The organism is Nocardiopsis baichengensis YIM 90130 (genome assembly GCF_000341205.1).
In the GTDB taxonomy this organism is placed as follows: Bacteria; Actinomycetota; Actinomycetes; order Streptosporangiales; family Streptosporangiaceae; genus Nocardiopsis_A; species Nocardiopsis_A halophila.
Window position 1 is genome coordinate 113,078 of sequence record NZ_ANAS01000012.1, and the last position, 57,671, is coordinate 170,748.

Below are 57,671 nucleotides of genomic sequence, written 5' to 3' on the forward strand. Positions count from 1 at the left end.
GCAGGTAGAGGACGAACGAGGCGACGATCGCCCAGTCGGTCTCGATGGACACGGCGGTATCGCTCACCGGGCCGCCCCCCTCTCCCGCGTCGCCGCGTAGCCGAGGACGGCGGCGGCCAGGACCAGGAGCGGTAACACGAACAGGGTGAAGGAGAGGGCGAAGGTCATGGGGGGTCCTCCGGTTCGATGGGGTCGTCGGCCCCGTGCGGGGCGGGGCCCGTGACGGTGGTCACGCAAGCTAGTGCCCGTGCGCCGCCGAACACGACCGCCTCTTAGCGGGACGCCGGTGACGAAGAGTGACCTCCAGTGACATATGCGACCTCTTGCTCGGAAGATCACCAGGGCGTGTGATCACGGTGTGATGCAACGGACGTGGAGTCGTGATCCATACCGGTCGGTCGGGCGCGGTGGCCGAGGGTCGGAACCGGGTATTGACACCCCGGCGCCCCGGTGGTCCACTGACGGCGTACCGCCTGCCGAACAAGCACTCGCTTGGCGCGACGTCCCGACTCCCCCCCTCACGGAAGGCCGAACGCCACGATGCCCGACGCCACATTGGCGGCGCGTGCCGCCGTACTCATGGAGCAGCCCGGATCCTGGCAGGTCGTCGACGTCGACCTGGCCGAGCCGCGGGCCGGAGAGGTCCGGGTGCGGTTCAAGGCCGCCGGGCTGTGCCACTCCGACGCCCACGCCGCATCGGGGGCCATGCCCGTCTCGCAGCTGCCGCTGATCGGCGGCCACGAAGGGGCCGGTGTGGTGGAGGAGGTCGGGCCGGGCGTGGACCGGCTCGCGCCGGGCGACCGGGTCGCCGCCCAGTTCGTGCCCAGCTGCGGGCACTGCCCCAACTGCCGCCGCGGCCGGCTGAACATGTGCGACCTGGCGGTGTTCGGGCTGGCCGGCTCGATGCCCGACGGCACCTTCCGCGCCCGGGTCCAGGGGCGCGACGCCGGCCAGATGACGATGCTGGGGACCTTCGCCGAGCGGGCCGTGGTGCCGCAGTACTCGCTGGCGCCCATCCCCGACGGCGTCTCCTTCGAGGCCGCGGCGCTGGTCAGCTGCGGCGTGGTGACCGGCTGGGGCTCGGCGGCCAACGCGGCCGGGGTGGGCTTCGGCGACACGGTGATCGTCATGGGCACCGGCGGGGTGGGGATGAACGCCCTGCAGGGCGCTGCCGCGCGCGGCGCGGCGCACGTCATCGCGGTCGACCCGGTCGCCTTCAAGCGCGAGGCCGCGCTGGGGTTCGGCGCCACGGCGGCGGTGGCCACCATGGCCGAGGCGGCCGACCACGCCCGCCTGGTCACCGGCGGGCAGGGCGCCGACGCGGCCATCGTGTGCGTGGGGAACCTGGAGCCCGGCCACGTGGCCGAGGCCTTCGCCGCGATCGGCCGCGGCTCGACCGTCGTCGTCACCGGCATCGGCGACGCCTCCGCGGTGGGGCTGCCGATCAACCTCTGGGAGATGGCGATGACCGGGAAGCGCATCCAGGGGACGCTGTACGGGACGGACACCCCGGGCGACGCCATCCCGCGCCTGCTGGAGATGTACAAGGCGGGCCGGCTGAAGCTGGACGAGCTCATCACGCGCCGGTACAAGCTCGACGAGATCGCCACGGCCTATCAGGACCTGCGCGAGGGGCGCATCATCCGCGGAGTGGTCCTGCACGGGGACGAGGGCGGATCCGGCTGACCGGGCGGGCCGGGCGGCCCGTTCTCGGGGCGCGGCCCGTGGAACGTGAATCAGCGATCGCCCGTCGGGGCCACCGTCAGGCCGGGTCGGTAAGTGTGCGTTAACAACGGAGGAAAAGGTCGCCGAAACACCGGGATTCCCCGTGTCCGCAGGGCTATCGGGAATCGTGCACGTGCACGGGCGTTTCCGGTCTGCCGCGGATCCCCGCCGAGGGCAAGCGGCCTCCGAACGGCGCCCGAGCGCCCCGGGCGGTTCCGGGGAGCGCCTGCGGCGCCGCGTTTTCCGGGCCGCCCGGGGCGCGATTTCGGACGCTACGCACGGGGGAGTTCGGGGTCGGGCGGAAGTGCTCCCCGGTCCTTCGAAATTGGACGATCGGATCCTCGTTGTGCTTTCTTGATGTCACGGTGACCGGTCGGTGTCCTGTGAGCCAGCACACTCGTTGAAATTCCGGGCACCGACCGTGAACCGGAAGAAAAGCACGTTTCGGTGGTCGTCGGGAGCGAACCTCGCCGGTGGCGCACGGGATCCCCACCCCCTGATCGCCCGCGGGTGCGGGGGAGTTCCCCGCAGCCCCGGCCCGGCGCGGTCGGCGGCCTCCGATGCACCGGTGCGAACGCACGCCGCGGTGCGGGCATCGCAGGGTTGGAGGCCTCTTTTGTGGTTGTTCCTGGTCAGACGACTGGTGAATTATCTGGTCCTGATCGTCGTGGCCACGACCTGCGCCTACCTCCTGGCGGCCTCCGCACTGAGCCCGCGCGTCAATTACGAGAACCAGAGCCCGCGCCCCACCGAGGCCGCGGTCGACGCGCGCCTGGACGAGCTCAATCTCAACGACAAGACACCGCTGGCCGAGCGGTGGGTGGTCTGGGCCGGCGACGTGGTCACCGGTGATTTCGGAAAGACCGTCACCGGCGCATCGGTCAACGACGAGATCGAGATCCGCGTCCTGGTCTCGCTGCGGCTGATCATCGCCGGCGTCGTGATCGGCGCGAGCCTCGGTGTGGCGATCGGCGCCTATGCGGCGGTCAAGCAGTACGGGTTGTTCGACCACCTCTCCACCGGCGCGGCCTTCACCGTTCTGGCCGTTCCCGCCGTGGTCGTGGCCATCACCCTGCAGGTCGCCGCCATCTGGGTGAACGACGTCGCCGGCGAGCAGATGCTGATCTTCAACGGCGAGGCCACACCCGGACTGGACGCCGGCTTCTTCGGCACCCTGTGGGACCGGATGAAGCACATGTTCCTGCCGACCATGGCCCTGGCGCTGTCCCAGTTCGCGGTGTTCAGCCGCTACCAGCGCAACATGATGCTGGACGTCCTGGGGTCGGACTTCGTGCGCACGGCGCGCGCCAAGGGGCTGACCCGGCGGGCCGCACTGCTCAAGCACGCGCTGCGCACCGCGCTCATCCCCACCGTCACCTACTTCACCTTCACCTTCGGCGTGATGATGGCCGGGACCACCTTCACCGAGAAGGTCTACAACTGGAAGGGGATGGGGTCCTGGCTGATCGACTCCATCGCCACCAACGACGTGCACGCCGTCGCCGCGGTCTCCTGCTTCATGGCGGTGTGCGTGATGGCGGCGGCGTTCCTGTCCGACGTGCTCTATGCCTGGCTCGACCCGAGGGTGAGGGTGAGCTGATGGCCCGGTCCCGCGTCCCGAACCGGCGCCCCGCGCCCCCGATCCCCGCCCAGGAGCCGATCCGATGAGCATGTCCGCAGAGCGCACCGGTGCGCCGGACGCGCCGGAGGCGGCCGGCCAGGAGCCGGCGCCCGCCCGCACGCCGGGCCGCTGGTCCGCCGTGCTGCGCCAGATGGCCGGGACCCGCCGCGTGCTGTTCGGCGCGGTCGTCATCGTGCTGATGGTCGTCATGGCCTGGGTGGGGCCGCTGCTGAGCCCCTGGGACTTCGGCGAGCGCGACTACTCCGCCTTCCTGCAGCCGCCTTCGGCCGACCACTGGTGGGGCACCGACAGCACCGGCCGCGACGTGTTCGTCAGCACCATGGTCGGCCTGCAGAAGTCGGTCATCATCGGCCTGCTGGTCGCGGTGCTGTCCACCCTGGTCGCGGCGGTGGTCGGGGCGTTCGCCGGGTACTTCCTCGGCGTCACCGACCGGGTCCTGATGTGGATCACCGACCTGATGCTGGTGCTCCCGAGCTTCCTGATCCTGGCGATCCTCTACCCGGTCCTGCGCGACCAGGGGTGGCTGGTCTTCGTCGGGCTCCTGGCGGCCTTCCTGTGGATGGTGACCGCCAAGATGGTGCGCGGCATGACCATCTCCCTCAAGGAGCGCGAATACGTGCTGGCCGCCCGGTACATGGGCGTGCCGGCCTGGACGATCATCTTCCGGCACATCATCCCGAACATGTCCTCGCTACTGATCGTGGACGCCACGATCAACGTCAGCTCGGCCATCATCGTCGAGACCAGCCTCTCCTACTTCGGGTTCGGGGTGCAGCCGCCGGACGTCTCGCTCGGCTCCCTGATCTCCGACGGGGCGAGCCAGGCCGTCACCCACCCGTGGACCTTCGTGTTCAGCACGGGCCTGCTCGTGCTTCTGGTCCTGGCCGTCAACCTCATCGGGGACGGGCTGCGCGACGCCCTCGACCCGCAGTCCGAGCGCCGGTCGTAGGGGAGAAGGAGAAATGACCGAGACCATCACCCGTACCGGTGCGGACGAGCCGGGCGCCGCCGAGACCGGCGCCCCCGTGCTGGAGATCGAGGACCTCCACGTCACCTTCCCCGGGCGGGGCAAGAGCCCCGATGTCCGGGCGGTGCGCGGCGTCGGCTACAGCGTGCGGCGCGGCGAGATCCTGGGCATCGTCGGCGAGTCCGGGTCGGGCAAGTCGGTGTCGTCCATGGCCGCCATGGGGCTGCTCCCCGACAGCGCGCGCATCACCGGCTCCATCCGCCTGCACGGCGAGGAGCTGCTCGGCCTGGACGACAAGGCCATGTCCGCCAAGCGCGGCTCCCGGATCGCCATGGTCTTCCAGGACCCCCTGTCCGGGCTCACCCCCGTGTACACGGTCGGCGACCAGATCGTCGAGGCCATCCGCGTGCACAACCCCAAGATGCCCAAGGACAAGGCCGCCGCGCGCGCGGTGGAGCTGCTCGAACTGGTGGGCATCCCCAACGCGGCCCACCGCTTCAAGTCCTTCCCGCACGAGTTCTCCGGCGGCATGCGCCAGCGGGTCATGATCGCCATAGCGATCGCCAACGACCCCGACGTCATCATCTGCGACGAGCCCACCACCGCGCTCGACGTCACCATCCAGGCGCAGATCCTGGAGGTCCTCAAGGCCGCCCAGCGCGAGACCGGCGCCGCCATCGTGATGATCACCCACGACCTGGGCGTGGTCGCCGGGCTCGTGGACCGGATGCTGGTCATGTACGCCGGGCGCCCGGTCGAGGTCGGCGCCGTGGACGACGTCTACCACCGCACCCGCATGCCCTACACCATGGGCCTGCTGGGATCGGTGCCCCGCCTGGACACCGACGAGCGCGCGCCGCTGGTGCCCATCAGGGGCAACCCGCCCTCGCTGAGCGACCTGCCGCCCGGCTGCCCCTTCGCGCCGCGCTGCCCGATCGCCACCGCCGAGTGCGACCAGGGCGAGCCGGAGCTGCTGGAGATCGGCGGCCAGGGGCACACCGCGGCCTGCATCCGCGCCCCTGAGATCGACCGCGAGGGCTGGACCGCCGCCGACGTGTACCCGGTCCCGGAGGCCGCCCCGCCGCCCGAGGCGCAGGTCCGCCGCGAGGACCGGGAGACGGTGCTCCAGGTCGACGGCCTGGTCAAGCACCACCCGCTGATGAAGGGCGCGGTGTTCAAGCGCCGGGTGGGCACCGTCTACGCGGTCGACGGGGTCGGCTTCGACATCGCCGAGGGCGAGACCCTGGGGCTGGTCGGCGAGTCCGGCTGCGGCAAGTCCACCACCCTGATGGAGATCCTCAGCCTGGAGCGGCCGCAGGGCGGGACGGTCGACCTGCTCGGCCGGCGCTCGGGCACCATGAACGCGCGCGAGCGCTTCGCGGTCCGCCGCGACGTGCAGGTGGTCTTCCAGGACCCGATGAGCTCCCTGGACCCGCGCATGCTCGTCTTCGACGTGGTCGCCGAGCCGCTGCGGACCCACGGCCTGCCCAAGGACCGGATGCGCGCGCGGGTGCACGAACTGCTCGACCTGGTGGGGCTGGACCCGGCGCACGCGGGGCGCTACCCCCAGGAGTTCTCCGGCGGCCAGCGCCAGCGCATCGGCATCGCCCGCGCCCTGGCCCTGGAGCCGCGCCTGCTGGTGCTGGACGAGCCGGTCTCGGCGCTGGACGTGTCCATCCAGGCCGGCGTGATCAACCTGCTCGACGAGCTGAAGGCGCGGCTCGGCCTGTCCTACCTGTTCGTCGCGCACGACCTGTCGGTGGTGCGGCACATCGCCGACCGGGTCGCGGTGATGTACCTGGGCCGGATCGTGGAGATCGGCGCGGTCGACCGGATCTTCAGGGACCCGGCCCACCCCTACACCCAGGCGCTGCTCTCCGCGATCCCCATCCCCGACCCGGAGAAGGAGCGCAACCGCTCGCACATCGTGCTCCAAGGGGACCTGCCCAGCCCGGCCGACCCCCCCTCGGGCTGCCGGTTCCGGCCCCGGTGCCCCAAGTTCGCCGGGCTGTCCGAGGCCGAGCGCACGCCGTGCATCGAGGTCTCGCCCGACCTGGAGGCCACCGGAGGCGACGACCACACCGCGGCCTGCCACTACGCGCAGGGGCGCTCCGTCGTCTGACCTCCCCTGCATCCCCCGCTCCGGCTCCGGCCGGCAATCCAAGGAGGAATGAGCAGTTATGCGTACGAGACGGACAGTGGCCTACGCCGCGCCGGTCCTGGCGCTGGCGCTCGCCGCCACCGCCTGCGGCGGTGGCGGCGACGACGGCGGCGGGGACGGCGACACCCCCACCCTTGAGGACATCGCGGCCTCCGACCTCAATCCGGTCCCGCGAGAGGAGCTGGAAGAGGGCGGCATCTTCGTCTACGGCAGCTCGCAGCCGGTCGACCAGCTGATGAGCCACCACACCGACGGCAACCTGGGCGCGGTGGTGGAGATCATCAAGGCCGTCATGCCGAGCGCCTTCCGGTACACCGACAAGGGCGAGGCCGAGCCCAACCCCGCCTACGTCGAAGAGTTCGAGATGAACGACGAGGGCACGGAGATGGACTTCGTGCTCAACCAGGACGCCGAGTGGTCCAACGGCGAGCCCATCACCTGGGAGGACTACGAGCAGCAGTGGAAGACGCTGTCCGGCCAGGAGGACGGCGACTTCGGTGCCCCGGGCGAGGTCTACGCCTACCAGAGCGTCGAGGACATCGAAGAGGGCGGGAACGAGTACGAGTTCACCGTCACCTTCTCCGAGCCGTTCGGTGAGTACGGCATGCTCTTCGAGAACCTGTACCCGAAGGAGGTGATGGAGGACGCCGACAAGTTCAACGAGGACTACATGAACGACATCCCCATCACCGCGGGACCGTTCGACTTCAAGGAGGTCGACGAGAGCTCCGACACCACCATCCTGGAGCGCAACGAGGACTGGTGGGGCGACAAGGCGCTGCTCGACGAGATCCACTTCCAGCCGGGCGACCCCGAGGGCCAGGCCCAGGCCTTCGCCAACGGGGAGATCGACGGCTTCTACGTCGGCTACACCGCCTCGACCTATGAGACGGCCAGCGGCCGCGAGGACGGCCACGTCACCCAGGCCATCGACAACGGCTACCGGTACATCGAGATGAACGCCGACCGCCCGGTGCTGTCGGACGTCGACGTCCGGCACGCGGTCATGCTCGGCATCGACCGCCAGGCGCTGGCCCAGCTCTCCCTGGAGAGCATCAACTGGCCCAGCGACCCGACCGCCAACCGGCTGCTGCGCTCCTCCGACCCGCACTTCCAGGACAACTCCGGCGACCTGGGGGAGCAGGACCAGGAGCGCTCCCGGGAGCTGCTGGACCAGGCGGGCTGGACCCTCGACGAGGGCGCCGAGGTGCGCACCAACGAGGACGGCGAAGAGCTGGAGATGCGGTTCTTCTGCCCGGCCGGCGTCAAGGCCTGCGAGTCCGAGGCCCAGGTGACCAAGGACATGCTGGGCGAGGTCGGCATCAAGGTCGTCACCGACTCGATCCCCACGGACGCGTTCTTCAACGACCACATCTACACCGGCGACTTCGAGCTGGCCTCGTTCGTCCAGGTCGGCAGCACGCCCTACGTCGGCGAGAGCTTCGAGAACTTCACCGGGCCGTTCGGCGACGACGGCGAGGACTGGGGCAACAACAACGCCCGGACCTCCACCGACGAGATCAACGACAAGTTCGACGAGCTGCGCCAGACGGTCGACCCGGACGAGTACGGCAAGCTGGCCAACGAGATCGACGCGCTGCTGTGGCAGAACGGCCAGGGCATCCCGTTCTTCCAGCGCACCGGCACCTACGCGATGGCCGACGACCTGGCCAACGTCGGCGGTCCGGGACTGCAGTCCAACTGGCACTACGAGGACATCGGCTGGACCACGCCGCAGGACTAGTGGTCTCCACCGGTCCCGTGACCGTGTCATGGCCGCCTCACGGGCCCTCGCCCGTGAGGCGGCCGGGCGGGTGCCCTCCCGGTGGGGGCGCGCCTCCGTTCCGGGGGCGGGTCCGTAACCGGACCGGAGGGCGTGTCATCCGGCCCTGAGTTCGGCGCGGGACCCCCGGAAACGCGCCGTGCTCTGATCGACAGCGGACGCGGCGGGGCCGGGGGTCCCTGAGATCCGGCCCCGGCCGCCCCCCCCGGGGGCACTGCCTGCCGCCCGCATAGACACCCTTGTTGATCTCGGGGAAGCCGGGGTAATACTCGCCGGTATTACCCCGGCTTCCCCGAGATCAACGGCGAGGAGGGGGCGCGCACCGGGGCGGGGCCGGGGCCCGCGCCGCAGTGGTCGCACCGCTCACAAGGACGCGGCCGACAGTTCCACCACTCCAGCGGACACCACCGACACCGGACGCCATGGGGCCGACGGGGCCCTTGCTCTGGTTTCGGTTCCGGTCTCCGAGTGCTCTCGGTGCTCTCGGTGCTCTCTCAGCGAATGAACGGCGGGGCGGCCGCACCGCCGTTCCGCGCCGTTCCGCTTCTTCTCGAAAGCCCCTGCGGGTCGACCGCCCTCCGAGCGCCTTCCTGACACTTCAGGGGCCGCCTCCTGCTCACGCGCCTTCGCGCAGGATCTGTTCCAGCTCGGCCTCGTCGATGATGGCGATGTCCTGGCCCTTGGCGCGGTACTCCTCGGCCTTGCGGCGCTTGCTGGTGGCCTGTGCGTGGTCGCCCACGACCAGCACCGTCACCTTCTTGGTGACGTTCTTGGAGATCGAAGCGCCCACGGCGGCGACCTCCCGCCACAGCTCGATCTTGTCGCGCCGCGTGTCGCTCAGGCAGACCACGGCGCCGTACAGGGGGCCGTCGGGGTCGGCGTCCAGGTCGGGCTCGGGGGGCTCGGCCTTGCTGTGCTCGTTCCAGCGCGCGAAGCGGCCCCCGGACCGGTCGAAGCGATCGCCGCGGCCGCCCCTGTCGCGCCTGCGGCACCACAGCGCCCGCCGGCCCGGGGACACGCGCCCCATGGAGACGTTCTCGGCCTCGCACAGCGCCTGGAGGGTGGGCGCGCCGCGCTCGCGCATGAGGGCCAGCACGATCTCGGCGCTGCCCTCGGCGTCGGAGAGCGGGTTGTGGTGGTCGAGGGGGAAGCCGATCCGCTCGCACAGCGTGGGCAGCTTGTGGTTGCGGCTGTCGGTCCACACGGCGTCGGCCAGCACGTAGGAGCAGGAGAAGTGCAGGTCGGGCACCTCGGTGGAGGTGTAGGAGCAGGCGCGCTCGATGACGTCCATCTCCATGCGGGCCCAATGGGCGACGACAGGGGCGCCGTCGGTGAAGGCGAGGATGCGCTTGAGGGCGTCGGGCCACTCCGGGGCGTCGCGGACGTCCTCGGCGGTGACGCCGCCGTTGTAGGGCGCCAGGGCGGGGTCGAACCAGTCGGCGGGGGCGGGAGGGCGCACGTACTCGAGGTGGCGCTCGACGATCCGGCCGCCGCGGACGCGGACCATGCCGACCCGGCAGACGCTGCCGTTGTCCTCGTTGGCCGTCTCGAAGTCCAGCGCGACCCAGGTGTCGTGCTCGGCCGCCTCCGGCCCGGCGGCCGTTCCTCCGGCGGACCCTCCAGCGGCCGTCGCCCGCCCGTCCTGGGCGGGGTTCTCCACGAACGGGAGCCCCTCCAGGGGGAGCGGGTCCCCGGTCCCGTCAACCATCAGTGCACCTCCACAGCCGCGGCCCTCGCCGACGGCACCCACGGATTGTCCCGTAGACCTGTGACGCCCTGGGGCGTCGCGAGACGCCTCGGGACATCCCCCGGGCCCGGGGACGCATCGCGGCGTCCGGGGGGTGCTCTGGGCGCCCTGGGACACCGAGGAAGGGCGAGGACCCTACCGAGCCGACGATATGCGGTCCGGGGGTGTCGCACGGCCGTACCGGCGCGACGGGGGATTTTCGGAGGACCCGAATGAGGCGGCGGACCTCTGACGGACGAGGACGGTGTCCTGCCAAGGGTGTGAGTTCGCCCGGTCGGTCTGACCTGGATGCGTCCGGAACGCGGTGAGCCGTTGTGTGGTGGTCGAAGGGGCCGCTGCTTCCATGGCCGGGCTCTTCGCCGGGGAAGTCGGACTTCGGGGCCCGGCAGCCGGGGACGGGCAGGCGGGACCGCCTGGAGGCGAGGGTCGGCAGTGCGTTCGTGAAGCCACACCGCACCAAGGGACGCGACTCGGACGAGCGTGAGAGCTTCGTAGGATCCCGGCTACTGAGCCTTTCGGAAGGCGCGTAAGGTGCGTGGGGTCCCGCCCCTGGGCCCGGGCGGGGCGCCTGCCGGGGCCCGCGGCTGCTCGGCGCATCGCGCCGCTCAGCGCGGCCTCAGCGCTGAGCACACGCGAACCGTGGCGTCCGTTCTCCGAACCTCACGGAATCTCCGGAATGCACAGGAGAGCTGCGCGTTCACAGCGGACCGCCTTCCCCGCGCCGCCGACCAGGAACTCTGTCCCCTGGTCCAGGGGCCTGGCCGCCGCTGACCCGTCCTCTCAGGCCACCGCGGGAAAGGCGGTGGCGGTCCCGTCCTCGGCGAAGCGCAGGCCCACCGTCCCGTCGGTCAGGTCGGGGGCGGCCCCGGGGTCCAGTTCCAGGTCGTTCTGGAAGTCCAGGCTGTAGATGCCGGGGGCGTCGCCGCCGAGCCCCTTGTCGGTGTAGAGGACTCCGTGCCACACGCCCCGGATGTCGGTCGGGACGCTGCCGCCCAAGGCGTCGTCGTTCCAGAGGCGGTCGCCGCTCCCGGAGGTGTAGACGTAGACGGCGGGGGAGGTGTGGCCGCCGTTCCAGCACACCAGCATCGACTGGTCGTCGTAGCGGCAGACCTGGTCGCGCATGCGCTCGGTCCAGTAGGCGGTCTCGCCCTCGGCGGCGTCGACCACCGCCCACTCGGGCGCCGGCTCGTCGCCGACGGAAGGGGACGACTCACGGCCCACCAGGAGGCGTGAACCGTCCATGGAGGAGACCCTTAGGGGCACGGCGGACTCGCCGCCCTCCTCGTCCCACAGGCGCCAGCGGAAGGCTCCGTCCATAGAACCGACGGCCGACAGCACGCCGACAGGGGGACCGGAGGGCCCGCCCGGCCCTGCATCGAGTGACTCGCCGTCCTGCCGACCCTCTTGGTCCTGCCGCCCTTCGGCGGCGTCGGCCGTCGACCAGCCGACAACCGTGCCGTCCACCACGGCTTCTGGGCGCAGCCGGCCCTCGCTCCACAACCGGTCGCCGCTCTCAGGGGAGAAGGCGACTGCGGTGCCATAGGAGACCACGACGGCGTCCTCGTCCGCGCCCACGGCGAACACGTCGTCGGGGTCGGGCGGAGGCCCGGAGGGGATGTGCTCGGCGCGCCAGAGCGGGTGGCCGTTGCGGGCGTCCGCGGCAACGACTTCCAGACGCTCCTGCCCGACGGCGTTCCCCTCCCCGGGGTTGCGCGTCTGGAAGGCGCCGACGACGACGGCCCGTCCGTCGATCTCGGTGAGCACGGCGCTGTCGGGGCGGGCGTCCACGACCGGCTGCCGGGTGGGCATCGACCAGAGCTCGCGCCCGCCGAGCGCGTCGTAGGCGTGCAGGCCGTCCTCGTCGCTGAAGTAGACGGTGCCCTCGTCCATTGCCAGGCGCAGTGCCCGGCCCTCTTCGCCCGAGCCCGCCCCGAGGTCGATCTCGGTGGCGGCGCCGGTGTCGAACTCCGTGGGGGGATCGAACACCTGGTCCTGGGCGCCTTGCTGCTCGGCGGTCCCGCCACTGCCGTCGGCGTCGGTCACGGAACAGGCGGGCGCCGCGAGGACGACGGCGGCGAGCAGCGGAGCGAGTCGCCGGGCCGGCCGACGCAGGGGCTCTCCGGTCTGCACGGAACACCTTCGGACGGAGGGGACGGGGCGCCGTCGCCGGCTCCGGCGGCGACGCGGGGGCACGAAACCCTCACTCTAGAGAATTTTCCGCGATTCGTCGCGAACGGGGCGCCCGGACCCGTAGTGCCTCGGGAACCCGCGGACGCACCGCCCGGGGATCCGCACTCGGACTCCTCCCGGGGACCCGCGCCCGCTTCCCCGGGAAAGGACGGGCGCCGCCCCGTGCCGATATCCGGAGCAGGCCGCCGGTAGGCGTTCAGCGCCTCCTCCCTGCCGCGCCCACGCCGTCTGCACAACGCCTGCCCCGGGGCCGCCCGGCCGCCCCGCCCGCTCCCGCCAGCGGGGCCGTTCCGACCGGGTCCGACGCTCCCGTCCTGAGCGCTCCTCCCGGTAGGGACCCGTCCATCTCCCGCCCTGGCCGGATCGCCCCAAAGCCGTCATGGCCGCGGCCCGGCCGGGATGCCGGGGCGCGCCGGAACATGATCGGGCTCGGCCAGGGCCGATCGGGGCAGGACTGGGCCTTCCCGGGGCCGGTCGAAGCCCGGCCGTGGCCGGGCCCGCCGACGGCGCACACCGCCGCCCGTGCCCCGCGCGCTGTTCTTCCGCGCCGTCTTCCTACGTCGGGACGTCCGGCCACGGGCGCCGCGGGGACCGCCCCCGGGTCCCACGCGCCCTGCCGTCCGTACGCCCCGGCCGCCTCAGCTCGGCGCGGCGTAGTGCGTCTCGGTCCGCCTCAGCCTGGCGTGGTGCGCCCTGGCCCAGCCCTCGCCCGCCCCGGCCCGGCGGGACCCGGCGTCGCCCTGGCGCGGCCCTGTCTCGGCCGTTCGTGCCTCGGCCTGGGCGGTCTCTCGGCCCTCCCTGGGGCCTGCCCTGCCTCGGCCCGGCCCTGCGTCGGCCCGGCTCCGCTCAGACGCCCACGGACTCCGCGGATCGCCAGCGCTCGATGGCCTGCGCCCGGTTGCGCACGTGCAGCTTGGCGTAGATGTGGTTGATGTGGTTCTTGACGGTCTTCTCCGACACCACCAGGTGGTCGGCGATCATCGAGTTCGACATGCCTCCGGCGACGAGGCGCAGCACCTGGGCCTCGCGGTCGGTCAGGCCGCTCTCCGAGCGCAGCGCCGCGGCGGCCGCCGGGCCGCGCACGGAGGTGATCGCGTCGACCTCCTCCTGTCCGGCCCCGGAGCGGGCCACCGCCTGTACCGCCTCGGCCAGCTCCGGCGGGGTGAACGAGCCGTAGGCCAGAGCGGCGGTGGCGCCCTGGGTCAGCGCCTCGCGGACCGCCTCGCCGTCGCCGGGGAAGGCGAGCAGGACCACCGGCGTGATCGCCGAGAGCTCCTTGATCGCCCCGGAGGGGCCCAGCGCGGGGATGCGGGCGCCGACCAGCGCCGCGTCGGGGCCGGTCTCCTCCGCGATCTTGACGGCCTCGGCGCCGCTCGCCGTCTCCACGACGGTGAGACCGGAACCGCGCTGGAGATTGGCGGCCAGGCCGGCGCGTATGACGAGGTCGTCGTCGGCGATGAGGACGGTGAGGGGAGACGAGAGGGTCATGGGGGCTCCTGGATCGTCGCTCGGGTGCAGCGTCGCTACTCTCCGCAGTCGGACCGGGCGTCCGAGTCCCACGGTCCGGGGCTCGGCCGCCCGCGCGGGCGACGTTTGTGGGGTAGTGGGGGGTCTGTCGCGGGGGTTGCCGGTGTTGCGGTACTTGTGCCCCGGATTGTCCGGACGTATGCCGCGCCGCCACATGACCGGAAGTGGCCGCACGAACGGGGTTCACGAGATCGTCAACGAGCCGCCGAAAACCGCCACGAACGTTTCGACACCCAAAATCCGGACAAGGCCCCCGCCGTGTCCGGACGGCCGTGTCGAGGGCACGACCGGACGGCCCGAGGAGGTCCTCACTCCCCCCCCCGGGAGATGGGAGAACGCCTCATACGACGCAGGGCGTCCGGGCGTGAGTCAGATGCACTCGCCATAGTCCGTGGTGAAGGAGGCGGCCTTGGCGGTCGAGTAGCACATTCCTACCGGGCCCGGTCGGGCGCCGGCGATCTCAGGGGACTGAAAGACGAGCAGCCCCTTTTCCGCGGCGCCAGGGAACACGAGCGTGTTCTCGTTCTGCTCTTCTCCGGCCGGGTAGCCGAGCTGAGGGCTATAGCTGAACGGCTCGGCCGGATCGATTCGCCCTCCCTCCGCGAGGACGTAGAAGTTCGACTGGTCGAAGCGGGGGACCTGGCCGCGAACGCCCAGGGACTGCCCGTTCACCGTGATCCGTACGCCTGTGCTCGTCCTTTCGGCGCCAGAGACATTGACATGAAGGGACGTCGCGCTCCCAGAGGAGAAGGCTGCGCTGTCGCCGGTGTCCGCGACTGTGGCCCGGGCCTCGATCGCTCCGTCGGCCCTCAGGTCGACGGCTTCCGGAGGCGCGGCTGCCGGTGAGGCGGTCGCGCCTCCATCGTCGTCTCCGTCCTGAGCGGTCTCATCGCCGCCCTGAGCGCCGCCGTCGACGCCTCGGCCGTCTCGACCCTCCCTGCTGTCCGACCCCGCTCCCGAAGAGGCGTCCAGGGCGGATGGGGCCGCCACGGTCGTCACGCCCGCCAGTGCGAGACCGGCGGCCGCTGCGAGGCCGATCATCAGGCCGTGCCGTGAACGCTTCGGGGGAGGAGCGGGAAGCGGGGACTCCATGTCCGTCCAGGTCGCTGTCAGGAGGGCCTGGACACCTGCGATGGGGGCGGCCGGTGTGCGCCCCGACCACTGGGTCACGAGCGTCGACACGAGCGCCGCCGCTTCCGGCCGGTCCTGTGGCTCTTTCGACAAGGCAGCACGGACCAGGGGCAGGAGTGGCTCCGGGACGCCCCGGAGGTCGGCTTCGTCGCGCATGATGCGGCGAGCGAGGACGTCCATGGGACCGGTTCCGAACGGCTCGCGCCCCGTGGACGCGAAGGCCAGGATCGTCGCCCAGGAGAAGACGTCGGAGCGATCCGTGGCCCCCTGGCCGGCATGAGCCTCGGGGCTCATCCACTCGGCGCCTCCCACTGGGCCGCCGGTTCGAGCGGAGCCGAAGCCGACCAGTTTGGGGGCGTCGGGGCCGAGGACGATGTCCGCGGGCTTGAGCCGGAGGTGCACGGCGTCCTGGGCGTGTACGCGGGCGAGGGCCTCGGCGAGCCCGACGCCCAGTGCGACGAGACGGTCGCCCGTGAGGGGGCCGCGGTTCCGCACGTAGGCGAAGAGCGTAGGGCCGGGGACGTACTCGACCGCGAGCCAGGGCGGCTCGGTGTCGATGTCGGCGTCATAGAAGCGGGGGAAGCACAGTCCCAGCGCGCGTTTGGCGAGCATGACCTCTTCGGCGAAGCGCGCATGGAACTCGGCATTGCCCACCAGCTCCTCGCGTACGGTCTTGACCGCGGCGAGGCCGGACAGGCCCTGCTGGTGGCCGGCGTACACGGCGCCCATGCCGCCGGCGGCGATCCGGCCGAGGAGGGAGTACGGTCCGATCTTCCGTGGGTCCCCCCTGCGCAGTGGGGCGAAGCGGGCCGGGACGAGGGGGGGAGGGTTCGCTCATTGCGCGTCGGTTCTAACGGAAGACGGGAGTGGGGGTGCATGGGGAGGACTCCGCCCTCTCCGTGTCGTTCTGGAGGGCGGAAGAAGAGTCCTCCGCGAAGGGAGAGTACACGGACACTCCGACGCCTGAAGGATCCGCTCGGTTCGGTCCGAGAGCAGCCGAATCCGGAGTCGCAGGCGAGTGCGGACGACAGGGCACCGGAAGTCCGCTCACGGGGTCCGGGCAGGAGACGCTCCCCGATCACCGGTTCCGCCCGGCCCTCGCCGCTTGGCGGGGCTCAGGCGGAGGTCGGCGGGGCCACTGTCCCGGGGCGGTCGCCCCACGCTCGGGGAACCGGTGGGCGGCCGCCGGATGCGACCGCCCACCGGCCCTTCCAGAGCGGACTCGTCGACGGGGCCCTCACCGTGCTCCGCTCGTCCGGGGGGACTGCTCCAGGCCCAGCTCGGCGCGGAGGAAGCGGCGCAGGTGGGACCGGGCCTGGTCGATGTCCAGGGGCGGGGCCCCGCGCAGGCGGCGCAGGGCCAGGCCGTCCACCAGGGCGTTGAAGCGGGTCGTCGTCTCGGCGACGTCGGTGCAGGCGAACGCCCCCTCGACGCAGCCGCGGCGGATCAGCTCGGCCACCCGGTCGGCCCACTCCTCGTACCGGCGGCGCTGCCGGTCGTCGGGGGCCGCGTCCGCGCTGGCCGCCCAGTTGTCGAACCACAGCCGCCAGTGCCGGTCGGTCTCGGCGTTGAACACCCCGTCCACCAGGACCTCCAGCCCTTCGGCCGCGGTCGGGCGGGACAGCATGCGCTCGCCCAGCGGCCGGTAGTAGCCGTCGATCTCCATGGAGACGGCCTCGGTGAGGATCTCCTGCACGCCGCCGAAGTGGTAGGTCACCGTGCCGACCGACACCCCGGCCGCGCGCGCGATGTCGCGCAGCCCCACGCGCCCGGCGCCCTTCTCCGCCACCAGCGGTACGGCCGCCTCCAGGATCAGCCGCCTGCGGACCTCGGTCGGCTGGCGGGTACGCCTGCCCGGGGCGACCGCTCGGCGCTTGGGGCCGGAGCGACGGTCCTCCGACGGCTCCGCTCCGGAGGAGGGGGCGGGTGCCTCGGGCGCCGCGGCGATCTCCTCGACATCGCCCCCGGCGCCCGCCGTCCCCGGGCCCACGTCCGCGCTCATCCCGCCGTCCTCGGGATCTCGCGCCGCCACTCCCGGCTCGCGACCGTCTCCTCACCGGAGCGGGCCTCCACGGAGCTCTGCACGACGAAGTGCTCGGCGGTGGCGGTGAGCTCGCTCGACGTGCGCACCGTGATGTCCCATCCCTCCCGTTGCATGCGGATCTCCCACCGGGAGCCTGCCATGGCCGAAAGAGGGTCGTCGACCCGGATCCTGTAGTACTCGCGGGCCTTCTCGGCGTACACGAGCCCGTCCGGGTAGGTCCGCGATCCCCCGTAGTTGGGGTCGACGTCCAGGACCCATTCGCCGGTGCCCACGTCGTGCGTGACGAGCCGCTCCGGGCGCCGCTCGCCCTCGCCCAGCACCACCGGCAGCGGCGGGGCCTGCTCCGGTTCCTCGAACACCACGGGTGCGCGGCCGGCGTCGAACCCGGCGCGCCGCTCCGGAAGCAGCAGCGCGCTCTGCGACGGCCACACCGTCAGCGACTCACCGCCCGGTTGCGGCCACACCCACGGCCAGTAGGCGGTGGACACCGCGACGCGGATCCGGTGCCCGGCAGGGAAGGCGTACCCCGTGCCGGTGAGCTCGACCTCCACGTCCTCGGGCGTCCCGGGCTCCCAAGGGACGATCCGTTCACGCCCCTGGCGCGACGACAGGTTCATCACCCCGCGCGTCACGAGCGTCGACGCCCCGTCGGGCGCCACATCGCAGACGCGGACGACCACCGTCCCCTTGGGGCGGTCGCAGTCCATGCGCAGCCGCACCCGCGCGCGCCCGAGGACCTCGGTCCGGCGTTCAAGGGGCGCGGAGTCGAAGCACGTCGATCGCCCGTCCTCCTCGCGCTGGTCCGGCGGCAGGTCGGTGGCGTTGCCGTAGGGGAAGAACCGCCCGGCGTCCACCCCCGTGTGCTGCGGGCTGTGCACCGTGACGGCACCGGCCTCGACCCCGCCCCCGGCCCCGCCCAGGGCGTGCTCGGTCCACGCCGTCGAGGGGGAGGGCCAGGCGTCGTCGGAGACCCAGCGCCCCTCCCGGACGGGGTAGGCCGTCGCCGGGGGCACCGGATCCTGGATGTAGGAGCGCAGCAGCGGCGTGTCCATCGCCCCGTTGTCCGCCCCCTTGAGCCAGTGGTCCCACCAGCGCACCGTCTCCTGGAGGAAGCCGATCTGCGGTCCCGGCTCCAGGGGCCGGTCCGGGTACTGGTGCGCCCAGGGGCCGATGACGCCCCGCACCGGCCCGGGCAGGTTCTCGGCCAGCCGCAGCACCGTGTCCCGGTACGGGTCGGCCCAGCCGCCCACGGCGAGTACCGCGGCCTCCACCGCCGTGTAGTCCTCGCACACGCTCCCGTGGCGCCAGTAGCCGTCGCGCGCCTGGTGGTCCAGCCAGGTGTGGACGAACGGCTCCAGGGCGTCCAGGCGCTCCCTCCACATCGGCAGCCACTCCTCGCCGACCGCCGCCGGGTCCGGCGGGCGCGCGGTGAAGGCCAGCATCGTGCCCGACCACCCGGCCATGTCGATGCCCAGCACCGACCCGCCGGTGTAGTGGACGTCGTTGTCGTAGCGGTCGTCGGTGGAGCACACCGTGACCACCGCCTTCAGCGGCTCGGGGCGCAGCGCCGCCAGCTGGAGGGAGTTGAAGCCGCCCCAGGAGATGCCGAACATGCCGACGCGGCCGGTGCACCAGGGTTGTGCGGCCAGCCACTCGATCACGGCGACACCGTCCTCCAGCTCCTGAGGGGAGTACTCGTCGCGCATCACGCCTTCGGAGTTGCCCGCGCCCCGCAGGTCCACCCGTACCGACGCGTACCCGTGGCCCGCGTAGTAGGGGTGGCGCTCGGCGTCGCGCGGCGCCGTCCAGTCGCCCTTGCGGTAGGGCAGGTACTCGAGCAGGGCGGGCACCGGCTCCTCAAGGGCGTCGGTCGGCAGCCACACGCGCGCGTGCAGCCGGGTGCCGTCGCGCATCGGGATCCACATCTCGCGCATCTCGATGTCGCGCGGGAACTCCTCGCGGTACTTCATCTCCCCCGTCTCTCTCCTTCATGTGGTGGGCGGGCCCGTTCGGGCCCAAGGGGCCCGGGGCCCGTACGGGCCCCGGGCGAGGCGCGGCGGGGCCCCTCACTCCCCGCCGCGCCGGATCCGGTGGCCCCCGCCGAGGTCGATCCATGCACCGTCGGCGCCGGTGGCCTCGGCTGCGTCGGCGGCCTGGGCGGTGCCGGGGAGCGGTGTGCTGGAGCCCCGAGCGGTACCCGGCCCCTCGGCCCCCTGAGCCCCGGCGGGGGCCGGCTCCAGGACGGCCTCCAACAGGCGACGCGTGTAGGGGTGGTTGGGCCCGGTGAAAACGGCCTCGACCGGACCCTCCTCGACCACGCGCCCGTCCTTCATCACCGCCACCCGGTCGGCGATGCCGCGCACGACCGCCAGGTCGTGGCTGATGAACACGAACGCCAGATCGCGCTCGGTACGCAGGTCGTCCAGCAGCGCCAGCACCGACGCCTGCACCGACACGTCCAGTGCGGTCGTCACCTCGTCGGCCACGACCACGTCCGGGCCGCCGGCCAGCGCGCGTGCGATGCCGATCCGCTGCCGCTGTCCGCCCGAGAGCTGCTGGGGCAGCCGATCCGACAGGGCGGGGTCCAGTGCCACGTCCTCGATCACCCCGCGCGCGCGGGAATCGGCGTCCGACCGCGAGGCCAGACCGAAGAAGTGCAGCGGCCGGCGCACGGCCTCCCGCGCGATCCTGCGCGGGTTCAGCGACGTGTCGGCGTTCTGGAACGCCAACTGGATGCGGCGCCGGACGGCCATGGGGCGTCGGCGGGCCCCCGCCGAAAGGTCGCCCTCCTGCTCGCCGTGCAGGCGCATCCGCCCCGACGCCGGGGAGCGCAGGCCCGCCAGGGACCACGCCAGCGTGGACTTGCCGCTGCCGGACTCGCCCACAAGGGCGAGCACCTCGCCCTTGCGCAGTCCCAAGGACACCCCGTCCACGGCGCGGCTGCGGCCGTATTGGACGACGACGTCCTCCAGGGTCACCACATCAGGGGCGTCCTCGGGCACCGGGGCGCGGTCGCGCACGGTCCGCGTCCCGTCCTCGCCGACCTCGGCCAGCCCCTCGTCGGACACCCGCGGAACGCTGGCCAGGAGGCGGCGCGTGTACGGGTGGCGCGGGGAGGCGAACAGCTCCTCGGCCAAGGCCGCCTCCACCACCTCGCCCTCGCGCATCACCACGACGTGGTCGGCCATCCGCGCCACCACGCCCAGGTCGTGGCTGACCAGGACCGTCGCCAGGCCCAGCTCGGCGCTGAGGTCGGCCACCAGGTCTAGGATGCGGGCCTGGGTGACCACGTCCAGCGCGGTCGTGGGCTCGTCGAGTACCAGCACGCGCGGGCGCGCGGCGAGCGCCATCGCGATCGCCACCCGCTGCTGCTGGCCGCCCGAGAGCTGGTGCGGGTAGCGGCGTCCGATCCGGTCCGGCTCAGGCAGGCCGACCTTCTCCAGCAGCGCGCGCGCTTCGGCCCGGCGGTCGGCGCGCGACAGGGGCCGGGCCAGCAGGGCCTCCTCCAGCTGAGTGCCGACGCGCATCGACGGGGTCAGGGCGTTGCCCGCGTTCTGGCCGACCATCGCGATGTCGCGGGCGCGGAGCGCCTTGAGGTCGCGGTTCCCGAGAGAGAAGACGTCGCGGCCGGCGACCTCCACCGATCCGGAGGTGATCCGCGAGCCGTGGCGCAGGTGCCCCAGGAGGGCGCCGGCGACGGTCGACTTCCCGCTGCCGGACTCGCCGACCACCGCCAGGGTCTGCCCAGCGGCGACCTCGAAGGACACGTTCCGGGCGACGGTGATGTCGCGCCCGCCGGCCCGGTAGGCCACGGAGAGGTCCTCCACCTTGGCGGGGACCTCACGGCGGTAGATGCCCTCGCCCTGCCAGGTGGTGGCATCGGTGCGCCCCTCGGACGGGCCGCCGGCGCCACCCGCGGTCTCCTCCCCGGCCTCCTGCTTCGGTTCCTGCTCGGCGCTCACTGGGCCTCCTTCACGCGGTCCACGCCCCACGCCTTGGCGAGGCCGTCGGCGGACAGGTTCAGCCCGAGCACCAGCGTGGCCAGGGCGACGATCGGCGCCAGGGACGCCCACGGGACCACCGTCATGGCGGTGCGGTTCTCGGCGATCATCAGGCCCCAGTCGGGCGTGGGCGGGTTCGCGCCGAAGCCTAGGAAGGACAGCGAACTGATCAGCAGTACGACCCAGGAGGCGCGCATCGCGAACTCGACCGAGACCACGTCGGCGATGTTCGGCAGGACCTCGCGCACCAGGATGGGGAAGGTCCGTTCGCCGCGCGCGCGGGCGGCGGTCACATAGTCCAGCGGGGCGACGCCCATGGCCGCGGCGCGCACCACCCGCACCACCTGCGGGGCGTAGACCACGGTCACCGCCAGGACGATCACCGCCGGACCGGCGCCCAGCACGGTCACCACCACCAGCAGTGCGAGGATCGGCGGGACCGCGAGGACCGCGTCCAGGACCCGCATCACCAGGTCGTCCAGCCGGCCGCCCTTGAGCGCGGCGGCGCATCCCACCAGGGTGCCCAGGGCGACCGCGCAGGCGGTGGCTGCGAACGAGACCGTGAGGGCGTACCGGCCGCCATGGAGCACCCGCGCCAGCACGTCCCGGCCGAGCGCGTCGGTGCCCGCCCAGTGCCCGGCGCTCGGGCCGAGCAGGGCGCTGCCGGGCGCGTTGGCCGTGGGGGAGTAGGGGGTGAGCAGCGGTGCCAGCAGGGCGATGAGCACGTGCACCGCCACCAGGACCAGGCCCGCGGTCGCGGGCTTGGAGCGCAGCATCGAGCGCAGTGTGGCGCGGGCCGTCCCGGCCCTGCGGGCCGGCCTGCCCTTCGCGGCGCCGCCCGTGTCCACGGGGTTCGGTTCCGCCTCGCTCATCGGGCGCTCCTCTCACCGGTGCGCAGGCGCGGGTTGAGCGCCATGGCCGCCAGGTCGGCGGCGAGGTTGCACAGCACGTAGACCACGGCTCCGACCACCGCGACCGCCTGCAGCACCGGCAGGTCGCGGCTGTGCACCGCCTCCAGCATCAGCTTTCCGATGCCGGGGTAGTTGAAGACGTTCTCGACCACGACCACACCGCCCACCAGCCAGGCGACGTTCATCGCGATCACGTTCAGGGTGGGCAGCAGTGCGCTGGGAAGCGCGTGGCGCACCACCACCCGCCACGCGCCCAGCCCCTTGAGCCGGGCCGTGGTGACGAACTCGCTCGCCATCACGTCGATCACGCTGGTGCGGGTCATCCGCACGATGTAGGCGGTCATCACCACCGACAGCGCGACCGTGGGCAGCACCACCGCGGGCAGCAGGTCGCCCACCGGGGCCGAGGCCTCGTCCAGCACCACCGCCGGCAGGACGGGGACGGTGATGGACAGCGCCAGCACCAGCAGCGTGGCCACGACGAACTCCGGCACGCTCATCCCGGCCAGGGTGAGCGAGGAGATGAGCGTGTCGGGCCAGCGGTCGCGGTAGAGCCCGGCGACCACGCCCAGGACGATGGAGGAGGTGACGGCCACCGCCACCGTGGCGGCGGCGATCAGCAGGGTGTTGCGCAGGTGGAGCCAGAGGGAGCCGGCGACCGGCTCGCCCGAGACGAGCGAGGTGCCGAAGTCGCCGCGGACGGCCCCGGCCGCCCACTCGACGAAGCGCAGCGCCGCGGGGCGGTTCAGGTCGAGCTGGTCGCGCAGGGCCGCCACCGCCTCGGGGGTGGCGTCCTGGCCGAGCACCTGGGTGGCGACGTCGCCGGGCAGCAGCTGCACCGCGGCGAACACGAGCAGCGCCGCCAGGAGCACCGTGCCGGCGGCCGAGAGCAGGCGCCGGGTGAGGAAGGTGAGCATCAGGGCCTCAGTCCGATCGAGCGGTAGTCGAACTCGAATCCGGTCTCGCGGTAGTTGAGGACCTCCCGGGACAGGCCGACCAGGCGGTCGGCGAACATCGGCGTCATGGCGCCGCCCTCGTCCACCACCAGGCGCTGGGCGTCCTGGTAGAGGCCCTTGCGCCGGTCGGGATCGCGCGTGCGGCGGGCCTGGTCCAGCAGGCCGTCGAAGTCCCCGTTCGACCAGGCGGTCTCGTTGTAGGAGGAGCCGCTGCGGAAGACCTGGTTGAGCAGCTGGTCGGCCGGGCGGCCGGTGTACCAGTAGGTCGCCATCAGCGGCTTGTTCATCCAGATCTGCGTGTAGTAGGAGTCCGCCGAGGCGTTGCGCACGGTCACGCCGATCCCGGCCTCGGCCGCCGAGTCGCGGTAGGCCAGGGCCATCGGGGTGAACACGGGGTCGTAGGAGGAGGTGTACAGGTCCACCTCCAGGCCCTCGGCCCCGGCCTCCTTCAGGAGCGCGCGGGCGCGCTCGGGGTCGCGTTCCACGGAGTAGTCGGTCCAGTAGGGCGTGCCGGGCGGCACGGGGTTGTCATTGCCCGGAACCCCGGTGCCCTGGAGCGCCACGTCCACCACGTGCCGGGGGTCGTAGGCCAGCTTCATCGCCTTGCGCACCTTGGGGTCGGTGAACGGCTCGGCGGTGGTGAGCATCGGCAGGACGTACCACTGGGCGTTCACCGAGCGCGCGATGGTGGCCCGATCGGAGGCCTCGACGACGCGCGCGGTGGCGAAGTCCAGGTTGGTCTGGGAGATCAGGTCGATCTGCCCGGCGAGGAGGGCGTTGGTGCGGGCCTGGATGTCGGTCATCGAGTACATCTCGATGGCGTCCAGGACGGGCGGGCCCTCCCAGTGGTCGTCGTAGGCGACGATGCGCCCGCGGCCGCCGGGGGAGAAGGACTCCAGGCGGAAGGGGCCGGTGCCGATCCCGGTGCCGCCGATGGCGTCGCCGGAGCCCTCCGGGATGACGTAGCAGTTGTAGTTGGTCAGCAGCGCGGGGAACTCGAAGTTGGGCTCCTTGAGCTCCACGACCAGCACGCCCGGCTCGGGCGCGGTCACCTTTCCGGGGTCGACCAGCGGCGACAGGACCGTGCCCTGCGGCGAGGCGAGGTCGGGGTCGACGAGGCGGCGCAGGGTGTAGGCGGCGTCGGCGGAGGTGAGACGGGCCCCGTCGTGGAAGCGGACCCCGTCGCGCAGCCGGAAGGTCCAGCGCACGCCCTGCTCGTCGGATTCCCAGGACTCGGCGAGGTCGGGCGCGGTCTCGCCGTCGGCGTCCATTCGCACCAGGCGGTTGTACAGCGCGCCCAGGTACTCGTAGGCCGAAAGCGAGCCGGCCGGGTCCAGGGTCTCGGCCTGGGAGGCCGGGGGGCGGGCGATGCGCAGCACGCCTCCGGCGGCGGGCGTGCCGGCCGCGGCCCCCTGGGACAGCACCGGCGCGGCGGAGCGGCCGCCGGGGGAGCAGCCGGAGAGCAGGGCGGCGGCGCCGACGGCGCCCAGGCCGCCCAGCAGGGCCGTGCGGCGCGGGACGGCCGGCGGCCCGCCGCCGCCCTCGCGTGAACGCGGCATGGGGTCATTCCCCTCGTGGTCGATGGGTCGGGGATGGTCGGGGGACAGGGGGATCGTTCAGCGAACGGCTGATTCGTTCGGTGAACGATTGATGTGAGTCACGAACGATAGGTGAGGGAAAAATTTGGTTCAACCCCTGGCAAAGCGGGTACACCCCCTGGGTTTGTTGCGGTCTCGCCGCAGTTCACGGCCGCGAAGGCGGAGGGGGAGGCGGGCGCCGGACGCGCGGTGCCCGCGCGGCCGGGTGGTGCACGGGAATGAGACTTCGGCCACGTCGTCCGAGGGGTGTGTGCGACCGTGGAGGCGGCCGGTCTGCACCGGTGGCCGAGCGATGAGGGGGACTGTGTGGGAGGCCGTGTGGGGGACAGGGTGGCCGAGGCCGCGATCCAGGTGGAACTGGTGGACCGCGACGGAACGACGGTGGGGACCGACGGCAAGCTGGACGCGCATCTGGCGCCCGGGCGGCTGCACCGCGCCTTCTCCGTCTTCCTGTTCGACGGCCGGGGCCGCCTGCTGCTGCAGAAGCGCGCGGCCGGCAAGTACCACTCGCCGGGCGTCTGGTCGAACACCTGCTGCGGCCACCCCGGCCCGGGCGAGGCCCCCTTCCTGGCCGCGGCCCGCCGCACCGCCGAGGAGCTGGGCGCGCCGCCCGTGATGATGGCCGAGGCGGGGACGGTCGTCTACGAGCTCCAGGACCCCGACTCGGGGCTGGTGGAGCGCGAGTACAACCACCTGTTCGTCGGAGAGGCACCGGAAGGACTGGACCCGGACCCCGAAGAGGTGGCCGAGGCCTCCTTCGCGACTCCGGTGGAGCTGGCCGCCCTGCGTGAGCGCCATGCCTTCTCCGTCTGGTTCACGACGGTCCTGGAGGCGGCGCTGCCGGAGATCCGCAGGCGCCTCCCTCGCGCGGGGTGGTAGCGTCCCGGCCGTGAAGCACTGACGCCCTTTTCCGCGAACCGGCGCCGTCGAGCCCGACTCCGGCGCCCGCCGCGCATGCCCGATCGGGCGCGCGGCACCGTCGCCGAGTTGAGGAGTGCTTCCCGATGCAGAACGAGCGCGCGCACGGAGCCGCGGAGAATGGAGCCGCGGAGAGCGCCGCCGATGACACCGTCGAGAACGATGCCGGGGCCGGCACCGTCGGCCGCGGGGTGGACACCGCCGCGGGCACCGCGGCGAACGAGGGGTTCCTCGCCCCCCTCGCGGACCGGCTCGCGGCCCTTCCCGCCGTCGAGGCGGTGACCCTCGGGGGATCCCGGGCCCTGGGAACGGCCGGACCCGACAGCGACTGGGACTTGGCGGTCTACTACCGGGGCGCCTTCGACCCTGAGGACCTGCGGAGCCTGGCACGCGAGCAGGAGTGGCCGGGCGAGGTCTCCGAGATCGGGGGCTGGGGAGGCGGCGTGTTCAACGGGGGCGCGTGGTTGACCGTCGAAGGGTGCAAGGTCGATGTCCACTACCGCGACCTCGACGTGGTCGAGCACCAGCTGGCCGAAGCGCGCGAGGGCCGCTTCCACCACGAGCCCCTGATGTTCCACCTGGCGGGCATCCCCAGCTATCTGGTGGTGGGCGAACTCGCCGTCAACCGGGTGCTGCGGGGGCGGCTGCCCCGACCGGAGTACCCGAGCGCACTGCGGAGGACCGCTTACGAGCGCTGGAGCGCGACGGCGCGCCTGACTCTGCTCTACTCCGAGGCCAACCACGCGCCCAAGGGCCTGCGGCCCGAGGCCGCAGGCGCCATCGCGACCGCCGCGATGCAGGCCGCCCATGCCGTCACCGCCGCGCACGGCCGGTGGGTGACCAACGAGAAGACCCTGCTGGCCAACGCCGGCCTGGGCCGGATCGACACGGCATTGGCGCACCTCTTCGCTCAAGGGACCGCCCCGGAGTCCCTCCCTGAATCGGTCGCAGCATCCCTCACCGAGACACGAACCCTCATCGAATCGTCCTTCACCGAGGCCGAGAAGGTTCTGCCCTTGGAGGAGGGATGCCTGGGCGACGGATGAGCCGGACCGGGGCGGCGGGGGCGGCGGCCGCCCCCGCCGCCCCGGCTCCGACCGCCGTGGCCGGAACCGGCCGACGGCAGCGTTAGCGGGGGGCGTCCGGCGGGCATCGCCTTCTTCGGGGACGCCCGGTCTCCGCCCGTGTCCCGTGTCCCGTCCACGGAGGACCGCACGCCCATGGCCGACCGCACCGCCCGCCGCCCGCGCCCCGCCTGGCTCGACCGGGCCGTCCTGTACCAGATCTACCCGCAGAGCTTCGCCGACTCCGACGGCGACGGCATCGGGGACCTGCGCGGCATCGCCTCGCGCCTGGACCACCTGGAACGGCTCGGCATCGACGCCGTCTGGATCAACCCCTGCTTCGCCTCGCCCTTCCACGACGCCGGCTACGACGTCTCGGACCACTTCTCCATCGCCCCGCGCTACGGCACCGACGAGGACCTGGCCCACCTCGTCGAGGAGGCCGGGCGGCGCGGCATCCGCGTCCTGCTCGACCTGGTCGCCGGACACACCTCCGACCAGCACCCCTGGTTCAAGAAGGCCGTCCAGGACCCCGAGGACGACCGCTACATCTGGTCCGACCGCCCGGTGCGCGGGTTCGTGCCCTCCCCGGGCCCCCGAGAGGGCCACTACCTGCCCAACTTCTTCGACCACCAGCCCGCGCTCAACTTCGGCTACGCCCACCCCCGCCCCGGCCAGCCCTGGCGCCGCCCCGTCGACGCCCCCGGCCCCGAGGCCAACCGCCGCGCGCTGCTGGAGGTCATGGACCACTGGCTCGGCAAAGGGGTCGCCGGCTTCCGCGTCGACATGGCGCACTCGCTGGTCAAGGACGATCCCGGGCACCGGCGCACGGCCGAGGTCTGGACCGGGCTGCGTGCCCGGCTGGAGGCCGACCACCCCGAGGCGGTGCTGTTCGCCGAGTGGGGCGACCCCGCCACCTCGGTCCCCGCCGGGTTCGACGCCGACTTCCTGCTGCACTTCGGCGGCCCCACCCGCGGCGGCGCCCTGCGGTCGCTGTGGGACAACCGCGCCGGAACCGACCTCGGCCCATGGGACTTCTCCGGCTCCGCCTGCTACTTCGGCGCCGAGGGAGGCGGATCCGCCGCGACCTTCCTGCGGGCCTGGCGCGCGGCCACGGCCGCCGTCGGGGACGCCGGGCACATCGCCCTGCCCACGTCCAACCACGACTTCTCCCGGCTGGCCTGCGGGCCGCGCGGGCCCGAGCAGCTCCGGGCCGCCTTCGCCTTCCTGCTGACCTGGCCCGCCCTGCCGGCCGTCTACTACGGCGACGAGATCGGCATGCGGTACGTACCCGGCCTGCCCGACAAGGAGGGCAGCTCCACCGGGGCCCGCCGCAACCGGGCGGGATCGCGGACCCCCATGCAGTGGGACTCCACACCCGGCGCGGGCTTCTCCACCGCCCCCGAGGACCGCTTCTACCTGCCCTTGGACCCGGCCCCTGAGCGCCCCGACGCCGCCTCCCAGTGGGCCGACGAGGGGTCGCTGCTCAACCTGGTCCGGCGGTTGACCGCGCTGCGCAAGGCCCACCCCGGTCTGGGGACCGGCGGCACCGCGGAGGTCGCCTACGACGGGTACCCGCTGGTCTACGAGCGCGACGGGTGCTACCTGGTCGCGGTCAACCCGCGCCGGGAGCCGGCCGCGCTGGCGCTCCCCGGGTACGGGTCCTCGCGCCCGCTCCTGGTCGAGGGGGCCGAGTGCACCCGGTCGGGGATCGAGGTGGAGGGGTTCGGATTCGGGATCTTCCAGCGCTGAGGCGCCGCCCGTGTGTCGGCCGGCGGCCACCCTGGATCCACCCGGTGGTCGGTCAGGGTCGGCACACTTCTCCACCGCTCACGATGATGACGAGAGGTGTGCATGAACCCCCGCGCTCTCCCCGCAGGCGCGGCCGCACTCGCTGCGGCCGCGTTCCTCTTCCCCACCGCCCCCGCGAACGCCGCGCCCGCCGAGAGGGGCGTCGGTTCCGGCCCTGAGGGCGTGCGGTTCGCGACCTATAACGCCTCCCTGCACCGCAGTGCGGAGGGCGAGCTCATCGAGGACCTGTCCACGCCGGACGACGAGCAGGCGGCCGCCGCGGCCGAGATCATCCAGCGCGCGGCCCCCGACGTCCTGCTGGTCAACGAGTTCGACTATGACGAGGAGGGACGGGCCGCCGAGCTCTTCCAGCGCAACTACCTGTCCGTCGGCCAGAGCGGCGCGGACCCCGTGGACTACCCCTACCGGTACGCCGCACCGGTCAACACCGGCGTCGCCTCAGGCCTGGACCTGGACAACAACGGGGAGACGGTCACCGAGCCGGGTGAGCCCGGATACGCCGGGGACGCCTTCGGGTTCGGGCAGTACCCGGGCCAGTACGGCATGGTCGTCTACTCCAAGCACCCCATCGCCACCGACCGGGTGCGCACCTTCCAGAACTTCCGCTGGGCCGACATGCCCGGAGCCCTTCTTCCAGAGGACCCTGAGACCGGGGAGGGCTTCTACTCCGAGGAGGAGCTCGAAGAGCTGCGCCTGTCCTCCAAGAGCCACTGGGACGTGCCCATCCGGGTGGGACACGGCCGCCCCGTGCACCTTCTCGCGGCGCACCCCACACCCCCCGCCTTCGACGGGCCCGAGCGCAGGAACGTGCTCCGCAACCACGATGAGATCCGGTTCTGGGCCGACTACACCACGCCCCGCAAGGGCCGTTACATCTACGACGACACCGGAAGGCACGGCGGCCTCGCTCCGGGCTCCCGGTTCGTCGTCGCCGGCGACCTGAACAGCGACCCCGAGGACGGCACCGGCCACCCGCGCGCCGTCGCGCGCTTGCTGGAGGCGCCCCGGGTCAACGGCCGGGAGGTGCCCCGGGCCGAGGGCGGCGCGGAGGCCGCCGAGCTGCAGGGCGGTGCCAACGACGGCCACACCGGCGACCCCGCCCACGACACGGCCGACTTCAACGACGAGGCGCCCGGCAACCTGCGCGTCGACTACGTCCTGCCCTCGCGGGGGCTTCCGGTGCGCGGCTCGGGCGTGTACTGGCCCACCACCGACGACCCGGTGGCGGACACGGCGGCGGCCGCTTCCGACCACCGCCACGTCTGGGTCGACCTGCGCTGAGGCCTGCGGCGGCGAACGCCCCCGGAGGGGCGGGACGCCGCGACGGCGTCGGCCTCAGGAGCGCTCGTTCATGAAGCGGGTGTACTCCTCCAGCGTGATGAGGCCGTCGCCGTCGCTGTCCATGGCGGCGATGAGGGCCTCGGCGCGCTCGCGGGTCACCTTTCCGCCGAGCTTGTCCATGAGGCTGACCAGCTCCTCGGCGGAGATACAGCCGTCGCCGTCGACGTCGACCAGCTCGAAGGTGGCGGCGTACTCACTGGTCTCGGGCATGGCGGGTGACGCTCCTGTCCTCGGGTGGTGCCGCGGCCCCGATACGGGCGGCGCGGCCGGGTGCGCCGGAACAGTACCAGCGGACCGGGCCGGCGGCGCGGCCCGGACCGGGTCCCCGGGGGCGGGGTCAGCGCCCCCGGGGACCCGGCCCGGGGCCGCCGCCCGGCTCGGGCGTACGGTTCGGGGCGCGAACCGGGACGTCACCGCGATCGTACTCCCGAGCAGCGGGAGGACGATGGCGATTCCGAGGAAGATCAGCGGGACGAGCAGGTCCGCCGCTGCTCGGTCCTTCCCCTGGGGATACCGCCTTGGGGAAACCGCCTGTGGCGGCCGCGCCGCCCCGTCAGGGCGGAGAACCGGCGCGCATTCGGCGGCCCGTGTGCGTCCGGCGAGGCTCAGCGCGGTTCAGTGGTTCACTTGTTCGGCGGATCAGAGGCGCTCGGGTCCGCCCTCCTGATCTCCACGCGCATGTGCTTCATCAGAGGTTGGCCGCTCTGCGGGCTGAAGTCCCCGAGCGGCAGGAGGGCGTTCATCTCCGGCATGTACCCCGTCGCACAGCCGCGCGGGATGTCGTAGGGAACCGCCCTGTACCCGTAGACGGTGCGCCGCCTCCCGTCCTTGGCGATGCTCGTGACGTCCACGTGGTCGAACTCCCGCAGCCCCCGGTCACTCATGTCCTCCCGGTTCATGAAGACGGCGGTGCGCAGGTTGCTCAGTCCCCGGTAGCGGTCGTCATCGGAGTAGACCGTGGTGTTCCACTGGTCGTGCGAGCGGACCGTGCTGAGCGTCAGCAGCCCGTCCCCGGGGTCGGTGTCCGGCACGTCGGCCGTCGAGAACTCCGCCTTGCCCGAACCCGTCAGGAAGACCCGTTCGCGGGCCGGCTGGGCGATGCGGAACCCGAGCGGGCGCCGTACCCGGCGGTTGAAGTCCTCGAAGCCGTCGAGGACCTCGCCCATGGTGTCCCGGACGGCGTCATAGTCGTCCGCGTAGCGCTCCCAGGGCGTGGCGCTCTCCGGGAGTGTCGCCCGCGCCAGGCCGCAGATGATCGCGGGCTCCGACACCAGGTGCGGGGAGGCCGGACGCTTCATGCCATAGGACAGGTGCACCATGCTCATGGAGTCCTCGACCGTCACCCCCTGCTCGGTGCCCGCGCGGACGTCCCGCTCGCTGCGCCCGAGGCAGGGCAGGATCAGCGCCTCTCTGCCGTGCACGAGGTGGCTGCGGTTCAGCTTGGTACTGACGTGGACGGTGAGCTCGCACCGGCGCAGCGCCTCCGCGGCACGCGCGGTGTCCGGGACCGCCATGGCGAAGTTCCCGCCCATCCCGATGAGCACCTTCACATCGCCCCGCTCCAAGGCTTCGAGGGTGCGGACCGTGTCCAGGCCGGGGCTGCGGGGAGCGGTGATGCCGCACACCTCCTCAAGCCGGTCGAGGAACGCCTCCTTAGGGTGGTGGTCGATCCCGCAGGTCCGATTGCCCTGCACGTTGCTGTGTCCCCGGATGGGGCACGGCCCTGCGCCCTCACGTCCGATGTTGCCCCGCAGCAGGAGGAGGTTGACGATCTCGCGCACGGTGTCGACCCCGTGCTCCTGCTGGGTGACGCCCAGGCACCAGGCGATGATGGTGCGACGGGACTCCATGTACACGTCGGCCAGGCGGCGGATGCGCTCCCGGCCGACCCCGGATCCGTGCTCGATCTCGGCCCACTCGGTCTCGGCACAGATCCGCCGGTACTCCTCGAACGCCTCGGTATGGCGGGCGATGAACTCCCGGTCGATGGCGTGGGGGTCGCGCTCGGCGGCCTCCAGCACCGCCTTGGCGACCCCCCGGATCAGCGCCAGGTCCCCGCCGATGCGCGGCTGGACGTTCATCGATCCGGTCGGCGTGGCGTGGAAGGCGGCCATGGCGGCGAAGTCGTGCGGGACGATGGTGCGTCCCGCCGCCGCTTCCACCAGTGGGTTGATGTGCACGATGCGCGCTCCGCGGCGGTGGGCCTCGGCCAGGCGGGTCAGCATTCTCGGGGCGTTCGACGCGGCGTTGACCCCCAGGAGGAAGACGGCCTCGGCCTGGTCCCAGTCGTCGAGCATCACCGTGCCCTTGCCGGTGCCGATGGAGGCGGTGAGCGCGCGTCCGCTGGCCTCGTGGCACATGTTCGAGCAGTCGGGCAGGTTGTTGGTCCCGAACTCGCGGACCCACAGCTGGTAGAGGAACGAGCCTTCGTTGCTCAGGCGGCCGGAGGTGTAGAACGCCGCCTGGTCGGGGGAGTCGAGCGATCGGAGCCGCTCGCCCACCATGGCGAACGCGTCCTCCCAGGAGATGGGGGTATAGCGGTCCGAGCCGGGGTCATAGACCAGCGGCCCGACCAGTCGGCCCTGGTCCTCCAGGGCGAAGTCGGTCCACGTCTCCAGTTCTGAGACGGTGTGCTCGGCGAAGAACGCCTTGCCCGCGCGCTTGGGCGTCATCTCCCAGGTGACGTGTTTGATTCCGTTCTCGCAGATGTCCAGGTGCAGACCCTTGCGGTCGTCGGGCCACGCACAGCCGGGACAGTCGAACCCCTTGTTCTCATGGTTCATCAGGAGAGTCGCGCGCGGTCCCTCGACGGGCTCGCGGGTCCGGGCCAGCACTTTCCCGACGCTCAGAGCCGCACCCCACCCGGCCGTCGGATGGTCGTAGGGCTTCAGTGAAGGCTCTCCGCCGCCAGGGCCGCGCCCTGTCGCGGGAACCCCCGGGGCGCCCTGGCTCAAGGGGTCCCTGTCGGGCTCCGCAGTCCGTTCCTCCTGCTCGCCGGTGCTCTGCTCAGCGGACATGCGTGCTCCTCACTCGGTCGGCCCGCCTGCGGCCGCTCCTCAGGAGACCTAGCCGTCGGCGTGGGCCGTGATGACCACACGCATGTCCGCGTTCGGCAAACCCTGCACAATCCGGTCTCGCCCGGAGGAGCGGAGACCGGGCCGGGGTGAGGACTGGAGCGCGGGCGCCCCTGGAGAGGAGAGGCGCCCGCGCTCATTCAGGGGCGGTCCGTCAGGACGGCCCGGGCCGGGGCGTCAGCGCAGCTTTCCCGCACCGGCCTTGGCGGGCACCAGGTGCGGGACCGCCCTCGTGGGGTGGATCTTGCCGTGCCGCTCGGGTTCCCAGCCCACGTCGGAATCGAGTCGGTCATCCGGGTGGGCCTGGTTGTAGGCCTCAAGGAGGTCGACGGGGCGGCCGTCGAAGAGGCTCCCCTCCTCGTACAGCGCGCTGCCGCTCCAGGAGTGGATGATGTCCTCAGGGGCGATCCCGGGGCCCATGTCGAAGGAGTTGTTCTGGGCATAGATGCCCGACTCCACGCCTGCGCCCCAGGAGTACAGGTAGGAGTAGTCCGACTCCGGGCCGTGCGTGTAGTGGTTGTTGTACACGTGCACCTGGCCGTACCGGACGCGCGGGACGCGCTGGGTGAGTCCGGTGAAGAGGTTGTGGTGCACGGTGATGCGCAGCCGCCCGCGGTCTCCGTGATCGTTGGAGTCGGTGTTGCCGTAGAGCATCGTCTTGTCGTGCCCGTCGAGCACGTTCCAGGAGACGGTGATCAGGTCGCTGCCGCGGACGATGTCGATCATGCCGTCGTGGCGGTCCACCTGCTCGCCGTAGACGCGCTCCAGGTCGGCGTCGCGGGTGTCGCCGTCGGTGAGCGTGAGGTGGTCCAGCCAGACGTGCCGGGAGCGGGAGACCTCGATGTTGTCGTACTGGGCGTCCCAGTCCGAGCCCCGCCACTCGGGGAAGCAGTCGTAGGAGTCGTGGACCGCCAGGTTGCGGACGATCACGTTCTCCACGCTCTCCAGCAGGATCCCGCCGTCGGAGATCGAGGCGTCGCCGAGGCCGACGATGGTGGTGTTGGAGCCCGGGGTGAGCAGGACGTGCTCGCGCTGCTCCTCATAGGAGCGTTCGCGGGCCTCGGCCAGGGGGCCGTCCTCGCCGCCCTCCCAGTGCCCGGGGTCGAAGGCCTCGACGTAGGCGTCCCAGTCGTAGTCGGGGTCGGCGAAGTCGGAGCATTCGAGCGGGGCGCCGTCGGTGCCGGTCATCGCGCTGATGTCGCCGGCGACACGGACGATCTTGGGGTGGTCGCCGCGGACCGCCTCGCGCAGTCCGTCCCAGGTGCGCACGGTGGTCACGTCGGCGCCGGCGGCCTCCGATCCGCCGGTCGTGCCGCCCTCGGCCGACGCCCAGCCGTCGTTCGCGGCCGGCGTCCGGTGTCCGAGGCCGTGCCCGGGCGGGCGGTGGTCGGCGGCGGCCGGGGTGGCGGCGGCCGAGGCGGTCAGGACCGCCGCGGCGGTGAGGACCGCGAGCCGGGGTGCTCTCCTCACGGGGGATTCCTCTCTGTCCGGTCGGGGGATAGGGAAGCGATTTCCGCAGGTTTTAGGGTTTATACCGAGCAATGCGTGGTTTATGGAGAGGATCAATCGGAAAACGCTTACCAATGTCCACCGTCGCCTCCCCGGGGCGCCTGCGTCAAGGGGGGTTCGGCGAACGCCAGGGGCGCACGGTCCGGCGGGAACCGGCGGGGCCGGGCATGACGCGCCCGGCCCCGCGCTCGTCCTCCAGGTGTCCGCCTATCCGGTGAACAGCCGGGCCGCCGTGGAGAGGATGCGGGTCAGTGCGTACAGCAGCAGCACCGAGACGACCGCCCACGACGCCACCAGCCATGTGCGGCGGGCACGGAGCGCCGCGCTGTCGGACGCGGCCGCACCCGCCGAGGCCCCTTCTCCCGGCGCGGGGCCGGTGTCCGTATCCGGTGGGGCGGCTCCGGCGGCGGGAACGCGCCCCTCAGGCTCGTGGAACCTCTCGGCGACCGGGCGGACCATCAGGTTGGCGACGAACCCGACCACCAGCAGCCCGACCATCGTGAACAGAGGCGCGTGGTAAGCGCTCTGCGTCAGCGTGCCCGGTTCCCCCTCGGCGTCGAGGAAGGCGTTGATGATGAGCGGCCCCGCCACTCCGGCCGCGGACCAGGCCGTCAGGAGCCGGCCGTGGATCGCCCCCACCTGGTAGGTGCCGAACAGGTCCCGCAGGTAGGCGGGGACGGTGGCGAACCCGCCCCCGTAGAAGGAGAGGATCAGGCAGGCGGTCGCCACGAACAGCAGCATCGACGAGCCGCCGGCCGTGGCCATCAGCGTGTACAGCACCGCCCCGGCGCCCAGGTAGAGCATGTAGGTGGGCCTGCGCCCGATGACGTCGGAGGCGGACGACCACACGAAGCGCCCGGCCATGTTGAACAGCGACAGCATGCCCACGAAGCCGCCGGCCGCCACCGCCGTGACGGCGGTGGTGCCCCCGTCGCGGAAGAAGTCCTGGATGAGGGGGCTGGCGTGCTCCAGGATGCCGATGCCCGCGGTGACGTTGGTGAACAGCACCGTCCACAGCAGCCAGAACTGGGGCGTGCGCAGGGCGTTCGACGCCGATACGCTCGCCGATGTCACCAGCGGCGCCTTGGCGGTGCGCGCGGGGTCGAACCCTTCGGGAAGCCAGCCCTCCGGGGGCACGCGGATCAGCAGAACGCCCATCATCATCAGCAGGAAGTAGCCGGCGCCGAGGGTGGCGAACAGGCCCACCAGCGCCTCGCCGGAGGCCACCGAGCCGGCCGTTCCTGCGTCGTAGGCGGGGTCGTAGAAGCCGAGCAGCTGGTTGGAGATCGGCGTGGCCACCAGGGCTCCGCCGCCGAAGCCCATGATCGCCATGCCGGTCGCCAGCCCCGGACGGTCGGGGAACCACTTGATGAGCGTGGAGACGGGGGATATGTAGCCCAGGCCCAGGCCGATGCCGCCGAGCACGCCATAGCCCAGGTAGAGCAGCCACAGCTGCCCGGCGGCGATGCCCAGGGCGCTGACGCCGAAGCCTGAGCTCCAGCACACGGCGGAGACGAGCATCGTCTTGCGCGGGCCGGCGCGCTCGACCCAGGGGCCGCAGACGGCGGCGGACAGGCCGAGCATCACGATGGCGACGGAGAATATGACGCCGACCTGGGTCTGGCCGGTGTCGAAGTGGGCGATGAGCGAGTTCTTGTAGACGCTGGTGGCGTAGGCCTGCCCGATGGACAGGTGGACGGCGAGGGCGGCGGGAGGGACGAGCCACCGGCTGTACCCCCGGGAGGCGACCGTGCGCTCGCGGTCGAGGGCGCGCAACGCGGACAAGGGGATCCCCTTCTTCCCGGTGATGGATATCGCATACCGTAGACCTGGGAGATCATGGCACGCGGGTGTGGGCCCCGGGAAGATCCCTCCGGTTCCGGGAAGGCGGAGACGCATCCCCGGGCGCCGCTCGCGCGTCCAACCGTGATGGCGAACCTTGGACGGACGCGCCGCGCGCGGAACACGGGGACGGCGCTGATCGCGCTCACGACCGCCGGAGCCTGCGCCGGCGGGGGCGGGACGACGTGCACGAACATCGGCGCACCCAGCGAGGTGGCGTTCACGGTGGACCCGTCCGGCGCCGAAGGGGTGGAGACCGCCCTCATGGAGCTGTGCCGGGACGGCGGGTGCGAAGAGTACGAGCTCGGATTCACCCGGGAGACGAGAACCGTCAACGAGGACTGTGCGGACGGCACCTGCTGGGCCGAAGCCGAGGAGACCGGGGGCCTTCATGCGCGGGTCCCGGTCGACGATCTTCCCACCGAGCCCGTGGACGTCCGCATCGAGCTGCGGGCCGCCGATGGCGAGGCACTGCTGACCGACGAGCTCTCCGCGACGCCGGAGACGGTGTATCCCAACGGCCCCGACTGCGGGGCGCAGGGTCCTCAACTCGTCCTCGAGATCGAGAGCGGCGAGTTGCGTCGGTCCTGACTCCGCGGCGACCCCACCGGCCACCTCACCGGCCGTGAGCGCTCGGCCCGGGGCCGGAGTGCCGGTCTGTCACGAACGGCCGGGCCGCCGTGTCCACCTTGTCGGTACCGCGACCTCCAGCGGTACCCGCAGAGCGCTGGGACCAGGGAGCGGGCATGGCTTCAGAGATCACCATCATCGGCGGCGGCCTGGCCGGGCTCGTCGCCGCCAACGCGGCGGCCGAGAAGGGGGCCGCGGTGCGCCTCTTCGAGGCGCACACCGACCTCGGCGGCCGGGCGCGGGCCGTCGCGGGGCCCTACCTCGCCCATGAGGGCGGCCACGTCTTCTACGCCGACGGGCCCCACTGGACCTGGCTCGCCGAGCGCCGGCTGGTCCGGCCGCTCGTCTGGCCGCCCCTCAGGAAGGCCGCGGGGATCAGGTGGCTGTACGAGGGGCGCATGCGGTACGCACCGCCGCCGCTCCTCCTGCGGATGCTCCTGCGCGGACGGCGGGCGGCCGCTCCCGTCGACGAGGACTTCCGCTCCTGGGCCTCGCGCCTGTGGGGAGAGAAGGCCGCCGAGGCGGCGGCGAACGCCATCGCGGTCGCGACCTATGACGCCGACACCGGACGCCTCTCCGCGGCCTTCGTCAGGGGGCTCCTCACCCGCGTGTACGCCCCCAAGGTCCCGGCCGTCCGCTGGACGGCCGGAGGGTGGCAGGCGGTGGTGGACCGCTTGGCCGACCGTGCGCGCGGACTGGGCGTCGAGGTCGAGACCGGCGCGCGCCTGAGCGAACTCCCCGTGGAACGGGGCCCGGTCATCGTGGCCACGGAACTGAGCTCGGCCCGGCGGCTGCTGGAGGACGACTCCCCGTGCTGGGAGAGCGGCCACTGCATGCTGCTCGACTTCGCCGTCAAGGAGCGGCACGACGACCTGTTCAACTGCTTCGACATGGACGGCGGCGGGTTCTTCGAGAGCTATTCCCAGCAGGACCCCTCCGCGGCGCCCCAGGGCGAAGGGCTCTACCAGCTCCAAGTCCCGATGCGCCCGGGGGACACGTCGGAGCGGGCCCGTGAGCGCGCCCGCGCGCTGGCCGACGTCGGCGTGCCCGGGTGGAGGGAACGGGCGACCTGGCAGCGGACCGCCCAGGCGCGGGGAAGGACCGGCGCTCTGGACCTGCCCGGCCGTACATGGCGCGACCGCCCGGCCATCGATCGCGGGGACGGGGTGTTCCTGGCGGGGGACATGGTGGCGGCCCCGGGCATGCGCGGGGAGATCTCCATCAACAGCGCGGTGCGCGCGGCGTCCCTGGCGGTGCGGAGGGCCACGGCGTCCCGGGCGACTCGGGCGACTCGGGCGACTCGGGCGTTCCGCGACTGACCGGGAGTGAGCCCGTCGGGACCGGGGTCCGGGACCGACCGCCCCCTGCCCCTTGTCGGGCCTTTCCGCCCTGCTCCTGCGGGGGCCGGGAAGGCCCGCCGTTTCGCTGTCCAGGCCGTGGCACTGTGCCAAGATGGGGCGATGGACCGTGTCTGGACCGTTGATTTCTGGTTCGACCCCTCGTGCCCCCTGTCACGGAACACCGCGCGCTGGCTGCTGGAGGTCTCCGGCCGCCGCCCCGTCTCCATCACGTGGCGGGTCATGAGCCTGTCGGTGCTCAACGAAGGGCGCGACGACGATCCCGAGGGCGACCCCGAGGGGTACCTGTGGATCCCGGCGCGCATCTGCGCCGCCGTCCAGCACGAGCACGGCCACGACGCGCTCGGCCGCTTCTACCGTGCCCTGTGGTCGGCCGTCGAGAACGGGGACGGCGACTGGATCGGGGACTTCGACGAGGCCCTGGCCGCCGCGGACCTCCCCGGGGAGCTGGCCGCCGCCGGAGGGAGCGGGGACTACGACGGGGTCCTGCGCCGCTCCCACGACCAGGGCCTGTCGCTCGTGGGGGAGGGCGCCGGCACGCCGATCACGGCCGTCACCTCGCCGGACGGGGCCAAGGCGGCCTTCTTCGGGCCCGTCGTCGAGCAGGTGCCCACCGGGGCGCACGCCGCCGACCTGTGGGACGGCGCGCTCCTGGTCGCCGGGGTTCCGGGGTTCAGGGAGCTCAAGGCCCGGGGCACCTGACCCGCGCTCCTCTCCCGAGGGCGGCAGCGCGGGGGCGACCGGCCGGACCCGGTCGCAATCCCGGACAATTGGGTGCAAAACGGGTGATACCTCTCTGTTCGCCCTGGTCTTCGGTTGACACACGGGGGAAACCTGCCTACTACTCGTGCGAAATGCGGAGCCCGGTCGGGAGGGTCACGTGACCTCCGGATATGCCCGCACCCCCCCGGTAGAAAGGCACGACCCGATGTCCCCCGCGAGCGAGCCGCTGCAGCCCTCAGGCGAGGCAGAACTGCGATCACTGGACGAAGACGCCGCTTCACCGCCCGATCTGAGGGGCCTGCGCGCACTGCGCTATATCGGCCCCGGCCTGCTGATGGCCATGGCGGGGATCGGTACCAGCCACTTGGTGACCGCCCCCGTCGCCGGGGCCAACTTCGAGTACGCGCTGCTGTGGGTGCTCCCGGTCGCGTTCCTGTTCAAATGGCAGGGGTTCGAGCTGGCGGTGCGCTACACGGCCGCCACCGGGGAGTCGGTCATCGCCGCCTACGCGCGCGTGCCCGGGCCCCGCAAGTGGGCGGTGTGGGCGCTCGGGATCGCGACGCTCATCATCGGCTGCACCGCCGTCGGCGCCATCGTCGCCGCCGCGGCCGCCGTCCTGTGGGCCTGGATCGGCGCCGGAGCGCTGGTGCTCTACGGCATCGGCCTGTCGCTGCTGATCGTCGGACTGCTGCTCTCGGGCCGCTACCGCGCCCTGGAAGCGGTCAACAAGGTCCTCGCCGTCGTGCTGGTGCTCGGCACGGTCGTCGCCTTCGTGTTCGCCGGCGTGCAGGCCGACTCCCTCCTCTACATGGTCCTGCCGGTCATCCCCGCGGGGTCCGCGCTGATGATCGCCGGCCTGATGGGATGGATGCCCACCGACCTGACGGTCGGCGTCTGGGGGTCGCTGTGGATGAAGGACCGGCGCAAGGGCATGGTCCGCATCCGTGAGGTGTTGGGAGACGAAGCGGTCGAGGACACCCCCGAGCACTACCGCCCCTACGCCGACGCGTGGTTCAAGGCCGCCCTGTACGACTTCCGCATCGGGCACATCGTGTCCTGGGTGATCGCCACCATGTACCTGCTCCTGGGGGCGGCGATCCTCTTCGGCGTCGAGGAGAAGCCCGAGGGGGCCGCCACCGTCCTGGCGATCTCCGGGATCTTCACCGAGACGGTCGGTGCCTGGATGTTCCCGGTCTTCCTCCTGGGGGCGTTCGCGGCCCTGTTCTCGACCGCGTTCATCATCTACGACGGTTTCCCCCGCGCCCTGGCCGCGGCGGCCACCACCGTCTTCCCCCCGCGTGCCGACCGCCCCTGGTGGAACGAGCGCAATGCCGGACTGGGCATGATCGCGCTGATGCTGGTGTGCATGGTCATCGCTCTGACCGTGCTGCCCGACCCCGCTTGGCTGGTGCCCGCCGCGGGCACGGTGTCCTTCGCGATCAGCCCGGTGCTGTTCGCCATCAACCTGTACGTGGCGCTGAATTTCATTCCTCGGCGCTACCGGCCCGGGCGCTTCGGGATCGTGTGGAGCTGGATCAGCGTCGTCGTCCTGACTCTGCTGACCATCTGGGTGGTTCCGCAGACCCTCGGCCTCTTCTAGGGGGCGGGTCCGCCCGGCGGCAGCCTCCTCGCGGGCTTCCCCGCTGCGGTCCCGCCTGCGCGGGCGGACCGAGCGGGGCCCGTCATGCGGACCCGAGCCCGGAACCGGCACCGATCGTCTCCGCCCCGCGGACTACCGGGGCGGAGACTTTCTCGTTCCATGGGAACCAGGTGCGCGGAACCCGCGTCAGAACGCACGTCGGACCGCAGACGACAGGCGCCCCCTGCTCCCCGCCTGTGATCCCCCTTTTCATGAGGAGTAACGGAGAGATGTACAAGAAGATCAGTGCGGCGCTCGCCGGCACGGGCATCGTCCTCACGACCGGTGGGTGCGGCCTGCTGTTCGGCGGCGGAGACGGTGGCGGTGGGGGAGCCGCCGGCGGCCCCCTGTCCTCCCTCAACCCGGTCGAGCTGGTCGCCTAGGCCGTGGACAACACCGAGCAGGCCGACAGCTACACCGCCACGCTGGAGATGAGCGGTTCGATGTCCGGGGTCTCGCTCGACATGACCTCCGACGTCGAGTACACGGCCACCCCCGAGCCGATCGTCAAGATGGAGAGCACCAGCAACGGTGCCGACTCCACCATCCTGATGCGCGGCAGCGAGATGGTCATGAAGTCGGACATGCCCGGGGCCGCGCCCGGAGGCCCCGAGTGGCTGCGCATGGACCTGGGCGAGATGGGCGAGCAGGGCAACATGGGCGCCCAGCAGGACCCGCTCGCCGAGGTCGAGAAGCTGCTCGCCGCGGACGACGTCCAGGAGGAGGGCACGGCCGACGTCGGCGGCCTCGAGACCACCCGCTACACCGGCTCCTACAGCACCGAGGAGGCGCTTCAGGAGCTCGACGCCGAGGCCCAGGAGGCCGCCCGCCAGGTCTACGACCAGTCCGGCGTCAGCAGCGTGGACTTCGAGGTCTTCGTCGACGACGAGGGCCTGCCGCGCCGCGTCACCACCGACGCCGGCGGCACCGTCTCCACCACGATGGACTTCACCAGCTTCAACGAGCCGGTCAGCATCGAGTGGCCCAGTGAGGACCAGATCGGGGACTTCGACTCGATGATGGACGACATGATGGGCGACGTTCCCGGCGGCGGGGACATGGAGGACTTCGACTACTGATCCGCGCGGAACGCGGGACGGACTCCAGGGGCGGTGCGCCGGTGGCGCACCGCCCTTCGCCTGCCCGGGGCGCCTCCTGAGGGTGGCCGCAGGACGTCCCCTGCGCCCCGCCCGTCACTCCGATCTCGGGAATGACGTCGATTCCGGATGAATCGGTTGTCGGGCACCCTGCGGGCGTGCTGGGGTTGAGACCCAGGAGGAGCGCGCAATAAGGGGGTGGGGGCGACGTCGGACGAGGCGGTACGCCGGATCGGACCCTATGAGATCGAGCGCTACCTGGGACGCAACGGCTTCGCCAGCAATCACCTGGGCCGGGACCGCGAGGGCGGTCAGGCCGTGGTGACGGTCCCGCGCGTGTCCGGCGGCGGTGCCGACCGGGTGCGGCGGGAGCTGGCGCGCGACATCGAGGCCGCGCGCATCGCGACACGCTACGGCCTGGCCCGGGTCCTCGGGGCCGACCTGGAGGCGAGGGTGCCCTGGATCGCCACCGAGTACATCGAGGGGCCCACGCTCCTCGAGGCGGTGCGAAGACACGGCCCCCTCGGCGGGGACGAGCTGCACAGGCTCGCCCTGAGCACGACGGCGGCCCTCAGCGTGCTGCACTGGTTCGGCCTGGTGCACGGGGACCTGACGCCGTCCAACATCCTTCTTGCCTCCGACGCCCCGAAGGTGACGGGGGCCGGTTTCGCGCGGGCCTACGCGGCGGTCCGCCCCGACCTGGCGGCGCGCGCGGCCACCCCCGAGTACACCGCGCCCGAGCACCGGCCCGGGGACGAGCCCCGGCCGGAGGAGGACGTGTACGCCTGGGCGGCGGTCATGGCCTTCGCCGCCACGGGGCGCGAGGACCCCGAACGCGCCGGGACCGCCGCCCGGCCGCCGGCCTCCGCGCGGGAGGGGGCGGTCGAAGAGCGGCTGCGCGAACTGGTGCCCCGCTGCCTGACCGACGAGCCGTCGGCCCGCCTGGGATCGGAGCAGCTGATGATCTCGGTGGTGGCCGCCTGCAACCGGGGCCGCACCCGCCGCCCCGGTGCGCTCCTGTTCGCGACGCCGTCGACGTTCCCCGGCCCTCGGACCGAGCCGCTCCGTCCGCTGAGCCCGTTCCGCTTCGACGGCCGGGTGCACGGCTCGGCCCACGCGCTGGCGGAGGCCATGCACGCGTCCCCGAGAAGCGCGGCCGCCCTCTTCGTGGACGCCAAGGAGCGCGAGCGGCTGCTCACCTGGCTCGACTCGGAGATCCAGGACACCTCCCTGGACAGAGGAGCGCTGACCGCCCGCTCCCACCGCCCGGCCGATGCCGCGGCGATGTTCGTCGCCCACTTCCGTCCGGACCTGGCGGCCGGGTTCTCCTGACCCGGCGGATGCGCCGGGACGGGGGACGGGCCTTAGAAAAGGCACACGCCCCGCCCCTCATCCCGTGTCACTCCTGCCGCACTGTCCAGACCGCGCCCAGGTCCGCACAGGCGACGACGACCGACCCGCCGGTGAAGGCGATCTCATGAGAGCACCCGACCTCGGCGGGCAGGATCTCGTCCAGCATCACGGAGCCGAGTCCTTCCCAGCCCTCGCCGCTGTCCGTGCTCAGGGCGAAGGAGACGACACCGGCGTACTCGACGCGCAGTCCGGCGTCGTGCTTGAAGGGGTTCGGAGCGAACTCCAATGCCAGGCCGCCTCCGGGAGTGGACCCGATCCGCTCAAGAACGAGGTCCTTGACGCAGCGCAGGGCGGAGAAGTCGAAGTGGGCCTCCTCGCGGGCGAATGCACTTGCGCCAGGCGGCAGCTCCGGAAGGAGCTCAGGGAGGCGCGATAGGTAGGCCCTGGGATCCGACCAGTACGCGTTCCAGTCTCGGCTCCATTCGGCCACGACGTACCTCATCGGACTCCTCAGGAGCCAGGGGGCTACCAGTGGGCGGGGCGGGCCAAGGCGTCGGGGATGACCGTCGACGCGTCGCCCCTGGCTGCGTTCACCTGGGGCTGGGTGAGGAAGAGCGCGTCGGACAGGTCGGCGCCGCTCAGGTCGGTGTCCCGCAGGTCGGCTCCGAGGAGGTCGGCGGTGCGCATCCTCGCCCCGCGAAGGTCGGCGGCGATCAGGTAGGCCCCGCGGAAGCAGGAGCCGCGCAGGTCGGCCCCTCGGAGCCGGGCTCCCATCAGGTCGGCGCCGGCGCGGTCCTTGCGAGGGCCCGGGGCGGCCTTGCGCACGAGCTCGCTGGTGTGCCTGAGGAGAGGACCGGCCTCTCCGCGCAGCGCGTCGGTGTCGACCCCGCCGAGCTCCTCAGGGCTGCCGAGGCTCAGGCGCTCGGTCCTGTCGAAGGCCGCGCGCAGCTCCGCCCGCAGAGGCTCGGCGGCCGGGCGCTCCAAGGCCTCGGAGAGGTACCACAGCAGCTCGTGCAGGCGCCGCATGACCGCGAACGAGGCGAACATGTCCCCGGCCGAGCCGGGGTCGCTCCGCCAGTCCACCCCGGCGAAGGTCTTCTGCGACACCTTCTGGCCGGCCCCGAAGCACTCGAAGACGGTGCACCCGGTGTACCCGCGATCGCGCAGGTGCGCGTGGACGCCGCAGCGGAAGTCCTCGGCGAGGTGGCGGCAGGGGCTCGCCTCCGGCTTGTCGTAGGGGAAGCCCGCCGCGGCCGAGAACGGCAGCGCGACGCAGCAGAGGCCGAAGCAGTTCGCGCAGTCCGAGGACAACTCGGCGCGGCGCTCGTCGGGGGTGTTCACCTGGGAAGGGTCTCCTGGGCCGGGAGCGCGGCCGGACACCGCGCCGTGACCGGCCCATTGTGCCGCTCTCCGCGAGGGCACCGCACCCCGGGCCGGGCGGCGGCGCGTCAGTTCCGCTCGAACCGCACCAGCTCGCCGTTGCGCAGCAGCGCGACCAGCTGGGCACCGGGAAGGCGCTCGCGCGAGAGGCCGGTATCGGCGCTGATCTGCGAGATGGGCACCCGCTCGGTCTCTCCGGGGCCCATATAAGGGGTCGACAGGTGCGCCTCCTCGCCGAAGAGCAGCAGGATGCGCACAGGCATGCGTTCGGTGTCCACCGGGCTCCCTCCGGAAGGATCAGGACCTCGCACGGCGCCGCAGACGGCCCACGGAGTCACTGTAATCGTCGGGGCGCGCGTCGGCGGGCGGATCTTCGGATTCGGCCGCAAAGGGGGCGCACAGGCGCCGGAGGACCCGGGGAGAGGGAGATGGAAAGGCCCGGGCGGGTGGATCCACCCGCCCGGGCCTTCCCGAGTGTGCAGGCCTGATGCGGCGGTCGCCTCACGGCGCGGGGCACAACGCGGTTCCGAAGACCGCCGGGGCACCCGGAGGGCCCGACGCGGTATTCCGCGAAGGCTATGAATGGAGCCCGGGGGACACTTGCTACCGCACCGGCCTGCGCGGGGTACAACGGGCGCACCCCCGGTGTTGTTCCCCGTCCCTCCCGGATTTCCGGTGAGACCTGAGTCTCACCCTTCCCCGACGCGGGGTCCGGCCCCCGGGGCGGGGCGCAGGAACCCCGCCCCCGCCGCCGGCGTCCTACCGGACGGCCGTACCGGACCGCTCATGGGGAGGAAACCTTGGACGAAGGCCTCGTCCTCGTGCTCGTCGTCGGGGGCGCGATCGCCCTCATCGCCGCCATCGCCGCGAGTGCCGCCGCGCACGAGAAGAAGGTCAAGGCGCTCAAGGAGTGGGCGGGGCGGAACGGGTGGCGCTACCAGGAGGAGCGGCCCGAGCTCGTCGAGTACTTCGAAGGCACCCCGTTCACCGGACGGGGCAAGGCCGAGCACGTGCTGACCGGCGCCCACCGGGGGCACCGCATGACGCAGTTCGAGTACAGCTACACCACCACCAGCAACAACGGGCAGACGACCGTCACCCACACGCACCGCTACCGGATCACCGCGCTGGAGACCCCGCACCCCACCCCGGTGCTCGAAGTGAAGGACAGCCACTTCGGCCACGCACTCCTGGACCTGCTCGGCATGCACGACTTCCGCCTGGACGACCCGGAGTTCGACACCGCCTTCCGGGTGGCCACCTCCGACGACGGCTTCGCGCGCGCGGTGCTCCCCCGGGAAGTGCGCGACTGGCTGACCGTGCTCCCGATCGGGCACCGGTACCCGTTGCGCTTCACCGGTGACCACGTGATCTGCTGGGAGAAGGCCCCGATGGGGCACGAGCCGGACCTCCGGCCTGCCGACTTCCTCGCCGACCTCTTCGAGCGCGTCCCCGACGAGGTCTGGGAACGGAAGGGATGACAAGGCGTCGGCCGGGAGGGTGGACGTTCCGCTCAGCGGATCCCCACCGGTCCCGGCCGACGCCGCCCCCGAAAGCGGTCCGTTCCTAGGAGCGGTCGCGGACCGACGCCTCGACGATCGCCTCGACCTGCTCTGAGATGGAGTCGCGCATCTCCTCGAAGGACGGGTCGGTCACCGCCTCGCTGCCCTCGCCGAAGTGCAGGATCGGTGTGTGGATGTGCCCGGCCGGGATGTCCAGGCCCGTGGCGTCCCGGAGCAGAGTGTTCCGGTAGGCGATCTCGTTGGACAGGTAGCTTCCGCCGCCGCCCGCGCGCGCCCGGGACCCCTCGGTCGGGCCGTCAGGGCGTACGACCGGCTCGGTCCCGCCGGCCGGGATCTCGGTGACCTGGGTGTTGTCCACGACCGGGAACGGCTCGCCGGTCGTGGCCTCGACGATCGCGGGCCGGTCCAGCGTGGAGTCCGACCACTGCGGCTGCGGGGTCACGGTCGGCACGTCCTCGGGGACGGGGATCATCCCCTCGTCCCCCACGCGCTCGTTGTCGTCCGCACCGCCGCGCCAGGCCCCGTTGTGCGCCTCCAGGTCGAAGCGCCCTTCACGGCCCTGGCTGACGGTGAAGACCGCGTCGGCGGGGCGGTCTCCGGTGTAGTGGGGAAGGAGCGCCGACTCGACCATCCCGTCGGCGAAGTCGCGCCAGCGCACCGGGAACACGGCGGTCTGCACGAGCGCAGGCCCGGCGTCGGTCTCGATGACCGCGCCGTCGAGGGCGAGTGCGGCCGCGCCCGAGGGGTTGGAGCGGCGGATGTCGCCGTCGAGCTGGAACGGGTCGAACCCGGTGACCACCACGCGCTTGAGGTTCGGGCCGCCGCGGAAGTCCATGTCGGCCTGCCCGCGGGAGCGGCGCTCCAGGTCCTCCACGAGCCGGGACCGGTCGGTCCCGGACAGCGTGAAGCGCGGCTCCCAGCGGTGGAGGGCCTCCGTCATGCCCAGGCGGGTCCAGTACAGGGGGCGGTCGTCCCCGGCGCTGAGGTCGCCCGTGGACGGGCCGGAGTCCTGGACGCGTGCGACGGCGGCGCGCCACAGGCGGTCGCCGTGCCGGCGCACGGCCGCCTCGGCGGCCTTCAGGTTCGGCGCCCGGCACAGCGAGCGGGTGAAGTCCTCGGCCATGCCGTCGAAACCGGAGCGGCGCAGGATCTCCTGGGGGACGTCCTGGGAGAGCCGCTCCTCCTCGACCGTGGCGCCGGTGGGGGAGAGGCAGTCGGCCGGGCCGCCGGAGGGGGCGGCCTGTGCAGCGGCGGGGGCCGCGATCAGCGGCGCGACGAGCAGGGTGGCCGCCGCGGCCCACAGGGCCGTCGGCCGCGGGCACGGGGAGGGGGTTCGCACGGGGATCACTCCATACAAGTGATTTGTTCAACAATCCTCGGTTCGAGGGAACCTAGCACCTCGGTCGGTGGCGCGGCCAGATGTCGGGGATGGGAATCTTCGGGCTCGGGTGGAGTCTGGTGCGCCCGGTGTCGGGAATGGGATCATGCGCCCCCAGGGGCCGCTACGACCAGGGGTGCGGCGGACCCGCGGACGCGCACCGAGCGGAGGGGGAGCGCCATGGGCCGACCGGAAGCCGCCTACCGGGCCGCGGAAGGGGGCGCCCTGGACGTCGACCGTGCGTTCTACGACCGGGTCGCCTCCGCGGGGCGGGAGCGGGTCGACGCCTTCGAGGTCCCGATTCGCTCCGGACAGGCCTGGGAGGTGCCGCGCGGCCACCTGTGCCGACTCGTCACCGTCGAGGGACCGCAGGTCGGTGACCTGAACCTGTGGAACCGGCACGACCCCCGCGAGCGCCTGTGGGCGTCGCGCACCCGCCAGCTCCAGCGTGCGCATGTGAGCACCTACGACCGGCTCTGGTCGACGCTGCCTTTCCTGAGGCCCATGGTCACCGTCACCTCGGACACCCTGGCCGACTACGGCACCGACGCTGAGGGGGGCCGCGTCCACGACCTCCTCGGAACCAGGTGCGACCCGTACGTGAACCGGATGCTGACGGGTGAGGACTTCGACCACCACTGCCACTCGAACCTGGTGCGGGCCGTCCTGCCCTACGGGCTCACCGAGTTCGACGTCCACGACGTGCTGAACGTCTTCCAGTGCACGGGCCTCAACGACGAGGACCGGTACTTCATGAAGTCCAGCCCGGCCCGCCCGGGGGACCACTTCGAGTTCTTCGCCGAGATCGACCTCCTGTGCGCCCTGTCGACCTGCCCGGGCGGAGACCTGTCCGTGCCCCTATGGGGGCCGGACGCGCGCGATCCCGTGGACGTGTGCCGCCCCATCCGGGTGGAGGTCTACCGCCCGGATCCGGAGCCACTGAAGGGCTGGAGTCCTCCGCCCACCGCGCAATACGCCGGGGCCCACGGTCTCAGGGCACAGACGTGGGCGGAGAAGACCGCAGGGACGGACTGACGAGGGCACCCCGACGCGCCCGCAGACTCATCCTTCGTCCTCCGCGGCGCTGCCGTCCTCGGCCGCCAGGGCCTTGCGTTTGCGAGCGACGACCACGGCGACCGCGGGCGCCACCGAGGCGATCGCGGCGGCCCGCATCCACGGGCGGTCGAAGACGTGCCCGGTGGCGTGGTCCACGGACAGGCGCCCCGGGCCGCCGGCGATGAGCGCCACCGCGGCCAGCCCCAGGAGGCCCGGGTACTCGAACCCGCCCTCGGTGTTGAAGAAACCGTTGGGCGCGTGCATCTCGGCGGCGACCCCCATCGTCCCGGCGACGGCCGCGCCGCCGGCGGGCGTGCCGGCCCCGAGGACGAGCGCGGCCCCGCCGACGGCCTCCGAGGCCCCGGCCACCAGCGCCGTGGCGCCACCGGGGCGGTAGCCCATCGCGTGGAACCCTTCAGCGGTCCCCTTCAGCCCGCCGCCACCGAACCAGCCGAACAGCTTCTGCGCCCCGTGCGCGAACAGCGTCGCCCCGAGCCCGACACGCAGCGCACAGACGGCGACGTCTCCCATGTCGACACGTCCCACAGTGGATCCCCCCGATCTCGGCTCCCCACGCCTTCCCCCGAAGCGCGGTTTCCCCACCGACCCTTACCCCGATCACACCCGCCCGAAAGACGGCCAGCCGTGAGGCCTCCCCCGCTCCTTAGTCGCGCCCCCGGCGATTCGCGGGCCGGGTTGGTGGCCGAATGCGGTCAATCCCCGACGTATCGGCAATCCCAGGGCACGCTTCAGTGAAGTCTGTCCCCGTAGAGAGCCCGCTCTGCGGCCTCTCGGCAGTGTTCCGGTGCGGGGTGATCGGCGGCGCACCGCCCGGAACGCCGTTGTGACGCTCTTCCCCGGCCGAAGTGAGCGATCGGCTCGGGCGCCGCCTTGAGAGGGAGACGCGATGCCCCAGGGGTCCCCCGATTCCCCTGACCACGACGCGCCTCCGCGCGCCTACCTCTCCTCGAGCTTCACCGATCTGGAGGAGTGCCGGGCGGCGGCCGGTAGGGCGTTGCACCGGCTGAGCTTCCAGGCCGTGGAGATGGAGACGTACACGGCCGACGGGCGCCCTCCGGCAGACAAGTGCCGCGCGGACGTGCGCTCCTGCGACGTCTACATCGGCATCTTCGCCTGGAGCTACGGAAGCGCTCCGGAGGGGGAGGAACGCTCCTTCACCGAGCTGGAGTACCGCGAGGCCGAGGAGTCGGGGATTCCCTGCCTGATCTTCCTGCACGACGAGGACGCCCCTTGGCCGCCCAAGCACTTCGATCGGGGTGAGGATCAGGAGCGGATCAAGCGCCTCCGTGACGAGCTGTGCGAGAAGTACACGTGCAGCTTCTTCTCGGACGCCGCCCACCTGGAGACGCTGGTCACGGCCGCGGCGTCGAACTGGTTCCGGGACCACCGCCCCGAAGAGGCCGATCCCGCCGTGCTGGCGGTTCCCGAATGGGACGCCTACCGCCGACGCCTGATCCAGGAGTACGGGCGGCTCGATCTGGAGGCCCTCACACCGCCGGAACTGGAGGACTATCTCCAGATCCGGCTGCGGAACGTCTTCGTCGAACCCAAGGTGCGCGAATCCCTCTCCCGGCCCGAGCTTCCCAAAGAGCTGTGGCGGAAGCTGGAGGAGAGTTCCGAGCTGTCCCCGGCCGACCTTCCCCAAGGCCTGGAGGCACGGCGCCTGGCCGAGGTCGGCCGCTCGCACCGCGACCGGATCGCCCAGCCCGTCTTCACCGTGCTCGCCGGCCCTGCCGGGCGCCGCTGTGTCCTGCTCGGAGACCCGGGCTCCGGCAAGTCCACGCTCGCCCGTTACCTCGCGTTGTCCCTCGCCGAAGGAGACCCCGCCGACGGCCTCGAACGGCTGGATGGGATGCAGCCTCTCCTCATCGAGCTGCGCGACTACGCCCTGCACCGCTCCAAGTACGGAACCTTCGGCGCCTACTTGGAGTACCGCGCCGAGTCCGACGGGCTCGGGGTGCCCGGTCCCGCGCTCCGGGCCCATCTGGAGGAGGGGCGCGTGCTCGTGGTCTTCGACGGCTTGGACGAGCTGTTCGACCCCCGAGACCGCGAAGCGGTGGCCCGCCAGATCGCCCACTTCGCCGACGTGAACCCGCGGGTGCACACCGTGGTGACCTCCCGAATCATCGGCTACCAGCCCCGAATCCTCGACGATGCCGGGTTCCGGCACTACACCATCGACGATTTCGACCACGAGCGTGTCGAGCGGTTCCTGGACGCCTGGTACGGGCTCGCGCTCAGCGACCGGCCCCGTACCGCCTCACAGCGGCGGGAGCGACTGACCAAGGCCATCAAGGAGACCCCGGCCATCCGCGACCTCGCCGGGAACCCCCTCCTATTGACCATCCTGGCCATCATCGGCAAGCACCAGGAGCTCCCCCGGGAGCGATCAGAGGTCTATGACCATGCGGCGGGAGTCCTGGTGCACCACTGGGACGTCAACAAGCACCTGAGCGACGCCCGGATCAGCGCCGCCCCCGTCCGAGTGAAGGACAAGAAGGAGTTGTTGCGGCGGCTCGCCTACCGGATGCAGCAGGGGAGCAGCGGTGCCGCCGGCAATTACATCTGGGGCGACGATCTGGAGGAGGAGATCCTCGGTTTCCTCCAGGAGCGGTACGAGTACCCCCGCCATGAGGCCGCGCCCATGGCCGAGGCGATGATCGGGCAGCTCCGCGTCCGCAATTTCGTCCTGGCCCGGTACGGGCCGCGCATCTACGGGTTCGTGCACCGCGCCCTTCTGGAGTACTTCTGTGCGGCGGCGATCGTGTCCCGCTTCGAGAAGGCGCAGGTGTTGAGCGAGGAGGAACTCCGGGAGCTCTTCGCCACGCGCTGGGAGGACGCTTCATGGGCGGAGGTGCTCCGGCTCGTCGCGGGAATGGTCCACTCCTCCGTCGCCGACCGCCTGATCCGGCACCTGCTCACCGACTGCCCGCCGCACCGCACTCCCGTCCTGGAGCGGCCGGCCGCCGGCGCGGTCGCCCTCGCCGTCCAGTGCCTGGCGGAGGCACAGACCTTGGGACTGTGCAAGGAGGCGGCGGTCCAGGCGCAGGAGGGCCTCATTCGGCTGTTGGAGACACCGCACACCTCGGCAGGGCTGCCTCACGGCGAGCCCATCTCCGACAAGGTTCTCCCTGCAGCCAGATCCTTGGGGAACGCATGGCCGGGGAGGGAGAGGTTCTGGCAGTGGTACCGCGCCGAAGGCCAGTACGTGCTGACGAGTCCCGGCGCGGACCTGGCGGCGCGGATCGCCGCCGCCGTCCATCCCGACCGTCCAGACGTGCGCGAAGCCTTGGTCGGGATCGCGGTCGACAATCACATCCCCGAACAGCGGGCCGCGTGCCTGCAGGCCGTGGCGGAGACGTGGCCAGAGGCAGATGGGGTGAAGGCTCTGACGCTGAGCCTGCTGCAGGATCCCGATCCAGACGTCCGGAGCACGGCGGTCACTGTGTCGGCTGAGCACTTCGCCGACGGTGACGACGGCGCGGTGCGCGAGGCGTTGTACACGATGCGGACCGACGTGTGGGTCAAGGTCCAGGAGGCCGCTCTGCGTGCCCTGGCGACGAGGTGGACACACCACCCGGACACCCTGCCGGCGCTGCTCGAATCGCTCGCCGGTCTGAAGACACCGGACCGCAGTGATGTCCTCGACCTGGCGTTGGCCCATTTCAGCGACTGCGGTGACCTTCGCACGGCGGCGTTCGCTCTCCTGCGCGATCACTCGTGGACGGTCCGCCAGCGGACGCTCAGGACACTCACCACCCACTGGCCCGAGGCCGAGGACACCTATCAGGCGGTGCGGTTCTGCCTGCGAGATCCCGACTTCGACGTCCGCGCCACCGCCCTAGAGGCCCTCGCCACGCGCTGGACTGAGGATGAGGATACTCGTCTCGTGGTGAAAGACGCCTTGCGCGACCCCCATGCCACTGTGCGCACTGCTGCTGTGGAGGCGCTCGTAAAGTACTGGCCGGGCACCGACGAGACACCGGGCGCCCTTGAGGCGGCCGCCCGGGATCCGCAGGGCACCGTGCGCCTTGCCGCTCTGGTGAGCGGGGCCGAGGCGACCGGCGGCCCCCAAGCGGTCCTCGCGCTCTTGCGCGAAGAGTGCCGGTCGCCGCAAGCATCGAGGCGCGCCGCCGCGCTGGACGCGCTCATGGCGCGGGCACCGGTCTCCGACGACGTCCGGGACGTGGCGCTCACCGCTGCACGGGACCCGGACTTCTCGGTTCGGGGCAAGGCGCTGAACGTGCTCGCAGAGCGCTGGCCCAATGACCTGCCGACCGCGGACGTGGTCGCATGCGCGACCCGTGATGCGGATATTCCGGTTCGCAGGTCGGCGATCGAGGCCATGGTCACTCGATTCAGTGGTCATGAAGCGATACCTGAGATCCTCATCGCTGCCTCGCACGACCGGTTCGGCCAGATCCGGAAGCTGGCAGCAGAGGCCTATGCAGTGCGCTGGCCGTCGGTACCGGGGAGTGAGGAGGCAGGTCATCGCGCTCTGCATGATCCGGACGCCAGGACCAGGTCGGTCGCCCTCCAGCTGCATGCGGCACGTCAGGAGACCAGGGAGACGGCATCTGCTGCGCTTGCCTACGACCAGGCGTGGGACGTTCGCGAAAGGACGGTAGTTGCGGCTCTGACCGGCAGAGGGGGAGAGGCGCTCGACGAATCGCCCGCCGAGTCCGAGCCGTGGCTCCGTGCCCAACTCCTCCGTGCGTGGGCACGTGGAGCCGGAACGGGCGGACTACAGGTCGCGGGCGACAGGAGCCCTCGTGAGGTCCGCGACGTCCTGACCCGTGCTCTGATGTCGTCCTCCTCCGACACCCGAGTGGCCGCATTGGGAATCATGGCCGTCCAGCGTCGAGCTTTCCCCGACCACGTGCTCGTCCCGCTCGCTGATGAAGCGAGCCGGGATGCGGATGCCCGGGTGCGTTTGAATGCGCTCTGGGTGCTCCTGGTCCGCGGGGCCGGTCGTGACGAGTGCGCCCAGGCCGTCCGCCGTGCCTTGGCCGACCCGGATGACGATGTCTGGCGTGAGGCGTTCTTCGCCGCCCTGTCCGGTGGTCTACCGGAAGAGGAGGTCAGACGGGTGGTGCTGGCGGCTCTCCGGTCCCCGGGGCCAGTGGACCGGTTCAGTGTGGTGCAGGCCGTCGGTGCACGGTGGCGGGAGCATCCCGAAACCTTTCCATGGGTGGTTGGCTCCTTGAGCCATCCCGACCAAGGGGTCCGGCGCTCTGCCACGGGCCTGTTGTGCACGGTCTGGCCGGAGATTCCGGAAACCGCTCCTGCTGTGCGCAAGGCGGCGCGCGACCCCGTGGACTCGGTCCGGAGAGAGGCCGTGCAGGCGATGCCGAGGCTGCTCGGTCTGCCTGCGTACGTAGAGGTCCGCCCATGGCCCGATGCCGACGTCCCGTACACATATCCGTCGGGAAAGGAACCGGCCGGTGTGCTGTCCGGCGAGTCGGCTCTGCCGCCCGTCACCATCAGCGAGGCGATCGCCACGACCCGGACGTCTGATCCGGCTCTCTGTCTCCAGGCACTATGGGCTCTTGCCCGCCACTGGCCGGAGGAACCCGAAGCCCGTGCTGCGGCCGAACGGCTTCTGCACCACCGTCACATAGAGGTCCGAAGGACGGCCCTTCACTTTCTGACCACTACGTGGGGTGAGGAACCAGGGACGCGAAGCCGATTGCAGGCCGTGCTCGCGACGGACTCGCTGCCCGGATCGATCGTGGCGCCGGCGATCGTCGCCCGCTGGCCGGAGAGCCCGGAGGCGGTGGAGGCGGCCCTGTGGCATATCCGGCGCTATGGCTACGGCGAGCAGCAGGACATCGCCGCCATCGCGGGTCATCAGCCCGACCGGTTGGAGGAGATCCGACGGGCGCTGTGCGAGTTGGCCGAAGCGCCTCCCCAGGAACGCGCCCACCAGCAGATACTGGACTCGCTTCGGGTCTCATGGCCGACCCACCCCGACACCCGGCGCCTCATCGAGGACGCGACCGCCCACCCTGACCCTGCCACGCGTCGGCGTGCCGTCGAAGCGTCGGCCGTGGGCTCAGGGATCGGCGACGTGTCTGCTCTTCGGAGGCAGGCACGGGGCGATCCGGAGGCGGAGGTACGTGCCGAAGCCCGCTTCCACCTGGCGTTGCGGGACCCGGCACCGGAGGAGGACTCCGTGTCGCCCGTGCACGGGGCGGACTCCGCTGATCCCTTGGAGCGCCAGGACGCGGTTGCGCGGTGGTTTCTGCGGCAGGACGAGCCGGAGGCCGGGGCAGTGCTGAGGGAACTGCTCAGTGATTCGGATCCCGGCGTGCGTTGCGCAGCCGTGCGGCAGACGGCCCGGATGCACTCGGGGGAGGCAGACACCTTCGATGTGCTCAGGTCCGCCTCACTCGACGCGGATCCGGCCGTTCGGGTCGCTGCCGTCCGCGAACTCGCCAGGTACGCTCCCACTGATGCGCGCACCATCGATGTGCTGGGCCGAGCCGTATCCGACCCTCGCCAGGCCGTTCGAAGTGAGGCGGTCCAGGCACTGGCCGTCGGATGCGGTGACGAGCAGGCTGCGCTGAGCCATCTCCGGACGACGTTGGACGACCCCGACGAGACGGTTCGCGACGACACTGTTGAAGCGCTCGAACTGCGAGGCCTGATCGGAGAGGAGGGCCGCCGCCGGAGCCTGTTCGCCCCTGAGAGTTCGAACGGCAGAATCGACCTTCGCTGCTGGATCCGCTCGCTGGGCTTGGAGAAGAGGGACCTCGCCCCCTTGCTCGCCGAAGCCGTTGGTGGAGATGAGGACGACTCCAGGCTGCGCGCGGTCGTGGCACTGGCCACCCAATGGGGTGATCATCCTGAGGCAGGTGCCTACTTCCTTAACGCCGCTGCCGATGGGGACGCCATCACCCGGCGGATCGCATTGGGCGCGCTCGCGAGCTTCCAGCCGCATCTGCTGCCCGCCGGCTCCGTCGCCCACCGAGCCCGTACAGACCCTTCTCCGCTCGTCCGTGAATGGGCGGTCGACCACTTGCTCCTCCAACCGGACCAGCATGAGCCGCCCGACGCGGTCATCGAGGCGTGCGCGGACGAAGTCCCACGCGTGCGCAGAGCCGCACTGGAGTACGCGGTCACCCGCTGGCCCAGCGCGCCCCGGATACGTCGGGCGGTAGCGGAGGCCCTCGACGATCCTTCGCTGCTGGTCGTAGAGATCGCGGTAAGCGCCGCGCACCGTCGATGGCGGAAAGAGCCGGAGATCCGTACGTCTATGGAGCGGATAGCCGCCCGTGAGGGCGTGCCACCGGAATTCGTCAAGTGGTGGCAGTGGGTCTCCTCCTCAGTGGCCGACCCCTGACCCGGCACCGTAGTGCCCTGCCCCCGACCGCCCTCTACTGATCGAAAGGCACAGGCATGCCCACGGTCGGCCCTCTCCGCGACGACGACCTCCCCGGCCTGTACCAAGCGGCGGAGGCCGCCTCGTCACAAGGTCGGCGAAGATACGGGCTGGCCACCGGCCTCCGCCTGGGGCTGGTGGTGTCGGCCGCAGTCAGCGGCATGCTCGCCTCCCTGAGCGACGCGGTCGCCGTGGTCACCGCGTTCGCGTTCTTCGGGGCGCTGCTCGTCGAGACCTACATCCTGACGGACCGCCCGGACCGTGCCTGGTACGAAGGGCGTGCGCTCGCGGAAGCGGTGAAGACCTTGACCTGGAGGTATGCCGTCGGGGCGGCACCGTTCGGCATCGGCTCGCAGAGCGGGGAAGCGAAAGGCGAGGCGAGTGGTCGGACGGGCATGGAGACGGCCGAGGAGGAAACGGGGGAACGGTTCCGTGACCGGGTCGACCGGCTCCTGCGGGACGCCCCACGGAGCGGAATCGCACCTACCGAGTCTCCGGTCATCGGTGAGCGCGTGCGTGAGTTTCGCAGCCTCCCCGCGCTGGACCGCCGTGAGATCTACCTGCAGGGCAGAGTGATCGACCAGCAAAGGTGGTATGCGGGCAAGGCCCGTTTCAACCGGCGCAGGGCCTTCGCCTGGCGGGTGGCCCTGCTCCTCTTCGAGGGCGCCGGATTCCTCGGTGCGCTCGCGTACGCGCTCGACTCCATCGACCTCGACTTCTCCGGCATCATGGCCGCTCTGGTCGGTGCCGGCGCCGCTTGGATGACGGCCAGGCAGTACGACACCCTGGCTCGTTCCTACTCCGTGTCGTCGAACGAACTGAGCATCGTTCGGGACCGTTTGGAGGGGGTTGACCCTGCGGACGAGACCCGCTGGGCGGAAGGCGTGGCGGATGTCGAAGACGTGATCATCCGCGAGCACGCCGTGTGGCGCGCCTCCCGGTCCTCGTCGCCGACCTGAACGGCGGTCACCCTTCGCGGTTGAGGCGTTCATGCTCGGCGTTCTCCTCGGCCTCGTACACCTCGCCGATCTCCCGACCCATTGGGGTGACGGCGAACCAGCAGACGTCCCCCATCTCCAGCTCGGTGCCGATCGCGTCCCAGCGCTCTCTGATCCGCCGTAGGGCGTCCTCGGCCGGGAGGTTCCACGGCCGGAACCCCCGGTCGTCTGTGAAGTCCCCCGCGACGACCAGATCGGCGCGCATGAGGTTTCCGAGGAGCACCAGACAGAAGTCCCGCCATACCTGCCAGTCACCGGAGCCCGTGTAGTGCCGGGCCAGTGACTGGGCCTCGTCGAGCCTGGTCCAATCGGTGACGGCCAGGACCAGGAACTCTTTCTCCGCCTCCACGACGAGGTGCTTCTCGGTCATTTGCTCCCCTAACGGAACGTCTAGCGGGCGGGTAGAGCATGGACGCCGGGCGGCAGCGAGGGCCGAGTGGATACCGTGCGGAGCCGGCGGCCCTGCTCTCCGGACCCCAGAGGAGGCGTCACTCGAGAACGACGGTCACATAAGGCGGTTCATGGTCGTCGTCGACCTTCAGAAGAGTGAAGACCGCCCCGTCGAATTCGAACTCCTCGCCCTCGGTCGCTTTGAAGACCTCACCGTCGTATTCGCCTTCCTCTTCGGCCTTGACCGTCCAGACCTCGATGCGGGACCGGCCGTCGACGGTGCCGAGTGAGGTGACGGCATAGTCGCCCAAATCCCCACGGGTCCCCTGGAAGACGCGGGCGGCCCCCTCGGGGACCTCGGGCAGATCATCGGCCGATTCCGACGGTGCCTCCTGCGGGGTCGTCCGCTCCCCGCACCCTGCGGCGGCGGGCGATAGCAGGACGAATGGCAGGCCTAGGAGCGATATCAGCGTGGTCGGTCGGAGCCTCACGCGGACCACCTCACCGGATCCGGACGGTCCGGTCTTCAGACGCCTCGGTCCCCGCCTCGGCGTTCTCCCCGGCCGGTTTCGGTGCCGACGCCACCGGTCCCCTCGAAAACCGACGAGAACGACCCGTACCGCCCCCGACCCGTCAAGCGCTGTCGAGGCTGTCCTGGATGCTCCCCGTGTTGTCCTCGGGCGGAGGAGCGATCTCCAGATCGCTTCCCCACGCGCTGTAGTGGACGGTGCTGATCGCTTCCTCGCCGTCGGGCGTGGCCATCTGGACGGTGAACTCCTCCGGCAGGCCCTTCGGGGT

General features: G+C 71.8%; 43 protein-coding genes (2 of these 43 running past the window's edge). 20 read left to right on the forward strand and 23 right to left on the reverse strand.

Annotated elements, in window-relative coordinates; genetic code table 11:
* On the reverse strand, window positions 1–67 hold the beginning of the coding sequence (locus C892_RS0111495; RefSeq protein ID WP_017557308.1) for a sodium/proline symporter. It extends 1,448 nt beyond the left edge of the window; the window shows 67 of its 1,515 coding nt (coding positions 1–67); its start codon is at window positions 65–67; its stop codon lies off the left edge, out of view.
* A gap of 473 nt (window positions 68–540) precedes the next feature.
* Here C892_RS0111495 and C892_RS0111505 point away from each other — a divergent pair, with 473 nt between their 5' ends.
* From C892_RS0111505 to C892_RS0111525, 5 genes are all read left to right on the forward strand, one after another.
* A complete protein-coding gene (locus C892_RS0111505) occupies window positions 541–1,686 on the forward strand; it encodes an NDMA-dependent alcohol dehydrogenase (RefSeq protein ID WP_017536954.1) in 1,146 nt (381 codons plus the stop codon).
* A gap of 655 nt (window positions 1,687–2,341) precedes the next feature.
* Complete coding sequence (locus tag C892_RS0111510; protein WP_040685370.1) at window positions 2,342–3,325, forward strand: ABC transporter permease; 984 nt, start codon at window positions 2,342–2,344, stop codon at window positions 3,323–3,325.
* Between the two features lie 64 nt (window positions 3,326–3,389).
* On the forward strand, window positions 3,390–4,316 hold the full coding sequence (locus tag C892_RS0111515) for an ABC transporter permease (RefSeq protein WP_017557312.1): 927 nt from the start codon (window positions 3,390–3,392) through the stop codon (window positions 4,314–4,316).
* Window positions 4,317–4,329: 13 nt separating this feature from the next.
* Complete coding sequence (locus tag C892_RS0111520; protein WP_017557313.1) at window positions 4,330–6,456, forward strand: dipeptide ABC transporter ATP-binding protein; 2,127 nt, start codon at window positions 4,330–4,332, stop codon at window positions 6,454–6,456.
* A 58-nt stretch (window positions 6,457–6,514) separates the two neighbouring features.
* Entirely contained in the window at window positions 6,515–8,239 is a 1,725-nt protein-coding gene (locus C892_RS0111525; RefSeq protein ID WP_026124302.1) for an ABC transporter family substrate-binding protein, read from the forward strand.
* A 655-nt stretch (window positions 8,240–8,894) separates the two neighbouring features.
* On the opposite strand, the gene C892_RS0111530 is transcribed toward C892_RS0111525, so the two are convergent.
* From C892_RS0111530 to C892_RS0111575, 10 genes are all read right to left on the reverse strand, one after another.
* Window positions 8,895–9,986 (reverse strand): exonuclease domain-containing protein, encoded by a 1,092-nt coding sequence (locus C892_RS0111530; RefSeq protein ID WP_017557315.1) that lies wholly within the window; start codon window positions 9,984–9,986, stop codon window positions 8,895–8,897.
* Window positions 9,987–10,805: 819 nt separating this feature from the next.
* The gene (locus tag C892_RS0111535; protein WP_017557316.1) at window positions 10,806–12,155 is read right to left on the reverse strand and encodes a BamB-related PQQ repeat family beta-propellar protein; all 1,350 of its coding nucleotides are present in this window, start codon (window positions 12,153–12,155) and stop codon (window positions 10,806–10,808) included.
* Between the two features lie 906 nt (window positions 12,156–13,061).
* On the reverse strand, window positions 13,062–13,703 hold the full coding sequence (locus C892_RS0111540) for a response regulator transcription factor (RefSeq protein WP_017557317.1): 642 nt from the start codon (window positions 13,701–13,703) through the stop codon (window positions 13,062–13,064).
* Between the two features lie 408 nt (window positions 13,704–14,111).
* Window positions 14,112–15,668: a serine/threonine-protein kinase gene (locus tag C892_RS29960; protein WP_338040847.1), complete on the reverse strand. Its 1,557-nt coding sequence runs from the start codon at window positions 15,666–15,668 to the stop codon at window positions 14,112–14,114.
* A 442-nt stretch (window positions 15,669–16,110) separates the two neighbouring features.
* Window positions 16,111–16,875, reverse strand: a complete 765-nt coding sequence (locus C892_RS0111550; RefSeq protein WP_040685386.1) for a TetR/AcrR family transcriptional regulator — start codon at window positions 16,873–16,875, stop codon at window positions 16,111–16,113.
* Window positions 16,872–18,887, reverse strand: coding sequence for a CocE/NonD family hydrolase (locus tag C892_RS0111555; RefSeq protein ID WP_017557319.1), 2,016 nt, complete (start codon window positions 18,885–18,887; stop codon window positions 16,872–16,874). The genes C892_RS0111550 and C892_RS0111555 overlap by 4 nt, the downstream gene beginning before the upstream one ends.
* Window positions 18,888–18,983: 96 nt before the next feature.
* A complete protein-coding gene (locus tag C892_RS0111560) occupies window positions 18,984–20,879 on the reverse strand; it encodes a dipeptide ABC transporter ATP-binding protein (protein ID WP_017557320.1) in 1,896 nt (631 codons plus the stop codon).
* Complete coding sequence (locus C892_RS0111565; RefSeq protein WP_017557321.1) at window positions 20,876–21,790, reverse strand: ABC transporter permease; 915 nt, start codon at window positions 21,788–21,790, stop codon at window positions 20,876–20,878. Before C892_RS0111565 ends, C892_RS0111560 begins: the two co-directional genes overlap by 4 nt.
* The gene (locus tag C892_RS0111570; RefSeq protein ID WP_017536942.1) at window positions 21,787–22,746 is read right to left on the reverse strand and encodes an ABC transporter permease; all 960 of its coding nucleotides are present in this window, start codon (window positions 22,744–22,746) and stop codon (window positions 21,787–21,789) included. Before C892_RS0111570 ends, C892_RS0111565 begins: the two co-directional genes overlap by 4 nt.
* The gene (locus C892_RS0111575; RefSeq protein WP_017557322.1) at window positions 22,746–24,344 is read right to left on the reverse strand and encodes an ABC transporter substrate-binding protein; all 1,599 of its coding nucleotides are present in this window, start codon (window positions 24,342–24,344) and stop codon (window positions 22,746–22,748) included. The genes C892_RS0111570 and C892_RS0111575 overlap by 1 nt, the downstream gene beginning before the upstream one ends.
* A 357-nt stretch (window positions 24,345–24,701) precedes the next feature.
* Between C892_RS0111575 and idi the strand changes: the two genes are divergently transcribed.
* The 4 genes from idi (at window position 24,702) to C892_RS0111595 (ending at window position 29,458) form a co-directional block, all read left to right on the forward strand.
* Complete coding sequence (gene idi, locus C892_RS0111580; RefSeq protein ID WP_017557323.1) at window positions 24,702–25,262, forward strand: isopentenyl-diphosphate Delta-isomerase; 561 nt, start codon at window positions 24,702–24,704, stop codon at window positions 25,260–25,262.
* Between the two features lie 125 nt (window positions 25,263–25,387).
* Window positions 25,388–26,347, forward strand: a complete 960-nt coding sequence (locus C892_RS0111585; RefSeq protein WP_017557324.1) for a nucleotidyltransferase domain-containing protein — start codon at window positions 25,388–25,390, stop codon at window positions 26,345–26,347.
* Between the two features lie 174 nt (window positions 26,348–26,521).
* A complete protein-coding gene (locus C892_RS0111590; RefSeq protein WP_017557325.1) occupies window positions 26,522–28,117 on the forward strand; it encodes an alpha-amylase family glycosyl hydrolase in 1,596 nt (531 codons plus the stop codon).
* 102 nt (window positions 28,118–28,219) lie between these two features.
* Complete coding sequence (locus C892_RS0111595) at window positions 28,220–29,458, forward strand: endonuclease/exonuclease/phosphatase family protein (RefSeq protein WP_017557326.1); 1,239 nt, start codon at window positions 28,220–28,222, stop codon at window positions 29,456–29,458.
* Window positions 29,459–29,512: 54 nt separating this feature from the next.
* On the opposite strand, the gene C892_RS0111600 is transcribed toward C892_RS0111595, so the two are convergent.
* From C892_RS0111600 to C892_RS0111615, 4 genes are all read right to left on the reverse strand, one after another.
* The gene (locus C892_RS0111600) at window positions 29,513–29,728 is read right to left on the reverse strand and encodes an EF-hand domain-containing protein (RefSeq protein WP_017536936.1); all 216 of its coding nucleotides are present in this window, start codon (window positions 29,726–29,728) and stop codon (window positions 29,513–29,515) included.
* Window positions 29,729–30,141: 413 nt separating this feature from the next.
* Entirely contained in the window at window positions 30,142–32,535 is a 2,394-nt protein-coding gene (locus C892_RS0111605; RefSeq protein ID WP_051060524.1) for an FdhF/YdeP family oxidoreductase, read from the reverse strand.
* Window positions 32,536–32,769: 234 nt separating this feature from the next.
* Window positions 32,770–34,062, reverse strand: coding sequence for a pectate lyase family protein (locus C892_RS0111610; RefSeq protein ID WP_017557328.1), 1,293 nt, complete (start codon window positions 34,060–34,062; stop codon window positions 32,770–32,772).
* A 246-nt stretch (window positions 34,063–34,308) separates the two neighbouring features.
* On the reverse strand, window positions 34,309–35,877 hold the full coding sequence (locus tag C892_RS0111615; protein ID WP_017557329.1) for an OFA family MFS transporter: 1,569 nt from the start codon (window positions 35,875–35,877) through the stop codon (window positions 34,309–34,311).
* Between the two features lie 153 nt (window positions 35,878–36,030).
* Here C892_RS0111615 and C892_RS0111620 point away from each other — a divergent pair, with 153 nt between their 5' ends.
* The 7 genes from C892_RS0111620 to C892_RS29965 all read left to right on the forward strand — a co-directional run bounded on the left by C892_RS0111620 (window position 36,031) and on the right by C892_RS29965 (window position 42,722).
* Complete coding sequence (locus C892_RS0111620; RefSeq protein ID WP_152513380.1) at window positions 36,031–36,534, forward strand: hypothetical protein; 504 nt, start codon at window positions 36,031–36,033, stop codon at window positions 36,532–36,534.
* 155 nt (window positions 36,535–36,689) lie between these two features.
* On the forward strand, window positions 36,690–37,892 hold the full coding sequence (locus C892_RS0111625; protein WP_017557331.1) for an NAD(P)/FAD-dependent oxidoreductase: 1,203 nt from the start codon (window positions 36,690–36,692) through the stop codon (window positions 37,890–37,892).
* A gap of 141 nt (window positions 37,893–38,033) precedes the next feature.
* Entirely contained in the window at window positions 38,034–38,633 is a 600-nt protein-coding gene (locus tag C892_RS0111630) for a mycothiol-dependent nitroreductase Rv2466c family protein (RefSeq protein WP_017557332.1), read from the forward strand.
* A gap of 226 nt (window positions 38,634–38,859) precedes the next feature.
* Window positions 38,860–40,254, forward strand: coding sequence for an Nramp family divalent metal transporter (locus tag C892_RS0111635; protein WP_017557333.1), 1,395 nt, complete (start codon window positions 38,860–38,862; stop codon window positions 40,252–40,254).
* Window positions 40,255–40,523: 269 nt separating this feature from the next.
* The gene (locus tag C892_RS32190) at window positions 40,524–40,676 is read left to right on the forward strand and encodes a hypothetical protein (RefSeq protein ID WP_017557334.1); all 153 of its coding nucleotides are present in this window, start codon (window positions 40,524–40,526) and stop codon (window positions 40,674–40,676) included.
* A gap of 3 nt (window positions 40,677–40,679) precedes the next feature.
* The gene (locus tag C892_RS28795) at window positions 40,680–41,372 is read left to right on the forward strand and encodes an SCO4651 family lipoprotein (protein ID WP_017557335.1); all 693 of its coding nucleotides are present in this window, start codon (window positions 40,680–40,682) and stop codon (window positions 41,370–41,372) included.
* Window positions 41,373–41,588: 216 nt separating this feature from the next.
* Window positions 41,589–42,722 (forward strand): serine/threonine protein kinase, encoded by a 1,134-nt coding sequence (locus C892_RS29965; RefSeq protein WP_026124303.1) that lies wholly within the window; start codon window positions 41,589–41,591, stop codon window positions 42,720–42,722.
* A gap of 67 nt (window positions 42,723–42,789) precedes the next feature.
* Here the strand turns inward: C892_RS29965 and C892_RS0111650 are convergent, their stop codons facing one another.
* From C892_RS0111650 to C892_RS0111660, 3 genes are all read right to left on the reverse strand, one after another.
* Window positions 42,790–43,245: a hypothetical protein gene (locus C892_RS0111650; RefSeq protein ID WP_017557336.1), complete on the reverse strand. Its 456-nt coding sequence runs from the start codon at window positions 43,243–43,245 to the stop codon at window positions 42,790–42,792.
* 23 nt (window positions 43,246–43,268) lie between these two features.
* Entirely contained in the window at window positions 43,269–44,084 is an 816-nt protein-coding gene (locus tag C892_RS0111655) for a pentapeptide repeat-containing protein (protein ID WP_017557337.1), read from the reverse strand.
* Between the two features lie 107 nt (window positions 44,085–44,191).
* Complete coding sequence (locus C892_RS0111660) at window positions 44,192–44,401, reverse strand: hypothetical protein (protein WP_017536923.1); 210 nt, start codon at window positions 44,399–44,401, stop codon at window positions 44,192–44,194.
* A gap of 522 nt (window positions 44,402–44,923) precedes the next feature.
* Between C892_RS0111660 and C892_RS0111665 the strand changes: the two genes are divergently transcribed.
* A complete protein-coding gene (locus tag C892_RS0111665) occupies window positions 44,924–45,604 on the forward strand; it encodes a hypothetical protein (RefSeq protein ID WP_017557338.1) in 681 nt (226 codons plus the stop codon).
* A gap of 85 nt (window positions 45,605–45,689) precedes the next feature.
* Here the strand turns inward: C892_RS0111665 and C892_RS0111670 are convergent, their stop codons facing one another.
* Window positions 45,690–46,994 (reverse strand): PA0049 family protein, encoded by a 1,305-nt coding sequence (locus tag C892_RS0111670; protein ID WP_017557339.1) that lies wholly within the window; start codon window positions 46,992–46,994, stop codon window positions 45,690–45,692.
* A 210-nt stretch (window positions 46,995–47,204) separates the two neighbouring features.
* Between C892_RS0111670 and C892_RS0111675 the strand changes: the two genes are divergently transcribed.
* Entirely contained in the window at window positions 47,205–48,059 is an 855-nt protein-coding gene (locus tag C892_RS0111675) for an urea carboxylase-associated family protein (RefSeq protein ID WP_017557340.1), read from the forward strand.
* 27 nt (window positions 48,060–48,086) lie between these two features.
* On the opposite strand, the gene C892_RS0111680 is transcribed toward C892_RS0111675, so the two are convergent.
* A complete protein-coding gene (locus C892_RS0111680) occupies window positions 48,087–48,611 on the reverse strand; it encodes a DoxX family protein (RefSeq protein WP_017557341.1) in 525 nt (174 codons plus the stop codon).
* A 376-nt stretch (window positions 48,612–48,987) separates the two neighbouring features.
* Here C892_RS0111680 and C892_RS0111685 point away from each other — a divergent pair, with 376 nt between their 5' ends.
* Window positions 48,988–55,446, forward strand: coding sequence for a HEAT repeat domain-containing protein (locus tag C892_RS0111685; protein ID WP_017557342.1), 6,459 nt, complete (start codon window positions 48,988–48,990; stop codon window positions 55,444–55,446).
* A gap of 56 nt (window positions 55,447–55,502) precedes the next feature.
* Window positions 55,503–56,444 (forward strand): DUF4231 domain-containing protein, encoded by a 942-nt coding sequence (locus C892_RS0111690; protein ID WP_017557343.1) that lies wholly within the window; start codon window positions 55,503–55,505, stop codon window positions 56,442–56,444.
* Window positions 56,445–56,451: 7 nt separating this feature from the next.
* Here the strand turns inward: C892_RS0111690 and C892_RS0111695 are convergent, their stop codons facing one another.
* From C892_RS0111695 to C892_RS0111705, 3 genes are all read right to left on the reverse strand, one after another.
* Window positions 56,452–56,853, reverse strand: a complete 402-nt coding sequence (locus tag C892_RS0111695) for a hypothetical protein (protein ID WP_017557344.1) — start codon at window positions 56,851–56,853, stop codon at window positions 56,452–56,454.
* Between the two features lie 118 nt (window positions 56,854–56,971).
* Window positions 56,972–57,364 (reverse strand): hypothetical protein, encoded by a 393-nt coding sequence (locus C892_RS0111700; protein WP_239647354.1) that lies wholly within the window; start codon window positions 57,362–57,364, stop codon window positions 56,972–56,974.
* Window positions 57,365–57,506: 142 nt separating this feature from the next.
* Window positions 57,507–57,671 carry the end of a hypothetical protein gene (locus C892_RS0111705; protein WP_239647355.1) on the reverse strand. It continues 723 nt past the right edge of the window, so only the last 165 of its 888 coding nucleotides appear in the window; the start codon falls outside the window, past its right edge; its stop codon occupies window positions 57,507–57,509.

Bases quoted from the DNA above. Each gene is read 5' to 3' on its own strand.
- C892_RS0111690 (WP_017557343.1), top strand. From the start codon at position 55,503: ATGCCCACGGTCGGCCCTCTCCGCGACGACGACCTCCCCGGCCTGTAC.
- C892_RS0111530 (WP_017557315.1), bottom strand. From the start codon at position 9,986: ATGGTTGACGGGACCGGGGACCCGCTCCCCCTGGAGGGGCTCCCGTTC.
- C892_RS0111625 (WP_017557331.1), top strand. From the start codon at position 36,690: ATGGCTTCAGAGATCACCATCATCGGCGGCGGCCTGGCCGGGCTCGTC.
- C892_RS0111635 (WP_017557333.1), top strand. From the start codon at position 38,860: ATGTCCCCCGCGAGCGAGCCGCTGCAGCCCTCAGGCGAGGCAGAACTG.
- C892_RS0111555 (WP_017557319.1), bottom strand. From the start codon at position 18,887: ATGAAGTACCGCGAGGAGTTCCCGCGCGACATCGAGATGCGCGAGATG.
- C892_RS0111550 (WP_040685386.1), bottom strand. From the start codon at position 16,875: ATGAGCGCGGACGTGGGCCCGGGGACGGCGGGCGCCGGGGGCGATGTC.
- C892_RS0111565 (WP_017557321.1), bottom strand. From the start codon at position 21,790: ATGAGCGAGGCGGAACCGAACCCCGTGGACACGGGCGGCGCCGCGAAG.
- C892_RS0111605 (WP_051060524.1), bottom strand. From the start codon at position 32,535: ATGTCCGCTGAGCAGAGCACCGGCGAGCAGGAGGAACGGACTGCGGAG.
- C892_RS32190 (WP_017557334.1), top strand. From the start codon at position 40,524: ATGTACAAGAAGATCAGTGCGGCGCTCGCCGGCACGGGCATCGTCCTC.
- C892_RS0111695 (WP_017557344.1), bottom strand. From the start codon at position 56,853: ATGACCGAGAAGCACCTCGTCGTGGAGGCGGAGAAAGAGTTCCTGGTC.
- C892_RS0111675 (WP_017557340.1), top strand. From the start codon at position 47,205: ATGGGCCGACCGGAAGCCGCCTACCGGGCCGCGGAAGGGGGCGCCCTG.
- C892_RS0111590 (WP_017557325.1), top strand. From the start codon at position 26,522: ATGGCCGACCGCACCGCCCGCCGCCCGCGCCCCGCCTGGCTCGACCGG.
- C892_RS0111680 (WP_017557341.1), bottom strand. From the start codon at position 48,611: ATGGGAGACGTCGCCGTCTGTGCGCTGCGTGTCGGGCTCGGGGCGACG.
- C892_RS0111575 (WP_017557322.1), bottom strand. From the start codon at position 24,344: ATGCCGCGTTCACGCGAGGGCGGCGGCGGGCCGCCGGCCGTCCCGCGC.
- C892_RS0111620 (WP_152513380.1), top strand. From the start codon at position 36,031: ATGGCGAACCTTGGACGGACGCGCCGCGCGCGGAACACGGGGACGGCG.
- C892_RS0111520 (WP_017557313.1), top strand. From the start codon at position 4,330: ATGACCGAGACCATCACCCGTACCGGTGCGGACGAGCCGGGCGCCGCC.
- C892_RS0111600 (WP_017536936.1), bottom strand. From the start codon at position 29,728: ATGCCCGAGACCAGTGAGTACGCCGCCACCTTCGAGCTGGTCGACGTC.
- C892_RS0111585 (WP_017557324.1), top strand. From the start codon at position 25,388: ATGCAGAACGAGCGCGCGCACGGAGCCGCGGAGAATGGAGCCGCGGAG.
- C892_RS0111570 (WP_017536942.1), bottom strand. From the start codon at position 22,746: ATGCTCACCTTCCTCACCCGGCGCCTGCTCTCGGCCGCCGGCACGGTG.
- C892_RS0111540 (WP_017557317.1), bottom strand. From the start codon at position 13,703: ATGACCCTCTCGTCTCCCCTCACCGTCCTCATCGCCGACGACGACCTC.
- C892_RS0111630 (WP_017557332.1), top strand. From the start codon at position 38,034: ATGGACCGTGTCTGGACCGTTGATTTCTGGTTCGACCCCTCGTGCCCC.
- C892_RS0111685 (WP_017557342.1), top strand. From the start codon at position 48,988: ATGCCCCAGGGGTCCCCCGATTCCCCTGACCACGACGCGCCTCCGCGC.
- C892_RS0111515 (WP_017557312.1), top strand. From the start codon at position 3,390: ATGAGCATGTCCGCAGAGCGCACCGGTGCGCCGGACGCGCCGGAGGCG.
- C892_RS0111650 (WP_017557336.1), bottom strand. From the start codon at position 43,245: ATGAGGTACGTCGTGGCCGAATGGAGCCGAGACTGGAACGCGTACTGG.
- C892_RS0111505 (WP_017536954.1), top strand. From the start codon at position 541: ATGCCCGACGCCACATTGGCGGCGCGTGCCGCCGTACTCATGGAGCAG.
- C892_RS0111595 (WP_017557326.1), top strand. From the start codon at position 28,220: ATGAACCCCCGCGCTCTCCCCGCAGGCGCGGCCGCACTCGCTGCGGCC.
- C892_RS0111525 (WP_026124302.1), top strand. From the start codon at position 6,515: ATGCGTACGAGACGGACAGTGGCCTACGCCGCGCCGGTCCTGGCGCTG.